This window comes from Rhodococcus sp. NPDC059179 (assembly GCF_042754885.1).
Classification (GTDB): Bacteria; Actinomycetota; Actinomycetes; order Mycobacteriales; family Mycobacteriaceae; genus Rhodococcus_G.
The window spans coordinates 1-56,702 of sequence record NZ_JBHZBV010000017.1 but is presented as its reverse complement, the minus strand read 5'-3'; the positions used below and the strand labels follow the sequence as shown (position 1 = coordinate 56,702).

The following is a 56,702-nucleotide window of genomic DNA, read 5'->3' as shown; positions in this document are numbered from 1 at the left end:
GACGACGTAGGGGCGGTCGTTGCCGATCACCACCGCGCCGCCGATCAGCGCACTGGCCGCGCGGATGGTGCCCTCGATGTTCGACGGCGACATGTTCTTACCGCCGGCGTTGATGATCAGTTCCTTCTTCCGGTCCACGATCCGGACGTAGCCGTCGTCGTCGATGGTCGCGATGTCGCCGGTATGCAGCCAGCCGTCGTCGTCGATGGCCTCCGCGGTCTTTTCTGGGGCTCCCCGATAGCCCTTCATCACCATTGGACCGGAGACCAGCAGTTCGCCGTCTTCCGAAAGCTTGAGCTTCGCGCCCTTGACCGCCTGGCCGACGGTGCCGATCCGGATGGCTCCGGGCCGGTTCACCGTGACTCCGCCGGTGGTCTCCGACAAGCCCCACGCTTCGACGCACGGGATGCCAAGCCCGAGCACGAATTCCAGCACGTCCGGCGACAGCGCTGCGGCCGCCGATATCGCGATCCGTACCCGATCCAGCCCGAGCTTCTTGCGGACGGCCCCGAGCACCAATCGGTCGGCGAGGGCGTGCTGGATGGTCAGGGTCCGCGGCACCGGAGCCCGATCGGACTCCAGCCGGGCCTTACGGCGGCCGAGTCCGACGGCCCACGCTGCCATCTGCCGTTTCGCCGCGCTGGGTTCGTCGGCCAGCGCCTGCTCGATCGCCGCCTTGACCTTGTACCAGACCTGCGGGACCGCGAGTAGCACCGTGGGCCGAGCGTCCGGCAGCGCCGTGATCGCCTGCTTCGCATCCGCGAGGGTGGTGAGCTGGAGGCCGCAGTTGAGACTGCCGTAGTGAAAGAGTCGGTTCGCGATGTGCGCGTCGGGCAGGTAGGAGACGTGCCGGTCATCCGAGCCCCAGTCCTCGATAGCCCTGATCGCGTCGTACTCGGCGAGGATGTTCGCGTGGGTGATCTCCACCCCCTTCGGCGGCCCCGTCGTGCCGGAGGTGTAGATGAGGGTGAGCAGGTCGCCGGGTTCGACGGCCCGCCAGGACGCCTCGAAGTCGAAGTCCGGGTGGCCGTTCGCCTCGAGGTCTTGCAGGCTCATGGTGTCCACGGGAGTGCCGTCGATGCAGACCACGTGCTCGACGGCGGTGCCGGCGCGGGCCCTCTCGATCACCGGCAGGAACTGCTCCTCGCAGATCATGACCTTGTTTCCTGCATTGGTCAGCACGTAGTTCAACTGCTCGGCAGCGAGGCTGTTGTAGACCGAGAACGGGGTCGCCCCGGCGTGCAGGGCACCGGTGTCGACCAGGTGGAACTCGGGCCGGTTGGTCAGCATGATGCCGACGGTGTCGCCGCGCCCGACCCCGAGCTTTGCCAGTCCTGCGGCGATCCTGCGGACCCGTTCGGCGTAGAGGCGCCAGGTGATCACGACGCCGTCGCCGGGAGTCCGGAGCGCGACGGAATCCGGGTAGCGCGCGGCTGTCGACTGGAAGGCCTCGCACAGTGTCTGCGGTGGCGTGTTCATCGTGCTCCTCCTTGAGATTGTTCTCGCACTTCTCAGGCCCGGTACATCCGACGAAACAGCTTGATCGCCCGGTCGGTGTAGGGCGGGTAGGCAGGCCTGGTCCGGCCAGGGGCGAAGGTCACGCGCAGCGCCGCGACGACGTCGGGGATGGCGGTGTCCGAATGCGTGGTGTCGGCAGCGGTCGTGGGTGCGACGGGCGCGGGTGGGTCAGTTGTCCCGATACGTGTCATTGGCTGCCTGCACGAGCCGTCGTGCGGTTCGTGCGCGCGCGTCTTCGCGACCGTCCTCGCGACCGTTCGACCGGGGCGCGAGGCCCCCGAATGCATGTGATCAACATTGGTCGCGCTCGGCGTGGCAGTCAAGGCCCGGGTCGCCGCGGTGTGCCGGATTCGTTACTGGCCCCGGGCCGCCGGGCCGGGCACACTTGGTGACATGGATCACAGGATGACCGACAACGAATTGCGCAAGGCGATCGGGACGTTGCGGGATCGAGCGGACGAGGCTCGCCGCCACGGGGATCCGGAGGGTGCGGACGCGATCGAGAAGACGATCCGGGACTACCAGGACGAGATGTCGACCAGGCTGTGACGCCTGTGACGGATGAGACGCGTCGGCATCAGTCGGCGTGAAGCGCTCAGGCCGGGTGTCCGGTCGCGCTGGGCGACGCCGTTAGCCCGCGGTTCGCGGTGAGCTGCACAACCGTCCAATTTCTTCTGCGAAAACCACGTCGGGCGCGGGGGTCGCGTGGTCTACTTCTGCTCGATTCTGTGCACGCCGACGGCTCCGTAGCGGGTGGTTCGGATTCCGTGACGACACACCAGGGCACCCCAACATGTGTGGGCGCCCTCATCTTTGGGAGGAAATGCATGTCGGGGAGGACTGTGCGTCGCACCATCGCGATGACGGGTGCGTTTGCCGTCACCGCGGGGTTCGCGGTGACGATGGGAGCGGGTGCCGCGGGCGCCGCGCCAGGAACGATCACATGGGCGGACGGGGGTAAGAACTTCACCCGCACGATCAGCAATGTCGCCCCGCTCGAGGGCGAGGTGGTCACGGTGTCGACGACAATCGCCGGGACGGACACGGTCACATTCTTCGAGGACCACCGCAACACCTGCCTCACCTATAAGAAGGACTCGGCGAAGGTTGCCGGCCTTCCCGTGCCCCTGGCGAGCAACGGGGCGGGCCTGCTCCGGGTCTCGGGCAGCTGGGACGCGTCCACCTCGCCGACCTTCGAGTTCCAGTACGTGATCGGGGCCAACTGTGCCCGTGAGGTGGCGCTGAACACCGGTCTCAAGTACGGCGCCGCGGCATCCTCGGGTGAGAACCTCACCCTTGGGCCGGCGTACGTGGTGGCCAAGAACGTCAGCACCACGGTGCTCGAGCCGGTCGGCCCGCTCAAGGCGGGCACTGAGTCGACGCTGACCGCGAAGACGCTCGGCGGCCGCGCGGGCGACCTGGTGAAGTTCTTCTCGGGTACGAACGAGATCGGTACGGCGGCACTGGATGACGCCGGCGCCGCGGCGTTCAAGTGGAAGCCGGCCGCCAACCAGGCCGGTCCGCACGACCTGACCGCGAAGTTCCTGGCGACGCCGTTCGCGACCGAGTCGGTCTCGGCGGTGCAGTCGGTGACCGTTGATCCGGGCGACCAGACGACCCAGACGACGCTGATCATGCCCAGCAGTTCCCCGATCAACGTAGACGTGATCATCGAGGCGCAGGTCTCGCCCTTCCCGGGCGCAGGCACGGTGACGTTCAAGAACGGACTGACCGAGCTGGGGACCTCCCCGGTCGGCGCCGACGGCAAGGCCAGCGTGACGCAGAACTTCGCGGTGGCAGGCAACAAGACGATCACCGCGGTCTTCTCCGGCGCACCCGGCTTCGCCGGCTCCACCGCGACGGCGCAGACCCTCAACATCACGGATCCGGGCGCGGCGGATGTCGCGACCACGATCACCCTGAATGTGCCTGCGGTCGCGCAGAAGGGCGTCTACGTCTTCCTGCGGGCAAACATCGCGCCGCGGGCGACCGGCGGTACGGTCCAGTTCTTCAGCGGACCCGAGCCGCTCGGCAACCCGGCCCCCGTGAAGGATGGAAACGGCACGCAGAGCTACCTCTTCACCACGAGCGGTCTGCGCGACGTCCGCGCGGTGTACTCAGGTGCGCCGGGCTTCCTCCCCTCCGAGGCGTCCACGACGATCACCATCCAGGATGAGCCGGTGCCCGGCCCCGGTGGCGGCAGTTCCATGCCGACGTTCGGTTCCTGAGAACTGATCGATCCAGATAGCTGATCCACCCATGGCGCCCCGTCCCGGACTTCACCGGGGCGGGGCGCCGCATTTGGATAGACTCCGCGTGATCGACAGGGACGACGGTTAGGGGAGGACATCGTGAGGGACCTGCGGGGTAAGAAGTGCCTGATCACCGGCGCGGGCAGCGGGATTGGGCGGGCGACTGCCCTTGCCTCCGCGGCGGAGGGCGCGGAGCTGTTCCTCACCGACATCAACGAGGTCGGTCTGGCGGAGACCGTCGCGATGATTGCAGGCACGGGCGTTGTGGTGACTGCAGCGACGGCGCTGGACGTGTCTGACTACGACGCCGTCACCGCGTGGGCGACGGAGGTCCACGGCGCGCACGGCAGCATGGACGTGGTGATGAACGTCGCGGGCATCTCCGCCTGGGGCACCGTCGAAAACCTCGAACACCGGCACTGGAAGTCGATGGTCGACGTCAACCTCATGGGGCCGATCCACATCATCGAGAACTTCGTGCCGCCGATGGTGCGCGCGGGTCGAGGCGGGCACCTGGTCAACGTCTCCTCCGCGGCTGGCCTGCTCGCGTTGCCCTGGCACGCCGCATACAGCGCCAGCAAGTTCGGCCTCCGGGGCGTCTCCGAGGTCCTGCGCTTCGACCTGAAGCGGCACGGCATCGGCGTCAGCCTCGTCGTTCCGGGCGGGGTGAAGACCCCGCTGGTCGGAACCGTGCAGATCGCCGGGGTGGACCGCGACGATCCGCGGGTGCGAAAGCTGGTGCACCGCTTCGAGAAACGTGCGGTCTCGCCGGAAAAGGTCGCGGATTGCATCGTCCGCGGCATCAAGAAGAACCGCTACCTGGTCTACACCTCCAACGACATCCGGTTCGGCTACTGGTGGGCGCGAAAGTTCGCGCCGCCGTACGAGTTCGTGATGCAGAAGGCCAACGACCAGTTCAGCAAGTTCCTGCCGCCCGTCTGAATCCCGGGTGCAGCGCCTTCTCGGGTCTGGGGATTCTGCCCCAAGTGCATGAACAGACCGTGATCATCAATCCCCCTGCGTGTAGTCCGCGTCGCTGGCATGGTCTTGGGATGGGTGCGCTGGTGTGCCAGGCGACTGGCGTCAGCTCCCCTCCTGCCAAGACAGTCGAGTCTCCGATGAACAGGGGTTCAAATGACGTCGTCGATGAAAGCTTCTTCACGGATCGGTCGTGGCTGGGCGCGACAGTGCGGTGCGGTGGTGCTCGGTGTCGGGGTGGTCGCGGCCGGATCGATGGCGGTGGCCCCGGTCGCCGCGGCGGACATCGTCATCGGCACATGCACAATCGTTGACAATCCCACCCCGGCCACCCATACGGTTTGCCCCAATGCGGACCTGTCCGGCCAGGACCTGTCGGGATTGGATCTGTCCTACGCCGAGTTGGCAGGCGCGAGCTTCGTCGCGTCGAGCCTGAACTCCGCGAACCTGACCGACGCGGACCTCACCGGTGCCCTGATCGGCATCGACGTGGGGACCACCGACCTGGACAACGCGGACGTCACCGATGCGATCTTCACCAACACGGCAGTGAGCCCCGGCAACCAGAACGTCGCGGCCGACCCGGGCGGGACCGCGACGGTCACCTGGAACGACCCCACCCAGGACCACGGTTGGGGCCTCACCCTAGGGCCGTGCGCCCCCGCGTCGGGCAGCGTGTTCTCGGTCGGAACGACGCCGGTCACCTGCGGCGTCAGTTCTGGCGCCGGCGGTCCGGGAACCCTCACCTTCGACGTCGCGGTGGATCCGTTCGGTGACGCCCCCACCATCTCGGGCACTCCGCCGGCGGGCACCGTCGGCGCCGCGTACAACTTCGCATTCACCGTCGCAGGCACCCCGGTCCCGACGGTGACCACGACGGACCCGCTGCCTGCCGGGCTCACCCTGTCCGCTGCCGGCGTGTTGGCGGGGACGCCCACCGCGGAGGGGTCGTTCCCGATCGCAATCACCGCGAGCAACGGCGTGGTTCCGGATGCCACCACCAACGTGACCATCGAGATCTCACCCGCTTCGAGCGGGTCGCTTGAAGGCCTGTTCGGAAGTTAGCGGCTGTTCGCCAAGTGAAGCGAAGCGCCCCACACTCACCATGGGTGTGGGGTGCTCGTCGTTTCGGGGGCTCACTCGTGTGACTACGCCGGCACACCCGCCCTCGTCAGGACCCCGCTGTGCATCTCGTAGACGTCGTCGACGAGATCGAGTTGTCCGAGGTCGTGGGTGACCATGACGATCGCCACGTCGCGTTCGCGGCTGAGAGTGGCCAGCAGACCGACGATCTCGCGGCTGCGGTCCTCGTCCAGCGCCGAGGTCGGCTCGTCCACCAGCAGCACCGACGGATCGTTCATCAGGCTCCGCGCGATCGCGACCCGCTGCCGCTGACCGCCGGAGAGCTGGTGCGGTCGCCGGTCGAGTTGCTTCTCGAGTCCCAACGAGGACAGCAGGTCCCGGGCCCGCGCGCGCTGGCCGCGGACGCTGCCGCCGCCCAGGTGGGTGATCATCAAGAGTTGCTCGGTGGCGGTCAGCGAGGCCAGCAGGTTGGACTGCTGGAACACGAAGCCGAGCTGTTCGCGGCGCATGGTGGTGCGCGCCGCCCGGTCCAGGCCGGTGACGTCGGTGCCGTCGATGGTGACGGTGCCCGAATCGGGCGTGATCAGCAGACCGGCGACGGCGAGCAGGCTGGACTTGCCGGACCCGGACGGCCCGGTGATCGCGACCAGCTCGCTGCGGTCGACGGCGAAGTTCACCTCGTCGAGGGCGCGCAGCCGGGCGTCGCCGTCGGGGTAGGTCAGGACGGTGTCGGTCAGGGTGATGCTCATGTGGTTCTCCTGTGTTCGGGTCGACGGCAGTCGGGGTTCAGCGCGCGGCACCGAGCGCGGTCAGCGGGTCCACCTTCACGATGCGGGCCAGCGCGGCGGTGGCGCCGAGCATGCCCAGCACGACCAGCGCGAAGAACGGGACCAGGGTGCCGGTCACCGTGAGGGTGAACGGGACCGCGTTCGCGGCCACCGCACCGAGCCCGACCGCGGCGAGGGTGCCGAGGCCCGCACCGAGGGTGAGGACGATCAGGCCCTGGCCGAGCGCGTCGCCGAGCAGGTACCGGGTGGAGGCGCCGACGGCCTTGAGGACGGCGAGGTCCTGGCCCCGCTGAATGGTCCAGATCGTGAAGAAGGCGCCGACGACGAGCGCGCTCACGATCAGCAGCATGACCTGCATCAGCAGCAGTGAGCTGTGCTCGGAGGTGTATGCGCCGATGGCGTTGATCGCGCCCTTCTCGTCGGTGATGGCGGTGCCGGTGACGGATTCGGCGGCGGACGCGTCGAAGTCGCCGGAGGTGCGCAGCGCGATCACCGTGCCCTCGCTGCCGCCCGCGGTCGGCAGCAGGTGCCAGTCGGCGAGGTCGAGCCACACCACCGACTGGTGGCTGTAGTACGAATCGTCGACGAGCGCGCTGATCGTCAGCGGTCGTCCGGAGAGGTCGACGGTGTCACCGACGGCCCACCCGTTGTCGTCCGCGAGCGTGCGGTCGACCGCGATCTCGCCCGCGCGCAGCGGGGTGGGCGCGGCGAACGAGTCGCCGGCCACGCCGAAGCCGCTGGCACTGACGTCGCGGCCGCCGACGGTGACCCGCACCGGCGCGATGCCGAGGACCGAGGCCGCATCCACGCCCGGGGTCGACGCGAGCTGGGCCCGCTGGGCGTCGGTGACCTGCGAGTCGGTGAACGCGACCTTCTGGCCCTCGGCGGGTGCGCCGAACGCGAACCGGTCCGCGCCCACGTTCTGGATCGCCGCGATCGACTGGTTCCCGAGCCCGGCGGTGAGCCCGGAGAGCATCACCACCATCAGCGAGATGAGGAACAGGACGGTGCTCATGAGAGCGAAGCGGCCCTTGGCGAATCGGAGGTCACGGATACTGAGGAACATGGCTTCCAGCCTGGCGAAGTGCGCCGGTCCTTGCATCGCGCAACGGATGGGTGCCCGGATCAATCGAAAGTGGGAGATCCGCGATCGCGGCCGGTCAGGGCCCCGAGGTGGTGTTAGCGTGGATGAAATGCTGTTGCCGGAGTACCGCCATGACCGTGGCCCGACGCCGGTTCTGCGCATCATGCAGTTCGGCGCGCACGGGCTGTTCGTCGTCCTTCTCGCGGTCGGGGTCGCCCGGGCCGCCGTCGATGAGCCGCATCCGCTGCCCGCCTTGGTGCTCGCCGCGGCGGTGTTGGCGTGGTACCTGCTCGGGGTGTGGTTCGCCCGTCAAGCCGCTGACGCAGCAGGCGATCGCGACTGGTACGGACCGCTGTGGCTGGGGATCCTGGTGCTCGGATGGCTCGGCCTGACGGCGCTCGGCTCCGGGTTCGTGTGGGTGGCGTTTCCGCTGTTCTTCCTGTGCTTCCACCTGCTCTCGACCAGGGTCGCGCTCGCCGCGACGGTCGTCATCACCGCGGTCGCCGTCGCGGCCTCGCTGTGGCACGGCAGCACCAACACCGTCGCGTCGTTCCTCGGTCCGATCTTCGGTGCCACCGCAGCGGCGGGGATGGCGGTGATCTACCAGCAGTTGCTGCGCGACACCCAGCAGCGTCAGCGTCTGTTGGACGAGCTGACCCGGTCGCACGACGAATTGCTCAGCGCCCAAGACGAACTGGCGGCGCTGCAGCGCGAGGCGGGCGCCGTCGCCGAGCGTGCGCGGCTGGCCCGCGACATCCACGACACCCTCGCGCAGGGCTTCTCGTCCATCGTGCTGTTGGCGCGGGCGGGTCAGCGCGGCGACGACCAGCAGGCGATCCTTGCGCAGATCGCGGAGACCGCCCAGGACAACCTCGGCGAGGCGCGCCGGGTGGTCGGGGCGCTGACGCCGTCTGCGCTCGAGGAAGCCTCGCTGGAGTCGGCGCTTGGCCGTCAGCTGGCGCAGTTGCAGCAGCACACCGGGATCGTCGGCGTGCTGCGCGTCGATGGGGATCCGGCGCCGCTGCCGATGGACTTCGACGTGGCGCTGCTGCGGGTCGCGCAGAGCGCGCTGGCGAACGTCCGGCTGCACTCGCGGGCAGCGCAGGTGCGGGTGACTCTGAGCTACGACCAGGACGAGGTGCGCCTCGATGTCGTGGACGACGGGGTCGGCTTCGATCCGGGCTCGGTCACCGACCCGGCCTCGTTCGGGCTGCGGTCGATGCGCGACCGGCTCCGCACCCTGGGTGGTTCGTTGGTGGTCGAATCGACGCCGGGCGACGGAACCGCGCTCGCGGCAACGCTTCCCGTCGTCGGGGGTCCGGCATGACCGAATCGGAGTTGCGCCTGTTGCTGGTTGACGATCACCCGGTGGTCCGGGCGGGACTGCGCGCCCTGTTGTCCTCGCACGAGGGCCTGGACGTGGTGGCGGAGGCGTCGTCGGGTGAGCAGGCCCTGGAGTTGGTGGAGAGTGAACGGCCGGACGTTGTGCTGATGGACCTGCGTCTCGGTGCGGGCATGGACGGCGCGCAGTCCACCGCCGCGATCATGGCGCGACCGGACCCGCCGCGGGTGGTGGTGCTGACCACCTACGACACCGACGCCGACATCCTGCGCGCGGTCGAGGCGGGCGCGGCCGGGTACCTGCTCAAGGACAGCGATCCGCAGGTGCTGCTGGACGCGGTGTGGGCAGCATCCAGGGGCGAGACCGTGCTCAATCCGGATGTGGCGCAACGGCTGTACCGCCGGATCCGCGAGCCGCGGGTGGACCTGAGCGCCCGCGAGACCGAGATCGTCGGGCTGGTCGCGGACGGGTTGTCGAACCGGGCGATCGCCAAGCAGTTGTTCGTCACCGAGGCGACCGTGAAGTCGCATCTGGTCCATGTGTTCTCGAAGCTCGGCGTGGACAGCAGGACGGCCGCGGTGGCGGCGGCGCGGGAGCGCGGCCTGGTGCGCTGAGACCTGGTGCGCTGCGACCTGGGGTCGTTCGTTCAGTGGCGCAGGCGAACGTCGAGCACCCGGGCCCCAGGCCCGGCGGTGGCGAGGCGGTCGTGCGGGTTCGCCAGCGCGCAACTGCTCATCGACAGGCATCCGCAGCCGATGCAGCCGGTGAGGTTGTCGCGGAGCCGGGTGAGCTGCTCGATGCGCTGGTCGAGGTCGGCGTGCCAGCTCGTCGAGAGTCGTTCCCAGTCGGCCCGGGTCGGGGTCCGGCCCTCGGGCAGGGTGTCGAGCGCCTCGCGGATCTCCGCGAGCGGGATGCCGACCTGCTGGGAGATCCGGATGAAGGCCACCCGGCGCAGCGTGTCCCGCGCGTAGCGACGCTGGTTCCCGCTGGTTCGGCGGCTCTCGATCAGCCCCTCACGCTCGTAGAAGTGCAACGCGGACACGGCAACCCCGCTTCGCTCGGACAGTTGCCCTGGCGTGAGTTCCTTGGCCTTCCAGTCCGGCATCTCCATCGGCGTCTCCCGTCGTAGACCTCGACCATAGTTGAGGAATGGCCGTCCGCGGCGTAGCCCTCGCGGGGCGGCCGTACGCGCATTACCGTCTAGCCATGGAGCGCAGCGCCGTGGAGGGTTCGTCCGTGCTGGGGGCCGACTCCGAGGTGGGCACCCTGCGTGCCGTGCTGTTGCACCGCCCCGGCGACGAGCTCAAGCGGCTGACCCCGCGCAACAACGACCAACTGCTCTTCGACGGATTGCCGTGGGTGGACCGCGCGCAGGAGGAGCACGACGCCTTCGCCGCGTTGCTTCGTTCGCGAGGGGTGGAGGTGCTGCTGCTGTCCGAGGTGCTCACCGAGGCGTTGACGGTCAGCGGCGCCGCCCGCATGCAGGGTATTTCGGCGGCCGTCGACCCCCGCAGGCTCGGGCACCCGCTCGCGCAGGAGCTCGCCGCGTATCTGCGGAGCGTCCCGCCGGCGGCGCTGGCCACCATCCTGACCGCGGGCCTGACCTTCGACGAGCTGCCGCTCGGCCCCGGCGGCGCGTCGCTGGTGCGTCGGATGCACCACGGCGGCGACTTCGTGATCGAGCCGCTACCGAACCTGCTGTTCACCAGGGACTCGTCGTTCTGGATCGGGGACCGGGTCGCGATCACCTCGCTGGCCCTGCCTGCCCGGGTCCGCGAGGCCTCGCTGACCGACCTGATCTACGCGCATCACCCCCGCTTTCTCGGGGTGCGCCGGGCCTACGAGTCGCACACGGCACCGGTCGAGGGTGGCGACGTGCTGCTGCTCGCTCCGGGGGTGGTGGCCGTCGGGGTGGGGGAGCGCACCACCCCCGCCGGGGCGGAGGCGTTGGCGCGCAGCGTCTTCGAGGATGATCTGGCGCACGCGGTGTTGGTGGTCCCGATCGCCCAGTCCCGGGCGTCGATGCATCTGGACACGGTGTGCACGATGGTCGACGTGGATGCGGTGGTGATGTACCCCGCGATACAGGACAGCCTGTCCGCGTTCACCATTCGCCGCGAGGACAACGGGGTCAGCATCCGCGGCGCGGAGCCGTTCCTGAAGGCGGCCGCCGACGCGATGGGGATCGGCAAGCTCCGGGTGATCGACACCGGACTCGACCACGTCACCGCCGAGCGCGAGCAGTGGGATGACGGGAACAACACCCTCGCCCTGGAGCCCGGAGTGGTGGTCGCCTACGAACGGAACGTCGAGACGAACTCCCGGCTGGAGGCGTCGGGCATCGAGGTGCTGCGCATCTCAGGGTCCGAGCTCGGCTCCGGGCGGGGCGGCCCGCGCTGCATGTCCTGCCCGGTCTCGCGGGACCCGCTGTGAGCAGCTGCGCTGCCCGTGCGCGGTTGACGGGTCTACGGACCCGTCAACCGCGCACGGGCGCCGAAGGCGCCTACAGGATCTCGCGCACCGATTCCGCAGGTCGGGCCAGCACGGTGCCCTTGGCGGTCACCACGATCGGCCGCTCGATCAGGATGGGGTTCTCCACCATGGCCTCGAGCAGTTCGTCCTCGCTCGCCTCGGCCAGGCCGAGCTCCTTGTAGCGGGCTTCCTTCTTGCGGATCGCCTCGCTCGGCTTGAGACCCGCGTCGTCGAGCAGCTTGCGCAGTCCGTCCCGCGACGGAGGCGTCTCGAGGTACTTGACGATGGTCGGCTCGATGCCGGCCTCCTCGATCAGCTTGAGGACGGTGCGCGAGGTGCTGCAGCGCTGGTTGTGGTAGATCGTCGCGTCGGCCATGAGAGCCATTGTCCCGGACCCGCGCTTCCCGTGGACCGGCGCATTCGGGTTCGGCCGCGGCGACGCTCAGGCGGGCCGATGTCGCATTCGCCGGCGCGCCCTCTGGTCGGTGCGCTTGTATGTGGCATGGACATGCAGACGATCTCCGACCGCATCGAGATAGCGGACCTGTTCACCCGCTACGCACACGCGGTGGACACCAAGGACTGGGCGCTCTACCGCACCGTGTTCACCCCCGATGCGCACATCGACTATTCCACCGCGGGCGGTCCGTGCGGCGACGTGGAGTTCGTCGTCTCTCAGCTGGCGACGATGCTCGACCTGTTCGCGCAGACACAGCATTTCGTCTCGAACATCGACGTGGATCTCGACGGCGACCTGGCCCGGGTCCGGGCGATGTTCTTCAACCCGATGATCGTCAAGAAGGACAGGCAGTTCTTCTGCGGCGGCTGGTACAACCACGAGCTCGTCCGCACGCCCGAGGGCTGGCGCAGCCGCAGCCTGGTCGAGGAGTCGTCCTGGTTCGACGGTGTGGCGGAGGCGTTCGCCGAGTGACCACGACGTCGCGGGGTTAGCCTTTTTCATGCGCATCGACATCGACCCGCATTCGGCCACCGCGCCGTATGAGCAGCTGCGGCTGCAGATCCTCGACCGAGTGCGGCGCGGCGAGCTGATCGCGGGCACCAAGCTGCCGACGGTGCGGGCCCTCGCCGCGGAACTGGGGCTGGCGGCGAACACCGTCGCCCGCGCGTACCGGGAACTCGAGCAGCTCGGGGCGATCGAGACGCGGGGCAGGCTGGGGTCTTTCGTGGCCTCGATCGGCGACGCGTCGCTCGCCGCAGCGCAGCGCGCCGCCACCGATTACGTCGCGACGGTCCGCGGGCTCGGGCTCGGCGACGAGACCGCCGAGCGGTTGTTCAAAGCCGCGCTGCGCGGGGCCTGATCGGATCACCCCCAGCCGGCGAACCGTCCGATGGCGACGATCCCGGCGAGAACGGCAAGGGTGATGTTGACGGGCAGCATGGTGGCCGCCTCGCCACGTCGGACGTGGACCACCATTGCGCCGAGTTGCACGAGGACCAGGCCCACCGCGGCCCATGGGGTCAGTGCCTCCGCGATGCCCGTTGCCTGCGGCAGGATCAGGCCCGCCGCACCCAGCACCTCGGCTGTCCCGATGGCCTTGACCGCGCCGGGGGAGAAGTCCTTCGCCCAGCCGAGGTTCTTGTTGGCGGTGATCTTCTCGTACGGCATGACCAGTTTGAAAAGGCCCGCGGCGAGGTACACCGCCGCCAGCACGCCCGCGATGATCCACAGCGTCACGTTCATGATGCCTCCTGCAGGGTCGAGGTCTTCTCCCTCGATCCTGCTACAAGGCAGATGGGCCGCATAGAGGCCGCGCTGATGGTTGACGCTTCAACTACGGTGTGCCACAGTTGGAGGTGTTCCCGTCCGTCGCGCCGCATCGAAAAGGACACCATCATGAAATCCGCTGCATTCCGTGACCTCGCCATCCTGATCGCCCGAATCGGCATCGGCGTCATCTTCGTCGCCCACGGCTGGCAGAAGTTCTTCACCAACGGCATCGACAAGACGCAGGTCGCGTTCGACGGCATGGGTGCGCCCCTGCCGGAGATCTCCGCGATCGTCGCCGCGGTCGTCGAGCTGGTGGGCGGGTTCGCACTCATCGCGGGGATCGCCACGCCGATCGCCGGGATCCTGCTGTTCCTCGACATGGTCGGGGCGTTCGCCATCGTGCACTGGGACAAGGGCATCTTCGTCGGCGAAGGCGGCTACGAGCTGGTGGTCGCGCTCGGGGTCGGCTCGCTGTTGCTCGCCGCGACCGGCGCCGGACGGCTCAGCGTCGACGGGATCCTCCGCGGCAGATCGTCGGCAACCTCGGCCGCGTAGCGGGACTGAGCTGCTCGGATAGGTCGGCCTTCGACGCCTGTCGCGCTTGCTTTTGCCGGAGTGGGCAAGCAACGTAGGAGCACATGGCGTCGAATTCCGATCTACCCGAGCAGGATTCCGACCGCACCGACGAGGAGATCATCGGTCGCGTCCTGACGCGCACGACCGGCGTCCGGACCGACTATGTCGTGTTCGGCGTCACGGCCGTGATCGTCGCCGCGATCCTGCTCTGGGGCCTGATCGGCGCGGACAGCCTCGACTCCGTCACCGGGTCCGTGCTGGACTGGCTGGTGACCAACATGGGGTGGCTCTTCATCCTCGCCGCCACCGGATTCGTGTTGTTCTCGGTGTGGCTGGCGCTGAGCAAGTACGGCCGGATCCCGCTCGGGAAGGACGGCGAGAAGCCCGAGTTCAACACCGTCAGCTGGATCGCCATGATGTTCAGCGCGGGAATGGGCATCGGGCTCATGTACTTCGGCGTCGCCGAGCCACTTGCGCACTTCGTGACCCCGCCGCCGGGAACCGACGGCGGCGTCGGGACCGCGCTGGCGACCACCATGTTCCACTGGAGCCTGCATCCCTGGTCCACCTACGCGGTGGTGGGGTTGGCCCTCGCCTACGGCACCTACCGCCGCGGCCGCAAACAGCTCTTCAGCTCGGCGTTCGTCGCGCTGCTCGGCCGCCGCGCGGAGGGCCCGATCGGCAAGGTCATCGACATCCTGGCCATCTTCGCGACCATGTTCGGCACCGCAGCCTCGCTCGGGTTGGGCGCCTTGCAGATCGGCTCGGGCTTCGAGGTCGCCGGCTGGATGGAGGAGGCGGGCACCCTGCTGCTGGTCTCGATCGTCGCGGTGCTGACGCTGGTGTTCGTCGCGTCGGCGGTCTCGGGGGTGGCCAAGGGAATTCAGTGGCTCTCGAACATCAACATGGTGTTGGCGCTGTTGCTCGCGGTGTTCGTGTTCGTGCTCGGGCCGACGGTGCTGATCCTCAACCTGATTCCGACCACCCTCGGCGCGTACGCCGCCGAGATCGCGGAGATGTCCGCTCGCACAGCGGCATCGAGCAACCCGGACACCGCCGAGTGGCTGTCCTCGTGGACCATCTTCTACTGGGCCTGGTGGATCTCGTGGACCCCCTTCGTCGGAATGTTCCTGGCCCGCATCAGTCGTGGCCGCACGATCCGGGAGTTCGTGATCGGCGTGATCCTGGTCCCGAGTGTGGTCAGCCTGGTCTGGTTCTCGGTGTTCGGCGGCGCCGCCATCGGCGAGCAGCGCAGCGGCATCGACCTCGCGGGGCGCGGCAGTTCCGAATCCCAGCTCTTCGGGATGCTGGACAACCTGCCGCTGGCGGGCATTTCGACGGTCCTGGTGATGCTCCTGGTCTCGATTTTCTTCGTTTCCGGCGCCGACGCGGCGTCGATGGTGATGGGATCGCTCTCGCAGCGCGGCACCCTCGATCCCAGCCGGTGGGTGGTGGTCTTCTGGGGCCTGGCCACCGGCGGGGCCGCGGCCCTGCTGCTGTGGACCGGCGGCGAGGATGCTTTGCACGGACTGCAGACGATGACCATCATCGCCGCGGCGCCGTTCGTCGTGGTGATGATCGGGCTGTGCGTGTCCCTCTATCGAGACCTGTGCCACGATCCGATGATTTTGGAGGCCAAGGGGGCTCGGCGGCGACGGCCGCGTCAGCGCAGGAGCAGGGCGGGCGCCGACGCGTGACGGTCGGTCAGCGCCAGCTCGGCAGCCACAGCTGCTGTTGCCAGGCCTCCGGTGTGATCGGGAGCGCGGTGAGGATCGGCCAGAGCCAGACGAAGTTCGCGATCACCAGGCCGACGTAGAGGCAGACCGCGAGCAGGCCGGTGCCACGGCGTTCCGCCGACGACCGGGCACGTCCGATGATCTCGCCGAGCGCAAGGGCCAGTCCCATGACGAGGAAGGGCGCAAGCGCGACGGCGTAGAAGAAGTACATCTGCCGGTCCATGGTGACGAACCACGGCAGCAGCCCGGCGCCGTAGCCGGTGAGCACGGCCGCGTACCGCCAGTCCTTGGAGACCAGGGTGCGCCACAGTGCCCAGGCGAGCATCGGCAGCGCCAGCCACCACATCGCAGGCGTGCCGATCAACATGACCGCCTTGACGCAGCTCGATGCGCCGCATCCGGAGATCTGGTCGCCGTCGGCGAAGTAGTACAGCATCGGCCGCAGCCCCATCGGCCACGACCACGGCTTCGACTCCCACGGGTGCTGATTTCCCGCGGAATTGGTCAGCCCCGAATGGAATTCGAGCACGTTGCCGCTGTAGTACCAGAGCGAGCGCAGCGCGTCCGGAACGAACGCGAACTGCCCGCCGACGCCGACCTTGGTGCCCACCGCGTTCCGGTCGACGCCGGTCTCCGAGGCGAACCACGACCAGTAGCTCGCCAGGTACACCAGCACAGGAACGAGCACAAGGGCGTAGAGCGCGGGCCCCACATCCCGCAGCCCTGCGCCGACCCACGGCCGGCGGACCCCGTGGGCGCGCCGGGCAGCGACGTCGAACGCGACGCTCATGAGGCCGAAGAAGACGATGAAGTACACACCGGACCACTTTGTGCCGCACGCCAACCCGAGCAACACTCCCGCACCGAATCGCCACCAGCGGACACCGAGGCGCGGCCCGTAGGGGCTGTCGTGGATCCGGCCCTCGGCCCACACCAGGGCCATCCGCCCGCGCACCTCGTCGCGGTCCACCACGAGGCAGCCGAACGCCGCGACCACGAACACGGCCATGAAGATGTCCAGCATCCCGATCCGCGAGGACACGAAGGTGACGCCGTCGGCGATGAGCAGCAGCCCGGCGATCGCACCGACCAGGGTGGAGCGGGCCATCCGGCGCACGATCCGCACCACCAGCAGCACCAGGATGGTGCCCGCGACCGCGGACGCGAACCGCCAGCCCCAGCCGTTGTACCCGAAGATCGCCTCGCCGACGGCGATCAGCTGCTTGCCGATCGGCGGGTGCACCACCAGTCCGTAGCCGGGGTTGTCCTCGAGCCCACCGCCGGTGAGCACCTGCCAGCCCTGCGGCGCGTAGTGCTTCTCGTCGAACACCGGGGTACCCGCGTCGGTGGGATAGCCGAGCATGGCGAAGCGGGTGATCGCCGCCAGGGTGGTGAGGAAGATGGTGACGGCCCAGCCGCGCATCCGGTCGGTCGGGCCGAGGTCCCGGGCTGGCGCGGTCGGCGCCGGGCTGACGATTCGGGTGTCGACTGCGGGCGTCGCGCGCTCGTCGGTCAACTGGGTCACGTGCTCGATCGTAGGCTGTGGGACATGAACGGTCGTCTTGTCCTTGCCGCGACACCGATGGGTGAGGTCCGTGACGCCTCCGAACGCCTGAAGGATGCGCTCGCCACCGCGGACGTCGTCGCGGCGGAGGACACCCGCCGCACCAAGCATCTGGCCGCCGCGCTCGGGGTGGTGATCACCGGAAAGGTGGTCAGCTTCTACGACCAGGTGGAGACCGCCCGGCTGCCTGCGCTGGTCGCTGACGTCTCCGACGGCAAGACCGTGCTGCTGGTCACCGACGCGGGGATGCCGTCGGTGAGCGACCCCGGCTACCGGCTGGTGGCCGCGTGCGTCGAGAAGGATCTGCCGGTGACCTGTCTGCCGGGTCCGTCGGCCGTGACGACCGCGCTGGCGCTGTCGGGCCTGCCCGTCGAGCGCTTCTGCTTCGACGGGTTCCCGCCGCGAAAGCAGGGGCAACGCCGAACCTGGCTGGAGTCGCTGCGCACCGAGCAGCGGGCGTGTGTGTTCTTCGAGGCGCCGCACAGGCTGGCCGCCTGCCTCGCGGACGCGGTGGAGGTGCTCGGCGGTGACCGCCGCGCGGCGGTGTGTCGGGAGCTGACCAAGACCTACGAAGAGGTGCGTCGCGGCACCCTCGCCGAGCTGGCGCAGTGGGCGATCGAGGGCGCGCGCGGGGAGATCACCGTCGTGCTGGAGGCGGCGCGGCTCGTCGCGGCGGAGCCGGAGGATCTGGTGGGCGAGGTGGAGCGCCTCGTCGAGGGCGGGGCGCGGCTCAAGGACGCGTGCGCGATGGTTGCGACCGCCGGGGTGTCCAAGCGTGAGGTCTACGAGGCGGTGCTGGCGGCGCGTCAGGACTGAGCGGTCCGGCGCGGGACGGCACGCTGCGCGTGCGGGTGCCGGACCGTCACATCGGCGGTGCGGCCATCAGCATGATGAGGCCGACCGCGGAGGCGAGGACGAGTGCGGCGGCGAGGGTCGGCGGCACCGTGGATGCGATCTTGGCGGCGATTCTGCTCATGGTCACTCCGTCGTGTGTTGTCGCGGCCCGTGGGCCTCGTGCGCACCGGCGGGAACAACCCCCCCACGAGATCACAGTTCCCGCCGGTGCGACGCGGTGATGCAGGGCCCCCCGTGCGTCACCGACAACTCTGCCCACAGATTGGGACCCGCCCAAACCTCCGTCCCCGCTATCCGGGTATCGTCCCAGTTCGCGGTGGGTGAGGAACTTTTCCGCAGCGGATTTTTCACGGTGGGAACTAGGGTGATCGACATGTCTGGCGACGATTCGGCCGACCTGCAGGCGCGGAGCCAGCGGAGCGACACGGACGAACAGGCGCGGCTCCACTTCGCCGACCAGTTGCGCCTGCTGTTCGCGACCGCAGGCGGTCCCGCGCTGAAGAAGGTCGTCTCCGAGGCGTCGGCGGTCGGGCGGACCATCGGTGCGGACCGGCAGATCTCGGTGCAGCGGCTGAGCGACTGGCGGTCGGGCAAACGGGTCCCCGCGACGTTCGATTCGGTCCGCCCGGTCCTCGTGGTCCTCATCCGCGCGGCCCAGGCGCTGCACGGCACCCAGCCGCCCGTCACCGGGCTGTACTCGATGAAGCAGTGGCTCGCGTGGTGGTCGAGCGCCCGCGACACGAGTGCCGGTGGTCGTGGCGAGGCGGCCGCCCAGGTGACGGCGGCGCCCGTGACCGGAGTTCGCCCCTACCGGGGGCTCGAGCCGTATCGGGCCGAGGACGCGCGGCTGTTCTTCGGCCGGGGTGCCAGCCTGCCCGGGCTGGTCGACGCGGTCATAGCCGCACAGGGGCAGGGGCTGGTGATCGTGACCGGCGCCTCCGGTGTCGGAAAGTCGTCCCTGGTGCAGGCCGGTCTGGTAGCGGAGCTGGCGGGCGTCGGACCGGACGGCGGAGGCTCCGACGGCCAGGCGGTCGTGGTCACCCCGGGACCGAGTCCGCTGCAGGCGATGGGTGAGGCGCTTCCGGAGTTGCGCGAGGCGATCGAGGATCCCCGGCCGGAGACCGTGCGATCCGCGGTCCGCGCGGCCGCCGCGCGGCTGGAGTCGAACCCACTGCTGATCGTCGTCGACCAGATCGAGGAGCTGTTCACCCAGTGCGATGATTCCGACGAGCGGGACCGCTTCCTCACACTTCTCGATCTCGCGGCGACGACGGTCGGCGCCGAGGAGACGCCCGACGCTGCCCCCGTCGTCGTTGCGACGATGCGCTCCGACTTCTACGAGCAGGCGCTCTCCCAGCCGGTGCTTGCCCGCGCGCTCGAACGACACAGCAAGGTCCTCGCGCCGCTGACGCGCGAGGACATGGTGGAGGTGATCACGCAGCCGGCCCGGATGATCGGCCTCAAACTCGAGGCCGGGCTGGTCGACCTCATCCTGCACGATCTCGGGGTGCTCACCTCGGACGAGGGCAGCGGAACGGTCCTGCCGCTGCTGTCGCATCTCCTCGACACGATGTGGGAGCGCAGGCGCGGCGGAGTGCTCACCGTGGCGAGCTACCGGGCCACCGGGGGCGTGCGAGGGTCCGTCGCTGCGACCGCCGAGCGCACCTGGGCCGCGCTGGACGAGCGGGGCAAGGTGTTGGCCCGGGCGATGCTGGTGCATCTGGTGTACGTCACGGACACGGGCACCGACGTCAAGATCCGGCGGACGCTACCGCAGTTGCTGGCGTTCGCGGGCGAGGACACCGTGACCGGCAGGCAGGTGGTGGACCAGTTCATCGCGGCCCGAGTCCTGGTCGCAGACACCGAGAGCGTCGAGTTGATCCACGACGCGGTGATCGACGCGTGGCCGCGCCTGAAGCAGTGGATCCAGGAGGACCGCTCTTACACCGCATTGCGTCAGCAGATCGAGGCGGACGCCGCGAACTGGGAGCAGGCGGACCGCAACCACAGCCTGCTCTATCAACGTGGCCGGCTCGACATGGTCGCGGAGCACGACGCCTCGAGGATCGCCGTGGAGGGGCTCGGTGCCACCAAGGTGGCCGCGCCCCTGACCTCGACGGCTTCGGAGTTCCTGGCGACGTCGACCGGGTACGTGCGCCGGGACACCTGGATTCGGCGCGCCGTGATGGCGGCCCTTGTGGTGTCGACCGTGATCGCATTGGTCGCGGTGTCGATGGCGTGGACGGCGAAGCAGCGTGCCGAATCGGATCGTTCCGCCGCCCAGTTCCGCCAGTTGGTCGCGCTGACCGACTCGCTGCGTGACTCCGATCCGACGACCTCCGCACGACTGGCGATCGAGGCGTGGCAGATGAAGCCGGGCAACGACGCCGCGTACTCGCGGCTGATCGCGACCGAATCGACCCCGGTCGGGCGGGTCCTGAGCGGACATCAGGGTCCGGTCTACGGCGTCGCGGTCTCCCGCGACGGCTCGACGATCGCCTCGGCAAGCGACGACCGTACCGTCCGATTGTGGGACCTCACCGATCGCACCGACCCGCGCCCGATCGGGAGCCCGCTCGGCGGGGCCGAGAAGTACATGGCGTCGGTCTCCTTCAGCCCGGACGGCAAGATGCTGGCCGCGGGAAGCGGCGACGGCCTCGTGTTCATCTGGGACGTCACCGACCGGGCCGCGCCGCGGCCGCTGCTCGACGGGGCCCGGGTGGGGTCTAGGGCGGTCCACAACATCCGGTTCAGCCCGGACGGTCGGATCCTGGCCGTCCCGACCGACGACGGCACCGTGACGATGTTCGACACCTCGGATCCGTTCTCCGGGCGCTTCGGGTCGACGGTGCTGCCCGCGCATCAGGGCGCGGTCCGGACCGTGTCGTTTCGCGGGGACTCGGCGGTGCTGGCGACCGCGAGCGACGACCGCAGCGTCCGGCTGTGGGACATCGCGAACCCGGCCGCGCCGGTCCCGCTGCCGTCGGTGCTGACCGGATTCGGCGACGTGGTGCATTCGGTGTCGTTCGCGCCCGACGGGCGGACCCTCGCTGCCAGCAGCGACGACGGGATCCTCCGGGTGTTCGACACCACCGACGTGCGGGCGGTCGGTGAGATCGGGGCCCCGATCCAGGCCCACACCGGCGGCGTGTGGACCATCGCTTTCGCGTCCGACGGCGCGACGCTGGCGAGCGCGTCGTGGGACGGCACCGTGAAGAGGTGGTCGCTCGACCCGGCCTCGCGGATGCTGCGCGAGCTGAGTCCGGCGCTGACCGGCAACGGCGGCGGCGTGCCCGCGCTCGCCCTCGCGCCGGACGGCGGCACGATCGTCACCGGCGGACAGGACTCCACGGTCCGGGTGTGGTCCCTGCCTGCGACGGCCGTCCACGTCTCGGCGTCGGCGCTCACCCAGCCCGCGACGAGCCGGGACGGATCACTGGTGGCGACCGGTGGATACGACTCGGTGATCCGACTGTGGCGGGCCGGGGTGGATCGACGGTTGTCCCTGGCGAGCGCGCTCGCCCTGCCGCGCCCCCTTGGCGGTGCGCACGTGGTGGCGCTGGCGCCGGACGGCGCCGCGATGGCGACCGCACCCACCTCCGGCGGCCAGGTGCAGCTTTGGGATGTGCGCGACCCGCAGCACCCGCGTGCGCTCGGCGGACCGATCCTGACGCAGACGAGGTTCACCTGGGAGCTGGCCTTCAGTCCGGACGGGTCCACCCTGGCCATCGGTGCGGACGACGTCAGCGTCCGGCTGTGGAACCTGGCCGATCCGGAGCGGCCGGTGCCGTGGGGTGAGCCGCTGGGTGGTCCGACCAATCTCGTTCGCACCGCCGCCTTCAGCCCGGACGGGCGCAATCTGGTCGCCGCCGACGCGGACGGCGGGATATACGCCTGGGACGTGCGGGACGCGGCGAATCCCCGAGCGATCCCGGTTCCGGCCAGCGGTCAGGACGGGATCAACATGGTCTCCTTCAGTCCGGACGGGACGATGCTGGCGACCGGCGGCGACGACCAATCGATCGTGTTGTGGGACCGGGCGGGCGACGGAGCGCTTGCCATGAGGGGTTCGCCGCTGCGCGGACACACCGGCACCATCTACTCGGTGTCGTTCGACCCGGACGGCAGGCACGTGATCAGCGGCAGCGACGACGGCACGGTGCGGCTGTGGGACGTCTCCGACGGCGAGTCGATGCGCAACGTCGGCGGACCGATCACCACCTCCGGCACGGGGCGCTGGCAGGTGTCCTTCCTGCCTGGCACCCACGCCGCCATCTCCGGAGACGGGGAGGGCGTGCTGCGGATCTGGGAATTCGACGCCACCTCGATCATCCGTCGAATCTGCTCGTCGACGGCGGCCCTGTCGGCGGAGCGTGCGGCGGACTTCGAGCTGTCCGGCTCCGGCGAGCAGGCGTGCGCGCAGGCGTGAGAGCTAGCCGAGCGCCATGATGCTCGACGCCTTGTCCAGGCACTCCTGCCATTCGGCGTCCGGGTCGGAGTCGATGGTGATGCCGCCGCCGACGCCGAGCACCGCGGCCCCGTTCGGGTCGAACTCGACGGTGCGGATCGCCACGTTCAGTTCGGTGCCCGCGACCGGTGACGCGAATCCGACAGCGCCGCAGTACACCCCGCGATGATCCGGCTCCCACTGTGAGAGGAGCTGGCGGGCGCGGTGTTTCGGGCATCCGGTGACCGACGCGGGCGGGAACGTCGCATCCAGCAGGGCGGCGGTGGAGGTGCCGGGTGCGGCGGTCGCGGCGACCGTGGAGACCAGGTGCCAGACCCCCGGCGCGGGATAGACGCCGAGCAGATCGGTGACCGTGACCGATCCGGGGACCGCGACCCGGCCGAGGTCGTTGCGCACCAGGTCGACGATCATCACGTTCTCCGCGACATCCTTGACCGAGGCGCGCAGGCGGTCCGGATCGTCGGCGATGGGCAGCGTGCCCTTGATCGGGCTCGAGCGGAGCAGGTCGCCGTGGCGCGAGAGGAACAGTTCGGGCGACAGCGACGCCACCGCGCCCCACGCGCCCTGCACGAAGGCGGCTCGGGCGGGCCGGGTGGCGGCCACGGCGTCGGCGAAGAAGTGCAACGGTTCTCCCTGTGCCCGGCCACGGAACTGGGTGCACACGCAGGCCTGGTACACCTCGCCCTGCCGGATAGCCTCGAGGCACTGCTGCACGCCGCGGCGGTGGGCGTCGCGGTCGGGGGCGGTCCACTCGATCCGCCACGGCAGCGCGGGTGCGTCGGGCGCGGTCACCGCGGCCGACCACGCCGCGGGGCAGGGGTCGTCGGTCAGGCTCTCGTACCACCAGCAGCCGTCGGGGTCCTGCCGCAGCACCGAGTCCGTCCAGCCGCCCGCCGCGGCGGGGAGCGCGGAGCTCGCCCCGCTGGTCGGGGTGTCGGGATAGGCGAGGTAGCCGATCCAGCCGCCGCCGATCATCGGCCCGCCCACCGTCGCGGTGATGGTGCCGTTCGTTCGGTCTGACAGGTCGAAGGTGCCCTCCACCCCGACCGGGGCGGTGTGCACGCTCGGGGCCAGCACGGCCCGGGAGCCGAACCAGTCGCCGATCAGCGCCGCAGGCGCGGGCGTGCCGCGGTCGTCGGCGAGGCGCGCGAGCGCTCGCACCACGTCTGCCGGGTCGCCGCCGTCACCAATCCGCTCGATCCGCACCCGACAAGCCTGACACGGCGTCGCCCGCACGCCCGAATCGCGCGGTCAGGGGCGCGCTAAACGCGTGGTCTGCCGTTCGGCCGTTACGGCTGCGGCCGCACGCAGGGCACTGTTGATCGCGATCTCCCCCCGCATCCCGGGCGCGGCGACCATGTCGCCGACGAGATACACGCCCGAGCCTCGATCGATGGCGGGCCGGTCGCGCCAGGTCTGACCGGGCATGTCGATGGCGCCGGTCCTGCCCTTCGCGGTTGCGGTCCGCTGCCAGGTGGCCCGGTCGCGCCAGTCGGGAACCGTCAGATCGGCGAAGCGGAACAGGCGGGCGCGTGCCTTGCCGATCGATTCGCCTGCGCGCACCGGCATGTCGATCTGGAACAGGGACTCGCCCCGCGGTGCGACCGAGCGGTCCTGCATCGAGTAGCACTCGTGGAATCCGCCCTCGTCGAGGTCGGCGACGGTGAACAGGTCGCGCCGTCCCTCGCGGACGGCGAGGTCGAGCATCACGCAGTGGCCGCTGTGCCAGTGCAGCGACGAGTCGCCGAGGAGGGTTCGGGCGGAGGCCAGTTCGGTGGCGATGATCGTCGGCGCGCTGGGGATCGTGTCGACGCGGGAGCCCAGTTCGATCCGGACCCCGAGGTTGCGGGCGTGGTCGGCCATACGGCCCGTGACCGTTTGCCAGCCGCCGACCACCCAGCGCACGCCCGGGATTCTCGGTCCGTAGATCCGTTGAAACAGATTCCACACGAACGCCGCCGAGAGCCTTCCGGTATCCGCTTCGTAGGTCACGACTCCGACGGAGTTCGCCATCGCCGTCGCGGCCTGGTGGCCGAAACGCTGTGTGGCCCAGGAATGGAAGTCCGTGTCGACTGGGGCGGAGATCCACGGCATGAGCTGGGCCTGCAGCATTCCCGTGGGCGGCTTCCGGCGAAACCGGTCGCCCGACCGGAAGCCGAGCAGTCCGAGGCTCCGCAGCGGCGGCAGGCACAGGTCGTCGACGAATCCGCGCCGCTTGAGCCACGTCCAGTGCGGGCCGTCCGCGTAGAACACGTGCGCGCCGTCGTGGGCGACGTACGGGCCGGCCGTCGCGCGGGCCCGGCCGCCGAGCGTCGCGTGCGCCTCGTGCAGGGTGACCCGGGCGCCCGCCTCGGCGCACGCGATCGCGGCCGTGAGCCCGGCCAGTCCGCCGCCGATCACCGACACCGATTCCGATTCAGTCATGACAGCGACGCTAGGGACCAGCTGCCGATTACTCCAATGCATTGTTCGGGTCGTTTTGATGTGTTTAGTGTATGGACGTGACGCTCACCCAGCTGGCCTGCTTCCTCGCCGTCGCGCGCACCGGACATTTCACCAAGGCGGCCCGCGAGGTTCACCTGGCGCAACCCTCACTGAGCAGACAGATCCTGGCGCTGGAGAAAAGCCTGGGCGCCAGCCTGTTTCACCGCGCCAGGGGAAACATCGCACTGACCGCTGCGGGGGAGGCGCTGCTGCCGCTGGCGACCAGGATGCTCGCGGACGAGGAGCTCGCGCACCGGGAGGTCGCCGAGCTGACGGGGTTGCGGCGCGGCCGGGTTCGCCTCGGCGCGCCGCCGAGCCTGTGCGTCAGCCTCGTCGCGGACCTCCTCGAGCGCTATCTGGCTGCGTACCCGGGAATCGCGTTGAACCTGAACGAAAGCGGGTCGCGCGCGCTCGTCGATGCGCTGACCGGCGGACTGGTCGACATCGCGTTGATCGTCTCGAACGAGGACCGCGGCGAGGCCGCCCTCGACGTCACGCCGCTGCTGCGGGAGGACCTCGTCGTGGTGTCCTCGGCCGCCGCGGCTCCGCTCACCCGACGCCGGGCGCTGACCCTCGACGAACTCGCGCGCCAACCCCTCGTGATGTTTCACCGTGGATACGACCTGCGCGCGGCAACCGACGCTGCGTTTCGGCAGGCCGCGTTGTCGCCGCGGGTTGCGGTGGAGGGCGCGGAGATGGACGGGGTGCTGCGGTTTGTCGAGCGCGGTCTCGGTGTCGCTGTGGTGCCCTCGCTGGTCGCGGCCCATCGGCCAGGACTGCGCAGGGTGCGGTTGACGGCGCCAGAGCTCAGCCGCACCATCTCCCTGGCGCGCCGGGCCGACACGGCGCCGACGCGCGCCGCGCGCGCGATGCAGGACATGCTGATGGTGGTCGTCGACGAGATGGCCGCGGGCGCGCACGGGCTCACGCGTTTGTGACGGCTTCACCCCGCGATCGCCTGCCCGCCAGCCGATAGCGTCGCGGCATCGGCCGCCGTCCGTCCCGCCAGCACGCCCTGCGGATCGACCGCGGAGTGCCCCCAGGTCTTCTTCGTGGGGCCGAACAGTCGGTCGACTTCGGCCTGCACTGCCGCCGCGCGCCCCGCGAGGATGGGGAGCAGATCGCCGAACTGGACGTCGGAGTCGACCACCGCTCGAGCGGTCGCGGCCTTGCCTGCCTCGGTCAGTCGCTGGCCGATCCGGATGGCGAAGCCGAACAGGAATGCCTTGCGGAACGACGCGGTTCGCGAACCGTCCTCGCCTGCCTTGTGCATCGCCCGGGTGGCCTGGATGAGCAGCGAGGTGAACAGCATCTCGACCTGCTCGAGATCGACGGGTGAGCCGACCATCGTGGCGGTCGCCATTCTCGAGTTGTACAGGGTCTGAACCTGATTGGCGTTTCCGATCGAGGTCAGCAGCAGCGCCTTTTGTTTGACATAGGGGTTGTCGAGGTGGACTCGCCTGCTGTGCACGGTGACCCCGAAACCGGGCGCACGCGCCTCGAGCAGTGCGGAGCTGATCGCGTATCGAGTCATCAACTCCTGGGCTTTGGCGGTGAGGGTCTCGGCCTCCTCGGTGAACTCCGTGCTCTCGGCCTTCGCCAGCAGTCCGCGAATCTTGTTCAGCACCTTCGGATCGGCCTGCCGCGGCGGTTGCGTCGTCGATTCGCTGCGCTGCCCCGGCCAGGCCGACGGTGGCGGGCACAGCGCGGTCCAGTGGCCAAGGTGCTGCCACAGGAACCCGAGCGACCGGGCGTGTGCCTGATCGATCGGCGCGTTCCGGTCCGTCCCCGGGTGCGCGTCCGCGATTGTTCGCAGTTGATCGAGCCATTGCTGGGGCGCGCGTGACCATGCGCGGCTTCGTTGCGACTCCTGCAGGATCAGCGCCGCCGCGCTGCCGGCCAGTGCGGCATCGAGTGCGCGTTGGGTGACGTGGATGACGTCCGCGGGCTGCCAGCCGCGCTCGTACGCCTGGGTGAGCGCGTCGAGCGGCGTCATGGATCGAATATCTGTTCGATTATTTCCCATGGCGACAGTGTGCACTGGGGGTCCGACAAATGCCTTCGCCGCACGTCGGGGGATGGGAGCCCTACTTGCGCCGGATGGCGCGCTCGCCGGGGGTGAGCGAGGCGTTGTCCGCCGCGGCCTGGCCGGCATGCCAGCCCCTGGCGTCCACGGACCGGGCCTTGGCTTTCCTAGTGCCAGGGAACAGTCGGGTGAACTCGGCGTCGACCGCCGCGGATGTCGTGGCCAGCACCGGCAGCAGATCGCTCAACGGGATGGATTCGTCCTCGGCCGCCGCCTCGGTAGCCCTGGCGTCGGCATCGTGCAATCGCTGCCCGATCCGGCTGGCGAACCCGGCCAGGAAGGCTTTGCGGAAACCGGTGGTGCGCGAACCACTCCGGCCCACCGCGGCGGCCGACTGCAGCGAACGGGCCGACTGGACGAGCAGCGAGGTGAACAGCAGGTCGACCTGGGCAAGATCGATCGGGGTGCCGACCGCGGTGGCGATGGCGAGGTCGCTGAACAAGACGGTGCGGACCCGATTCGCATCACCGATCGCGGTCAGCAGATGCACCTTTTCTTTCAGGTACGGATTCTCGAGATGAAAGCGGCGGCTGTGCACCACGGTCCCGCCAGCGTGGGTACGCGAATGCGGCAGGGCGGCGGTGATCGCGTAACGCGTCATCAGTTCCTGCGCCTTCGCAGTGAAGGCCTCCGCCTCCTCGGTGAACTCGGTGCGCTCTGCCTTGGCGAGCAGTCCCCGAATTCTGCCCAGTACCTTGGGATCCGCGGTGGCCGCGGGTTCCGCGGCGGTGGCCATCGGCTCCCCGTGATCGTCCGGCCGCTGCGCTGATGGGGCCGCGCCTGCGGTGGGCCACTGCGATGATGGGGCCACGCCTGCGGCGGGCCACTGCGACGGCGGCGGCACGAGAATCATCCAGTCCGGCAGCCGGTTCCATTCCGCGGCCAGCTCGGCCAGCTGGTAGCCCACGAAGCCCGACCGGCCGGCGGTGAGGGCGCCTGCGAGGTGCCCGCCGCTCGGATCGGTGACAGGTAGCCGGTCCGCGAGCCGGGCCTGCTCCGGGTACTGCTCGGCGACGGCGTGCAGCTGATCGGACCACTCCGTCGGTGCCCGCTGTGCCGCGCCGGTCTGGCGCGCCTCGAACAGCAGGACGGCCGCGGCCAGCGTCGGCGGGGACTCGCCGTCGCGGCGAGTCAGGTGTAGCAGGTCCGCCGGTTGCCAACCGCGCTCATACGCGCCCGCGATCGACGCGAGGAGCGCCCTGGCCTCGGCCGACGGCCGGTCGTCGGCGGACCCGCCTTCGTCGGTCAAGTCAGGCGGTTTCGGGTTCCACGTACCGGGGGAAGACCGGCGACGGCGCTGGCAGCGGGCAGCCCGCCACGATCCGCGCGGTCAGGCTCGCGAAGTCACGGGCGTCCTGATCCTGCCCGAGCAGGTCCAGGATCTTCGCCGCGGAGTCCGGCATCACCGGCTGCACCAGGATTCCGACGATGCGCACCACCTCGAGGGTGACGTAGAGAACCGTCGCCATCCGGGCCGGGTCCGTCTTGCGGAGCACCCACGGCTCCTGCTGCGAGAAGTAGCGGTTGGTGTCGCCGAGCACATGCCAGATCGCCTCGAGCGCCTGGTGAAGCGCCTGCTTGTCGAAGTCGGCGCGCACCGTCTCGAGCAGCGCGTCGGCCTTGGCCAGCAGCGCGCGGTCGTCGTCGGTGAGCTCGCCGGGGGTCGGAACCTGGGCGTCGCAGTTCTTCGCGACCATCGTCAGCGAACGCTGTGCGAGGTTGCCCAGTTCGTTTGCCAGGTCGGCGTTCATCCGGGTGACGATGGATTCGTGGCTGTAATTGCCGTCCTGGCCGTAGGAGATCTCCCGCAGCAGGAAGAAGCGCAGCGCGTCGAGGCCGTACTGCTCGACCATCTCGAGCGGGTCGACGACGTTGCCGACCGACTTCGACATCTTCTCGCCCTTGTTGTACAGGAACCCGTGCACGAAGACGCGCTTCGGCAGCTCCAGGCCCGCGGACATCAGGAACGCAGGCCAGTACACCGTGTGGAAGCGGGTGATGTCCTTGCCGATGATGTGCAGATTTGCAGGCCAGAACTTGCTGAAGGCCTCGCCGTCGGTGTCCGGGTAGCCGGCGCCGGTGAGGTAGTTCGCGAGGGCGTCGACCCACACGTACATGACGTGTTCGGGGTGACCCGGCACCGGGACGCCCCAGTCGAAGGTGGTGCGCGAGATGGACAGGTCCTTGAGGCCGCCCTTGACGAAGCTGACGATCTCGTTGCGCCGGGTGTCGGGCGCGATGAACTCGGGGTGCGACTCGTAGAGCGCGAGGAGCTTGTCCTGGTAGTTGGAGAGCCGGAAGAAGTAGGTGGACTCCTCGGTCCACACCACCGGAGTCCCGGTCAGCAGCGAGATGCGCGAGCCGTCCTCGAGCAACTCGGTCTCGGCCTCGGTGTGGTACGCCTCGTCGCGCACCGAATACCAGCCCGCGTAGGTGTCGAGGTAGATGTCGCCTGCCTCGGCCATCCGCTCCCAGAGCACCTTGCAGGCGGTCTCGTGGTCCTCGTCGGTGGTCCGGATGAACCGGTCGTAGGAGACGTTCAGCACCTTGTCCAGTGCCTGGAACTCGTCGGAGTTCCTGGCAGCGAGCTCGCGGACGGGGATGCCCTCCTTGGCCGCGGTCTGCTGCATCTTCAGCCCGTGCTCGTCCGTGCCGGTCATGAAGAACACGTCCAAGCCGTCGAGACGCTTGAAGCGCGCGAGGGCGTCCGAGGAGATGTACTCGTACGCGTGGCCGACGTGCGGGACGCCGTTCGGGTACGCGATCGCCGTGGTCATGTAGAACGGGGGACGGGAAGCTGCAGTCATGGTGCGCCTACTCTATCTGCGCGGATTCGCGAGGTGCAGGTCGGTGGGCGAGCCGTCAGGGATTCGGGCGGTCGGGAACTGTGATGGTCCCGTAGTCCAGCCCACCGTGGCTGTAGGTGGGGATCACGGGCCACTGCCGCTTCCAATCCGCGCATTCTGAGGACGGGATGACCTGCAGCCAGCGCGGATCCCTCCGGGCAGGCGAGGCCATGGTCTTCTCCTTGACCATCGAGTCGTACTGGTCGAGGGAATCCTCGAGAGTGTTCCCGTTGAGGACCACCTCGCGCCCGTAGAACTGGGCCTGCTGCTTCACCCCGGGGATCTTGGACAGCTCCGGCTGCCAGCTGTCCGGTGCCATCCCGTTCTCCGACGACACCCACACGCCGTCGGGCGTGTTCACGCACAGCGAGTGGTTGCCGTCGGTGTGCCCCGGCGTCCACAGCAGGCTGACTCCGACGCCGAGCTCGACGTCGCCCTCGAACACCTCGAGACGTTCGGCTGGCACGCCCGCCATGCCGTTCTCGACGTACCACGCCCACTGCATGGGGTGCATCGACTCGAAGGTGCCGAGCTCCTTGCGGTGCACGAGGAGCTTGGCGTTCGGGAACAGCGGCTTGCGCGGCTCGGACTCGCCCTCGATCGGGGTGTCGCTTCCCATGATCATCCGGACGTCCTGCACGTGCAGGTGGTCGAAGCTGATGTAGTCGACGTCCTCGTTACGCAGCCCGAGGCGGGGAAGGATGGACTCCGGGTCGTTGTAGTACTTCACGAAGATGCTCTCCGCGTGCAGCTTCTGCGAGAACTTCTGAAGCTTGTTGTAGAACGGCGCCTCGGCGGAGCCCGCGGCGACGGTCGGCTCCCAGACCAGGGTCTTGAGTTTGCCGTCGAAGCCGTCGAACTGGATGACGAACATCCGGTTGATGATCGAGATCATCGGGTTGGCGTTGATGGAGTATCCCTGGAAGGCGAACCGGGCCGGGTAGGGCGCGGCGGCGATGTCGAAGCTCTTGATCGCCCTGATCTGGCCCTGCTGGAGGAAGCGCTCGCGGTACTTCTTCGCGCCTTCCCGGACGGCGTCGAGTCGGTCGCCGCGCGGCCACACGTCGTGGACGCCGGAGAACTCGGGGATGGTCCGGGGGGCGGTCGTCGATGCCGGTGTCGTCGTCACGGGGTTTCTCCAGTGTTGTCGTCGGATACCGCGCGGGATTCGTAGCCGGCGCGAACGGATCGGTTGGCGGAGGTGATCTGGTTGGGAACCATCTTGCGGTGCAGGAAGTCCCGGATCGGCTGCGGAAACACGTTGACCCAGCGCTCCAGCGGACCGATGAAGCCGGGGACCGGGACCTCGAACTTCGGGCGTTCGATGACGGCGACCACCGCCTTGGCCACGTCGGCCGGGGTGAGGAGCGCGGCGGCCCCGTGCGCGGTGCCCACCGCCAGTTCGGTGTCGACGACCCCCGGCATGACGACGGAGAGCTCGATACCGCTGCGGTAGAGCTCCGCCCGCACGGCCTCGAGGTAGCCGAACACGCCGTGCTTGGTGGCCGCGTAGGTCGCCTCGCCCGCGGGGGAGAGCTTCGACGCGGCGGACGCGATGGTGACGATGTGGCCGCGGCCGCGGTCACGCATCGCGGGCGCCGCGAGCTTCACCCCGCGGATGACGCCGTGCAGGTTGATGTCTAGTTGGCGGCGGGTCGCGGCCTCGGGTTCTTCCTCGAATCCGCCGACCCACATCACGCCTGCATTGTTTACGAGCACGTCCAGGGGGCCCCAGTGCTCCTTGACCGCCTCTAGGAACTTGGTGAACGAGCCGGTGTCGGTGACATCGAGGTCGAGGCCGAGCGCGTTGTCGCCGAGTTCCTTCGCGGTCGCGCGCGCGCCGACACCGTCGACGTCCCCGATCGCGACTCTCGCGCCGGCGACGGTCAGCTGACGGGCGATCTCCCTGCCGATTCCCTGGGCGCCGCCGGTCACCGCGACGACGCGGCCTGCCATTGCGTTGGGCTTCATGGGCATCCTCCGGACTTGATATGACACGTTGGCATGTCAGATATGAGTAACCTTCTCACATCGGAATGCGGGAAGCTAGGGGCATGACTCGTGTTCAGCCGGCCGCAGGACGGCGATACGCCGGACTCGACGCCGGGCAGCGGGCGGCGGCCCGGCGGGCCGCGATCCTGGCCGCGGCGCTGGAACTGTTCGGTACCAATGGGTATGCGGCGACCTCGGTGAAGCAGATCTGCGGTGCCGCCGACCTCACCGAGCGGTACTTCTACGAGTCGTTCACCGATCGGCACGCCTCCCTCAAAGAGGTCTACGTCGACATCATCGACGAGGTCCGGCGGGCGACCCTGGCGGCGTTGGGTGAGCTCGATCTGCCCACCGAGGAACTGGCCGCCCGCGGTCTCTCCGCCTTCGTCACGACGCTCACCGATGACCCTCGGCGGGCTCAGATCGTCCTGATCGAGGTCGTCGGCGTATCGCCCGAACTGGAGAAGTGCAGGCACGACGTCCTGCGCGAGTTCGCCGATCTGATCGGCACTGTGTGGTTTGCGGAGGTCCGCGCGGGTGTGCCCCGAGACTTCGTGCGGCTGACGGCGATCGCGCTGGTGGGCGCTGTGAATCATCTGCTCGTCGATTGGTTGCTCGGCGGGCGGGAGCAGGATCCGGGCGACCTCGTCGCGGTGTGCGTCGCGTTGTTCGTCGCGAGCATAGGAACGCTGACGTCGAATTGACATGCCCTCTTGTCTGATGGGCCTCAGGCGTGAGACGTTGTGGGCGTGACAGACACAGTTGCCCCGCACCAGATCACGCCCTCGCGGGCCAGCCGGGTGGTTGCCGCGATCATGCTCCGGACAGTACGGGCGGGTGGGTCCATCCTCCCGGCGACCAGGGCGGGGGCGAGGGCCGGCCGGGTCGGGATGCAGTTCCTGCGCGTGTGCATGCCGTCCTGGGGCGTGGTGCACCACAAGGTCAGCGGCCGCGTCGACGGGGCCCGGGTCGTCGGGGAATGGGTCAACGCGATACCGGCGCCCGGCACCCCTGTCGTGTACTACCTGCACGGAAGCGCGTACTTCTCGTGTTCGCCCGGCACCCACCGCGGGCTGGTGTCCCGGGTCGGCGCGGCCTGCGACCGTCCCGTGTTCGCCCTCCGATACCGGCTCGCCCCCGAGCATCCGTTCCCGGCCGCGCACGACGACGCCGTCAACGGGTACCGCTGGCTGCTGGCACAGGGGTTCCGCCCGCAGGACATCGTGCTGGCAGGGGACTCCGCGGGCGGGCACCTCGCGCTGGGGCTGGTCGGGGAGCTCAGTCGCCGGGGCTTCCCGATGCCGGCCTCGATGGTGCTGTTCTCGCCGATAGTCGACCCGACGATCGCGTTGGCGGCCACCCGCGAGCCGCAGCTCAAGGACCCCTACACCTCGGCGGCCACCGCTCGGCGGCTGATCGGGATGTACATCGCCGATGCCGACCCGGCCGACCCGCGACTGGACGTGATCCAGGGCGTCGGATCGGAGCTGCCGCCCATGCTGATCCAGACCGGCGGCCTCGAGATCCTGGCCGCCGACGCCGAGCGTTTCGCGGCGGCTCAGCGCGCCGCGGGTGGCAGGTGCGAGCTGCAGATCTGGCAGGGTCAGGTGCACGTGTTCCAGGGCGGGTACCGCGCCGTCCCGGAAGCCGTGGCGGCGCTGCGACACGTGCGCGACTTCGTGGTCGCGATGGACGCGGAACAGGCCTGAGCGCGGCGCCGTGCTCGGCGGTGGTGCCCCGCGCTGTGCGCCGCGCATCGTCGCCGTCGACAATGTCCGCATGAGCAAAGACCGCCCGGCCCCGGACCTGCCAGAGCCGCTCGCGCCGCTGATCGACTCGCACACCCACCTCGACGCCTGTGGAGCCACCGACGCGGCGTCGGTGGCCGCAATCGTGGATCGCGCCGAGCAGGTCGGCGTCGGTCGCGTCGTCACCGTCGCCGACGATCTCGCCGCAGCGCGGTTCGCCGTGGACGCCGCGAACTGGGACCCGCGGGTGTATGCGGCGACCGCCATCCACCCGACCAGGGCCAACGTGCTCGACGATACGACCAAGGCCGAGATCGAAAGGCTCGCAAGCGATCCGCGGACCGTCGCGGTGGGGGAGACCGGCCTCGACTATTACTGGCCCGGCAAGCTCGAGGGCTGCGCCACCGTCGAGGAGCAGGTCGAGGGGTTCCGCTGGCACATCGACCTGGCCAAGCGGCTGCGCAAGCCGCTGATGATCCACAACCGGGAGGCCGATCACGACCTGCTGGCCGTGCTGATCGACGAGGGTGCGCCTGCGACTGTCATCTTCCACTGCTTCTCGTCCGACGCGAACATGGCGCTGGCCTGTGTGGAGGCGGGCTACGTGCTGAGCTTCTCCGGGACGGTCAGCTTCCGCAACGCCCGCGAACTGCACGAGGCGGCGAAGCTGGTGCCCGACGACCAGCTCATCGTCGAGACCGACGCGCCGTATCTCACCCCGCACCCGTTCCGCGGCGCACCGAACGAGCCGTACTGCCTGCCGTACACGGTGCGGTCGCTGGCGCAGACCCGCGGCCAGGACCCGTTCGAGCTGGCCGAGGCGTCGACCGCGACCGCCCGACGGGTCTACCGCATCTGACGCCGAGCGTGCACCTACCGTCGTATCGGTCGAGTGGCACGGACGGTTTGTGCACGCTCGGCGAGGGGCGAGCGCCTGGCCTACAGCACCTTTTTGAGGAAGTCCTGGGTGCGCGGGTGCTGCGGATTCCCGAACAGTTCCGCGGGGGTGCCCTCCTCGACGATGAATCCGTCGGCCATGAAGATCACCCGGTCGGACACCTCGCGGGCGAAGCCCATCTCGTGGGTCACCACGACCATCGTCATGCCCTGGTCCGCGAGGTCGCGCAGCACCTGCAGCACCTCGCCGACCATCTCCGGGTCGAGCGCGCTGGTGGCCTCGTCGAACAGCATGATGTCCGGGTTCATGGCCAACGCGCGCGCGATCGCGACGCGCTGCTTCTGCCCGCCCGACAGGCTGGCGGGCTTGGCGTTCGCCTTCTCCCCGAGACCCACCTGCTCGAGTAGCTTCAGGGCGGTCGCCTTGGCCTCGTCCTTGGTTGCGCGCTTCGTCTGCACCGGCGCCAGCATCACGTTCTCCAGCGCGGTCATGTGCGGGAAGAGGTTGAAGTGCTGGAACACCATGCCGATGTGCTGGCGGACCTTGTCGATGTCGACCTTCTTGTCGGTCAGGTCGAAGCCGTCGACGATCACGGTGCCGCCGGTGATGTCCTCGAGCTTGTTCAGGCAGCGCAGGAAGGTGCTCTTGCCGGACCCGGACGGCCCGATCACGCAGACCACCTCGCCGTTCGCGATGTCCACGTCGAGGCCCTTGAGCACCTCGTTGTCGCCGAACGCCTTCTTGAGGCCGGTGACCCGGATCTTGGCGGCTGGGGCCGCGACTGGCGACTCGGTCATGCGTTGATCCTCTTTTCGAGTCGGTTGGAGAGCTTGGTCAGCGCCATGATGATGACGAAGTAGAAGAGGCCGACGATCAGCCACATGTTGAAGGACTCGAAGTTCCTCGCGATGATGATCTTGCCGGTCTGGGTGAGCTCGGCGATACCGATCACGGACAGGATCGAGGTGTCCTTGAGCGTGATGACCGCCTGGTTGACGAACGACGGCATCATCGTGCGCACCGCCTGCGGCAGCACAACCTTGCGCATCGACGCCATGTAGTTCATGCCGAGGCTGCGCGACGCCTCCATCTGGCCCTTGTCGACGGACTGGATGCCGCCGCGGATGATCTCGGTGATGTAAGCGCCGGCATTCAGGCTCAGGGTGATGATGCCCGCCGTCATCGCGGGCATCTGGAAGCCGAGCGCGGCCGGGATGCCGAAGTAGATGAAGAAGGCCTGCACCAGCAGTGGGGTGCCGCGGAAGACGTCGACGTAGGTCACGCCGATCGCGCGCAGGATCTTGCTGCTCGACACCCGGAGGAACCCGAAGACCAGGCCGAGCACCAGCGCGATCGCCAGCGAGACCACGGTGAGCACGAGGGTCAGCCACAGGCCCTTGAGCAGCTGCGGGTAGGTGTCCTTGAGCAGCGAGAAGAAGTTGTTGCCGCCCTGGGCCTGTTGCGCGCCCTCGCCGAGATAGGTGTCGAGGATCTTGTCGTACTGTCCGCTGGCCCGCAGGTTCGCGAGACCGGCGTTGAACTTCTCGATCAGCTCCGCATTCTGGCCCTTGGAGACCGCGAACCCGTACGAGTTGCCTGCCTCCTTCTCTCCTACCGCCTTGAGACCGTTGCCCTGCGCGATGCCGTACAGCAGCACCGGGTAGTCGTCGAAGACCGCGACCGAGTTCCCGGTCTTGACGTCGTCGTACATGCTGGCCGAATCGTCGAAGGTGACGGTGGTGAAGCCGTACCTGTCCTTGATGGAGTCGGCGAACATCGCGCCCTCGGTGCCGGTCTTGATCGCGACCCGCTTGCCCCTGAGGTCCTCGTAGGACTCGATGTCGTCGTTGGACTTCGCCACCGCCATCTGGACGCCGGAATCGAAGTACGGCTCGGAGAAGTCGAAGACCAGCTTGCGCTCGTCGGTGATCGACATGCCCGCGATGACGCCGTCGACCTGACGCGACTGCAGCGCCTGGACGGCGGCGTTGAAGCCGAGCGGCTTGACCTGGTAGCGGAAGCCCTGGTCCTCCGAGATGGCCTTGAGCAGGTCCATGTCGATACCGACGAAGTCGCCTTGCTCGTTCTGGAACTCGAACGGGGCGAAGGTCACATCGGTCGCGATGACGTAGGTCTTGTCGGGGTCGGATTGTGCGGTGGCGGTTCCGGGTCCGAAGACGAGGGCGAGCAGGGCGAGGATGCCGAACACGACGGGTAGTCGGTCGAGCCTTCGGCGCGATTGTGTACGCATCCGTGAAAGCTTTCCCGGTCACGATTCCAGGAGCAACTAAGGCGCGCGGTTGCCGTTCTGAGACATGCATATCTGCAGGTCATAGACTTCTGGTTGCCAGACGACCACCTCCTCGTTACCGTAATGTGATCGAATCGCATCGGGAGTACCCCCGATGACCGCCAGCCCCCAGGACTTCTCGTGTCACCTATTGCTCGGATCAACAACGCCAACTCCCCGCTTCTGCGCGTGGTCGTCGGAGCACTGCTCCTCACGCTGATCGCGGGTGGACTGCTCGCGGTGTTCCGCCACAAGACGGTCACCCTGGACGTGGACGGCGAGACCATCGCGCTGAGCACGATGAGCACCGAGGTGGTCGACGTCCTCGCCGACGCCGGTTACTCGGTCGGCGACAAGGACATGGTGGCCCCCGCGGGCGACTCCGCCGTCGCCGACGGGTCGACGGTCGTGCTGCGCCGCGCCCGCGAGCTCGCGCTCACCGTCGACGGCGAGCCGCGCACCATCTGGACCACCGCGCTCACCGTGGACGAGGCGCTGCAGCAGCAGCGCCTGGCCGGCGACGTGCACGTCTCCGCTTCCCGGTCGCAGCGCCTCCCGCTCGACGGCGCCGCCCTCGACGTGGTGAGCCCCAAGCTGGTCAGCCTGATCGACGGCGCCTCCGCTCCGGCCGAGCTCCGCCTGGCCGCACCGACCGTGGGCGAGCTGCTGGCGGCCAAGGGTGTCCCGCTCGAGCAGGCGGACACCGTTGTGCCCGCGGCCGACACCACGCTCGCCGAAGGCATGCAGATCGCGGTCACCCGCACGCGTACCGAGAACGCGACCGAGACGCTGCCGCTCGCGCCGCCGGAGCAGCGCATCGAGGACCCGACGATGAACATGAGCCGGACCGTCGTGGAGAACCCGGGCGCACCCGGCGTGCACGACGTGACGTTCTCGATCACCAGGGTCAACGGCGCCGAGACCGGTCGCCAGCAGCTGGATGCGGTGGTCACCACGCCGGCTCAGCCGAAGGTGGTCCGGGTCGGTGCCAAGCCCGGCACCGAGGTGCCGCCGGTGAGCAACGGCGCCACCTGGGACGCGCTCGCACAGTGCGAGGCGACCGGTAACTGGGCGATCAACACCGGTAACGGCTTCTACGGCGGCGTGCAGTTCGACCAGAACACCTGGGAGCGGCAGGGCGGCCTGAAGTACGCCCCGCGCGCTGACCTGGCCACCCGCGAGGAGCAGATCGCCATCGCGACCAGGACCCAGGAGACCCAGGGCTGGGGAGCGTGGCCGGCCTGCACGTCCCGCCTCGGCATGCGCTGAGTGTCGGATTTCGCGGCAGCTCGGCAGAGGCGATAGGTTCACCTGGTGACAAACCCCGAGGTGAACCCGCTGTGACCAGCCCCGAGGGGAACCCCGCCGATGGGAACCCGCGAGGCCAGGCCGCGTTGCTCGGCCCCGTCGAGGTGCGCGCGCTGGCCGCCGAGCTGGGCGTGCGGCCCACCAAGACACTCGGCCAGAACTTCGTGCACGACGCAAACACGGTGCGGCGCATCGTGACCACGGCCGGTGTCGGCCGCGACGATGTCGTGCTCGAGGTCGGCCCCGGACTTGGCTCGTTGACCCTGGCGCTGATGGACGTGGTCGACTCGGTGATCGCGGTGGAGATCGACCCGGTGCTTGCCACTCGGCTCCCGACGACGGCGGCCGATCGGGCTCCGGAACTTGCGGACCGGCTCACCGTGGTTGGCGCGGACGCCATGAAGGTGATGCCCACCGACCTGCCCGCCGCGCCGACCGCGCTGGTGGCGAACCTGCCCTACAACGTCGCGGTGCCGGTTCTGCTGCACCTGTTCTCCGAGTTCCCCAGCCTGCGCACCGCCCTGGTGATGGTGCAGGCGGAGGTCGCGGACCGGCTGGCCGCGCTGCCGGGCAGCAAGATCTATGGCGTGCCGAGCGTCAAGGCCCGCTTCTTCGGGGACGTGCGCCGCGCCGGAGCCGTCGGCCGTCAGGTGTTCTGGCCGGTGCCGAAGGTGGAATCCGGGCTGGTTCGGGTGGACCGCTACGCCGAGCCGCCGTGGCCGATCGACGAGGAGCACCGGAAGCGGGTGTGGGCCGTCGTGAACGCGGCATTTGCGCAGCGCCGCAAGACGCTTCGGGCCGCGCTCGCGACCTGGGCCGGTTCTCCCGCGGAGGCCGAGCGCCGGCTGGTCGCGGCGCGGATCGAGCCGTCCGCCCGCGGCGAGGTGCTGGACGCGGCCGCGTTTGTGCGATTGGCGAACGTTCAGTAGGTCCCGCGATCCCTTTGTGTTGAACGAATCGTCCATTGTGGCAGGGATATTCGAAAAGGATTCCGGGTCGATGCTGTGGCGGTAGGCTGCCGCGCAGCGCCGGTCAGCGCCACCGACGGGTGCGTGAGGAGCATCGTCGGGTACCACTGTCGAAGGGGTTTCTTCATGTCCGGATTCTCGGGACGGATTGTCGCATCTGCAGTTGTCGCAACAGCCTTGCTGATCGGTGGACTTGCCGCAGGTGCAGGCTCGGCTGCGTCCGCTCCCAGCCTGCTGCAGGGGTCCGGGGAAGCGGCCGGGTCCTCTGATGGCGAAGGATCCGCGGGAACGATCACACTGCCCGGTGACGGCCTCTCGTTCCTCCAGCCTGCGATCACGGCGATCTACTGCACCGCAGGCCCCCTTCTCGGGTGGTACTGCCGCCAGCCGACGCCTGGGCCTCCTGGTGGTATTGGCTAGACGGGCCTTCGTGGCGGGCCGTCCGGGAACTCCCGGAAGCCCGCCGTGTATGACCACCAGCCCAGCACAGCAACCGTATTCGGATGTCTGTGCGACCTGACGTGGCGAGCTGCCTACCGGAACCGCCGCAGCCGCAGGCTGTTGCTCACCACGAAGACGCTGGAGAACGCCATCGCGGCGCCGGCGAGCATCGGGTTGAGCAGGCCTGCCGCGGCCAGCGGGATGGCCGCCGCGTTGTAGGCGAACGCCCAGAACAGGTTGCCCCGGATGGTCCCGAGTGTCTTGCGGGACAACCGGATCGCGTCGGCTGCCGAGCGAAGGTCGCCGCGGACCAGGGTGATGTCGCTGGCCTCGATCGCCGCGTCGGTACCGGTTCCCATCGCCAGCCCCAGGTCCGCCTGAGCCAGTGCGGCGGCGTCGTTCACGCCGTCGCCGACCATCGCGACCACCTTCCCGCGGGACTGCAGCTCCTTGACCGCGTCGACCTTGTCCGCGGACTTCGTTCGATTGGCGAACGTCGAGTAGAGCCACCGATTCGTTGCGTTAAACGAATCATCAAGTGCGGCAACAATGTACGGATTCCCACACCGGGCTTGACCGTCGTCGGTACGGTGGCGCGAAGCGTGCTCAGGTCGGGCGGATTCAAGCCCTGCCGAGCGCGACAAAATCTCGCAACCGACTGAATGGAGTTCGTACATGCCCAGTCTCACGATGCGTCGTCTCTCGGCCACTGTCGTTGCGTCGGCCGTGCTGGCCGGTGGCCTCGCCGCCGGGTCTGGTGCTGCGTCCGCGGCGCCCGCCGGATCACTTCGGCCGGTCGCATCTGTCGCGGCTGCTTCCACCGGATCCCTGGATGGCGTGGAGAACCTTCCCCTCTTCGACAGCAAATACGGGGTGCTCGGCGCTCCGCTCGTCCTGCTCTCCTATGTAGGCGGAAGTTATGAGCAGTGCAACTTCGCCCCCTACGGTTGCATGATCGGATAGGGGATCCGTCGCGGCCCGGTGTGACCGGCTGCGCCCGTGAGTCCTTCTGGTGTGCAGCGACGCCAGAAGGACTCACGGGCGGCGCAGCCGTCTACCGGAACCGACGCAGACGCAGGCTGTTGCTCACCACGAAGACGCTCGAGAACGCCATCGCCGCCCCGGCAAGCATCGGGTTGAGCAGGCCGGCCGCGGCCAGCGGGATCGCCGCCGCGTTGTAGGCGAACGCCCAGAACAGGTTGCCCCTGATGGTCCCGAGTGTCTTGCGGGACAACCGGATCGCGTCGGCGGCCGAGCGCAGGTCGCCGCGGACCAGGGTGATGTCGCTGGCCTCGATCGCCGCGTCGGTGCCGGTGCCCATCGCCAGTCCCAGGTCCGCCTGAGCCAGTGCGGCGGCGTCGTTCACGCCGTCGCCGACCATCGCGACCACCTTTCCGCGTGACTGCAGCGCCTTGACGGCCTCGACCTTGTCAGCCGGCATGACCTCCGCCAGCACCGTGTCGATGCCGACCTGGTCGGCCACGGTCCTGGCGGCGGCCGCGTTGTCGCCGGTCAGCAGCACCGGCTCGAGGCCGAGCCGCTTGAACTGCGCGATGGCCTCGGCGCTGGTGTCCTTCACCGCGTCGGCGACCACCAGGACGGCCCGCGCCGCACCATCCCAGCCGACCGCGATCGCGGTCTTGCCCGCGTTCTCGGCAGCCGACTTCGCCTCGCTCAACTCCAGCGGCAGGTGCAGCGACCAGTCCTCGAGCAGGGAGGTTCGGCCGGCGACCACCGCGTGCCCGTCGACGATGCCCTGGACCCCGCGGCCCTCGATGTTCTCGAAGCCCTCCACGAACGGCAGCGGGCCGGTCGTGTCGGCCGCGGCGGCGCTCGCGATCGCCTTGGCGATGGGGTGCTCGGAGGCGTGCTCCAGCGCACCGGCCAGGCGCAGCGCCTCGGCCCGGTCGGTCCCGTCGACCACGATCACGTCCTGCAGCGTCATCTTGCCGGTGGTGACGGTGCCGGTCTTGTCCAGCACGATGGTGTCCACCTTGCGGGTGGACTCGAGCACCTCGGGTCCCTTGATCAGGATGCCCATCTGGGCGCCGCGCCCGGTGCCGACGAGCAGGGCCGTCGGGGTGGCGAGGCCGAGTGCGCAGGGGCAGGCGATGATGAGCACCGCGACCGCGGCCGTGAACGCGACAGACAGCGGGCTGCCGGTTCCGATCCAGTAGCCCAGTGCGGCAACGGCAATCGCGATGGCGATGGGCACGAACACCCCGGCGATGGTGTCGGCGAGGCGCTGCACCTGCGCCTTGCCGTTCTGCGCGTCCTCGACAAGCGCCGCCATCTGGGACAGCTGGGTGTCGGCGCCAATCCTGGTGGCCCGGACGACGAGACGGCCGCCGGCGTTGACGGTCGCACCGACGACGCCGTCGCCCTCGGCCACCTCGATCGGGATGGATTCGCCGGTCAGCATGGACATGTCGACCGCGGACCGGCCCTCGACGACGAGCCCGTCGGTCGCGATCTTCTCGCCGGGCCGAACCACGAACAGGTCGCTCACCACGAGTGCTGTTGCGGGGATGCGGGTCTCGGCGCCGTCGCGCAGCACCGAGACCTCCTTGGCTCCGAGCTCGAACAGTGCCCGCATGGCCGCCCCTGCCCGACGCTTGGAACGCTGCTCGAAGTAGCGGCCGGCCAGCACGAAGGTGATGACGCCCGCAGCGACCTCGAGGTAGATGTTGGCTGCCCCGTCGGTACGCCCGATGGTGAACGAGAACGGGTGCGTCATCCCGGGTTCGCCTGCGGTGCCGAAGAACAGCGCGTACAGCGACCAGAGGAAGGCGGAGCCGGTGCCGATGGTGATCAGCGTGTCCATCGTGGCGGCGCCGTGCTTGAGGTTGGCCCAGGTGGCCTTGTGGAACGGCAGCCCGGCCCACACGATGACCGGCGCGGCAAGCGTGAGTGAGAGCCACTGCCAGTTGGTGAACTGCAGCGCCGGGATCATCGCCATGGCGATGACGGGGATCGACAGGATCGCCGAGACGATCAGCCGGGTGCGCAGGGCGGCGAGTGCCAGGGACTGCTCGTCTTCGGGCTCGGTGTCGGTACCGGTGTCGCGGTCGGTCGAGGGCGGCTGGGGAACGGTGGCCGAGTACCCCGCCTTCTCGACCTCGGCGACGAGGTCGGCCGAGGTGACCGCGGGGTCGAAGACGACCTTGGCCTTCTCGGTGGCGTAATTGACGGTGGCGGTCACGCCCTCCATCTTGTTGAGCCGCTTCTCGATTCTGGCCGCGCAGGAGGCGCAGGTCATCCCGCCGATGGCGAGCTCGATGCTTGCGGTGCCCGTGGTCTCGGGGGTGAGGTACTCGGTGGTCATCTCAGTGGCCTTCGTGGGTGGAGACCGTGAATTCCGCTGTGCGGACCACGTTCTCGTGCTGGAAGTCGAGGAACAGGCGGTAGCTGCCGTCGGTGGGCGCCTGTGCGTGGAACGTGACGTCGGGTCCCGGCGCGGTCACGCCGTCGCCCGGCTCGCCCTGCGGGTGCACGTGCAGGTAGGCGAGGTCGCCGGTGCGCAACGCGACCAGGTGCCCGAAGGCGCCGAGGTACGGCTGCAGGTCGGTGACCGGCTTGCCGTCGCGGGCCACGGTCAGTGTCAGCTCTCCGCCGGCCGTGCTGAGGTCGCCTGCGAGGGTGACCCGGTAGCCGTCCACCTCGGCGACCCGCGTCTCTCGGGGGAGGGGAGCCGGGGCGAAGTCGCCCGCGACCTCGACGTTACGGCCGAGCGTCAGCTGCGGACCCCCGGCCGGCTGGAAGTCGGCGAACACGCGGTACGTGCCGCCGCGCGCCCAGTTCCAGTCGATGGACCAGGTGCCGTCCGCAGCCAGGGCCGGGTGGACGTGGCGGAACTCGCTGGTGTCGCTGCGGACCACGATCAGGTGCAGCTGCTTCTCGTGCAGCTCGTCGTACTCGGTGACCGCCGTGCCGGACGGGCCGACGATCCGAAAGCTCAGCGCACCGGGACGGTCGGCCTCGGCGGGCGCGGTGACCTCCGACAGGGTGTAGCCCTGCTCAGAGACCTGAAGGCCCGCGGGGGCGGTGGCGGTGCCGGCCTCAGCGTGTCCGCCGTGGGTGGTGGTGTCGTGGGTGTTCGACATGTCGATCGGGCTTCCTGTTGCGGCGCCCAGCCCGAGGGCCGCCGCGAAGATCACGGCGAGCCCTCCGGCGTAGGCGGCGAGTTTGATCGGGGTGTTCATGGCCGTCCCTATGCGGGAGTGGCCGAGTAGCCGGCCTCGTCGACGGCGCCGAGCACGGCCGATTCGTCGAGCGGGGAGGCGCTGGTGATGGTGAGCCTGCCGGTGGGGACGTCGACGGCGACGTCGGTGACACCGCCGAGCTTGCCGACCTCCGCGCGGACCGAGCCCGCGCAGTGGCCGCAGGTCATACCGGTGACGGTGTAGTTCGCGATGGTCATGTCGGTCTCCCTCTGTCGTTCCCATACCGCTGGGGGGTAGGGGCTTACGAGCAATGAACATACCCATGGGGGGTACTGAGTGCAACCCCTGAAATGATCTTGCCAAGCTATACCCCCGTAGGGTACAAATCCCTTCGCGGTGATCGCGCCGCGACAGGTGCTTCGAACATCAGGAGGAGTGATCGAGATGAATCGGATCCAAGAACCCACATCGACGCGAAAATGGTTGGCGCTCGGACTGATTGCGCTCGCCCAGTTCATGGTCATCATGGACACCTCGATCATCGGGGTGGCGTTGCCCGAGATGCGCGCAGACCTCGGCTTCACTCAGGAGAACCTGACCTGGGTCTTCAATGCCTACGTGGTGGTCTTCGGCGGGCTGCTGCTACTCGGCGGGAGGCTGTCGGACCTGTATGGCGCCCGACGGATGTTCAGTCTCGGCTGGCTGATCCTGCTGGCCGGATCAGCGGCGGCAGGCCTGGCGGCCAACGTGCCGACCGAGCTCGTCGGCCGGGCGGTGCAGGGCGTCGGGGCCGCGCTGATCGCGCCCGCCGCGCTCACCCTGCTGATGATGCTGTTCGGGTCGACTCCGAGGGAGCTGACCAGGGCGCTGGCCGTGTATGGCGCCGCGGCGCCCGCAGGAGGAACAGCTGGCGTGTTCCTGGGCGGACTGCTCACCGAGTACGCCTCGTGGCCGTGGGTGTTCTTCGTCAACATCCCGATCGCGGTGATCGCGCTCGTCGCGGCGCCCGCGCTGCTGCCCGGTGGCCGGGGCGCCGCGACGGGCGGGGTCGACCTGCTGGGCGCGCTCGCCGCCACGCTCGGCATCGGGGCGGCGGTCTTCGGCATCGTCCGCGCGCCGGAGGTGGGCTGGGCCGCGGCTCAGACCTGGGGTGTTCTCGTCCTGTCCGCGTTGCTCCTGATCGCATTCCTCGTGATCCAGGCGCGCCGCAGCGAACCGTTGGTGCGGCTCGCGATCTTCCGGACCCCCAACCTCGGTGCTGCCAACCTCGCGCAGTTCCTGCTCGGGGCCGCGTGGATCCCGATGTGGTTCTTCCTGAATCTCTATCTGCAGCAGGTGCTCGGCTATTCGGCCTTCCCCAGTGGCGCCGCCCTCATTCCGATGACCGCGCTGATCATGATCGGCATGATCGTGCTCGCTCCGCGGCTGATCGCGAGATTCGGGCCGAAGTCGATGGTGGTGTCGGGTCTGGTCCTGCTGTCGGCCGGGCTGGGCTGGCTGTCCCTGGTCCGCCCGGACGGCAACTTCTGGGTGGACGTGCTGCCCGCGTCGCTGGTCTCGGCGCTCGGCATGGCGCTGGCCTTCATCCCGTCGCTGGGCACCGCGATCTCCAGCGCGCGACCGGAGGAGGGTGGACTGGCGTCGGGCATCGTCAACACCAGCTACCAGCTGGGATCGGCGCTCGGCCTGGCGGCGGCGACCGCCGTTGCGGCGGCAGCGGGGGCGGGCGAGCTGGGGGATCTGGGCGCGCTGACGGATGGGTTCTCCGCGGCCTTCGTGGTCGCCGCCGTGATCGCCCTGGCTGGGGCCGCGCTGGCGGCGTTCACGCTGCGCGCCCCGAGGGTGCAGGTACCCGAGACCGAGTCGGTGACGGTCCGATGATCCGGCCGAAGGTGACCGGGGCGTTGGATGATCCGGCGGTCAGGGCCGTGCTGCGCTGCGCGGCGGGGTGTCTGCTGGCGGCGGTGAGGGTTCGGCTGGGTCCGCGCTCCGGCGGTGGCGCTCACTGAGCGTCGCGGCGATCGGGTGGCCGCTGATGCTCCTGCCTGGACGGGAGTCCGCGCGGGAGCGTCAGCGGCCGCCGGCCCCGATGGCCGAGGGTGGAAGGCGCTATCGGAGTCCAGGGGCTACCGCGGAGGTCCAATGCGGATCGCGACCGAGGAGGGCGGCCAGCCGGTCGAGGGCCGGGGCGTCCGGGTCGAGGGTCCGGATCGGGGCGAACAGCGCGCCCGGTCCGCGCATCGCGGGTGAGTCGGGGTATCGGCCGGCGAACCTCAGCGCGGTGGCCACCTGACGTTCCGTGGGGCGGTAGTCGCTGCCGGTCGCCCGACTCAGGTCCCAGCCGTGCGTGAGGACGTCGACGAAATGGACGCCGATGGCGACCGAGCCGGGGACCGTCCCGGCGCTCGGGACCGCGACGCTCCGGTCGAGGACCGCGTCGTCGGCCAGGGTGACGGCGAGTTCGCGTGCGGCCGTGCCGAAGTCGGCGATGGGATCCGGTGTGGGCGGGGCGTCGCCGGTCAGTGCCGCGCGGCTGCCGTCGGCGGTGCCGGACAGGTGGGAGTCCATCCCTCGGGCGTTGGCTGTCAGGTGGCAGATCACCGCCCGAACGTCCCACTCGTCGCAGGGTGTCGGGAGATCGAGTTGTTGTTCGCTCAGGCCGCTGATGATGTCGCCCGTCAGGGCGAGTGCTTCCAGATAGTGCTCGCGCAGATCCATGAACCCTCCTCAATATGTACGAACGGTCGTGCTTTTATTTGACCATTCGATGGGCGGGTGGATCAAGAGGGGTCTGAATACGGCAGACCATCCGTCGTCCGACGCGTGTTCAGCTCCGGCGGTAGCGCTCGCTGAGCATCGCGTGGTGCTCGGCCCGCCGCAGGCATTCCTCGCGGAGCTCGGGAGGGCTGAGCACCGTGAAGTCGACGCCGAACGCGGTGAGCCATCCCGCGATGCCGGCGGCCGAGTCGCCGCGCAACTCCACCGCGCACCGGCCGGCATCGACCGATTCGAGTGCGCCGCCCCAGGAGTCGTCGACCATCGGGGCGACCTGCTCGATCGGGGCGTCCAGCAGTACCCGTGCCGTGACCTGGCTGAAGGCGCGGCCGATACCCCGGGAGACGAACGCGGCGGCGTCGCCCGTCGGGAGCTCGCGCGGCGAAAACCTCGGCCCGGTCGGGGTTTTCGGCGACATCCGGTCCACCCGGAACGATCGCCAGTCCTCGCGCATCAGGTCCCATGCGACCAGGTACCAGCGCGCGCCGGCCCGGACCAGACGGTGGGGCTCGACCTCGCGCCTGGTCTCGGTGCCGTCGCGGGTTCGGTAGTCGAAGCGCAGCCGCTCGTGGGTGTGGCAGAGCGTGGCGATCGCCGAGAGGACCTTCGCGTCGACCGCGGACGGCGGCGGTCCCTGCGGCACCACGTCTATCCGCAGCGCGTCGAGGCGGTGTCGCAGGCGCGAGGGCATCACCTGCCGCAGCTTGGTCAGCGCACGCAGCGACGAGTCGCCGAGACCCTCCACCGATCCGGTCGCGCCGGACTGCAGCCCGAACGCGACGGCCAGCGCCTCATCGTCGTCGAGCAGCAGCGGCGGCATCTCCGCGCCGGCGCCGAGCTGATAGCCGCCGCCGACGCCGACGCTCGCATTGACGGGGTAGCCCAGGTCGCGCAGCTTGTCCACGTCGCGGCGCACCGTCCGCGGTGTCACCGCCAGCCGATCCGCCAGGTCCGCGCCGGACCATTCCCGCCGCATCTGCAGCAGCGACAGCAGCCGGAGCAGTCTCGCCGAGGTTTCGCGCATGCCAACACCCTGCCAGCCAATGCGGACAGTTGTGGTCCTCATTGGCCGGGGAGTCGACGGACATCCGCGACGAGGGGGAGGTTCTCGTTCCACATGCCGAGTGAGTTCCCGACAACCTCCCCCTCGCTCGCGTGGATCAGCCCCCGGCGACCTTGCGCACGTGGGTGTTGGTCGGCCCGAGGGCGATTCCGTCCTTGTTCAGCAAGAGCAGGGTGGGTGCCGGTTCGCCGGTGGTCTTGTCGATCAGCCTCGAGTGTCGCTCGCCCTCGCCGAAGGCATGGCGTTCGCCCCATTGGCGCAGGCTCACGATGACCGTGAAGAGGTCTCGGCCACTGTCGGTGAGCTCGTACTCGTGCCGGGTTCCCTGCGCGTTGGGTCGCTGGACCAGAACGCCGTGCTCGACGAGATTTCGGAGTCGATCCGCCAGGATGTTCTTGGCAATGCCCAGGTTTCGCTGGAACTCGCTGAATCGGCTGGCGCCGTCGAAGGAATCGCGCACGATCAGCAGCGACCAGCGATCCCCGAGGAGATCGGCCGTCCTTGCGACCGGGCAGTGCGGGTCGGTCCAGTCCTCGCGCTCGAGCATCGAGAAGCCCCTTCGGTTGCGTATTGAAACCATTATGCCCTAGCGTTAGATTTGGTTTTGATTTGCAACCAAAAGGGGTGGGTGTGACGAGGCAGCTTCGAGCGCTATTGGCGGTGCTGTGCGCGGTGTCGGTGGCGAACATCTACTACGCGCAGCCGCTGCTCGAACGGATCGGCTCGGACCTGGCAATGCCGACCGCGCGCCTCGGTCTGATCGTCACGGTCGCACAGGTCGGCTACCTGGTCGGGTTGATCGTGCTGGTGCCGCTCGGCGACGCGGTCGACCGCAGGCGCTTGATCGCCGCGGGCATCGCCGCCGCGAGTGCGGGAACGTTGCTCGTCGCGTTCTCGGCGACCAGTGCGCAGCTGTTCATCGGTGTGGCGGTGGCGGGGATGTTCTCGGTCGTGGTGCAGGTCGTGGTGGCGTATGCGGCGGCGGTCAGCGCTCCGGCCGAGCGGGGCCGAAATCTGGGGGTGATCACCGGCGGTGTGGTGGTCGGCATCATCGCGGCCCGATCCGTGTCCGGACTGGTCGCCGACGTCGCCGGGTGGCGCGCCGTCTACGCCTGCTCGGCAATCCTGTCGCTGCTGCTCGCCTGCGCGGCGATGGTGATGTTGCCGCAGGAACATGGGGCCCGCCCACCCGCGCCCTACCTGCGTGCGGTCGCCGCGGTCGTGACGCTGACCACCACCAGCCGGGTGTTCCGGACCAAGGCGCTGATCGCGCTGTTCCTCTTCGCCTCGTTCGGGGTCCTCTGGAGCGCCATGGCGCTCCCATTGGGTGCGGCACCTTGGCACCTGTCGCCCACCCAGATAGGGCTTTTCGGGATTGCCGGCCTGGCCGGTGCGCTCGGCGCCGCTCGCGCCGGGACCTGGGCCGACCGCGGCCGCGGCGAACGCGTCACCGTGGTCGCGCTCGTCCTGCTGCTGCTCTCCTGGGTGCCCATCGCCCAGACGGCGTACTCGCTGATCGCGCTGGTGATCGGGGTGGTCGTGCTGGACTTCGCGGTCCAGGCCGTACACGTGAGCAATCAGAACCGGATCGTCGCCGACGACCCGGAGGCCAGCAGCCGGATCATCGGCAGCTACATGGCCTTCTACTCGGTCGGCAGCGGCGTCGGCGCGATCACCGCGACGTCCGTGTACGGGGCAGTGGGATGGCGAGCGGTGAGTCTCCTCGGTGCCGCGTATGCCGCCGCGGCCCTGGGCGTTTGGGCACTGGATCGATCGATTCTCGGCCGGGCCGAGCGGTCCGTCACCGACTCACCCCGGGAACGCCGAACGGCGCCATCGGAGTCACTCCGATGGCGCCGTTCGTAGCGGAACCCGTTACCCCGCGAGGGAGCTCAGCGTCCTGGCGATGCCTCGCTCGACCGCCGCCGCGATGTACGGGCGCAGCTCGGCGGCGGGCACGATCGCGTCCACCGAACCGACCTCACGGGCCCGCTCGATGTTGTGGATCGCCTCGAACTCGGCCGCCACCTCGCCGAGCTTGGCCGAACGGACCGCGGCCCGCTCGGCGCCGAGCTCGACCCGCAGGCGGGTGCGCTCGGCGTTGTCCTCCGTCTCGGCCAGGCGCGCCTCGAGGTCCCGGACCGCGGGATCCGCGGCGGTGCGGGTGTTCACGTCGCGGGTGAAGACCACGGCCGCGGCGGGCGCGCCGCCGAGCACGGAGGCGAACGAGCCCTCGACCGCGAGCACCTCCATGTTCTCGTTCAGCGCGCCGGAGAACACCACGAACGCGCCGCCGTGGTAGCGCGAGACCACCACGAACACGATCGGTCCGTCGAAGTTCACGATGGCACGGCCGATCTCGGCGCCGTACTCGAGCTGCAGGTTCCGCAGCGACTCCGGGGAGCCGTCGAAGCCGGACAGGTTCGCCAGCACCACGACCGGGCGGTTGCCGCTGGCCGCATTGATCGCGCGGGCCGTCTTCTTCGACGAGCGCGGGAACAGCGTGCCGGACGTCCACTGGTCGGGTCCGTCGGTCGGGAACCAGCCCTTGCGGGCGATGGCGCGCGACTCGATGCCGATCACGGTCACCGCGTTGCCGCCGAGGTGCGCGTCGAACACCACGGAGGTGTCGGCATCGGCCATGTCGGCCCACCGCTCGAGCACCGCGTGGTCCTGGTCGACCACCGAGCGCATCACGGTCCGGATGTCGAAGGGCTTCTTGCGGTCCGGGTTGGTCTCCGCGGAGAAGATCTCGCCGACCGTGGTGAACTCGCTCGACGGGTGCACGTGCGGGAAGGTGCGGACGTCGCGGTCGATCGGGTCCGTGGACTCGGCCTTGCGCGGGAAGCGTTCGCCCGCAGCGAGATACGCGTGCTCGTAGTGGGAGAACAGGACGCCGATGGCGGCCGTCAGGTTCGGCGCCCAGTACTGCGCCTGGCCGTTCGGGCCCATCACCCGGTCGTAGCCGCCGATGCCGAAGTTGTCCTCCGCGGACACGCCGCCGGAGTAGTCGAGCGACTGCTTGCCGGTCAGCACCATCGCGCTGTCCGGGGTCATCACCAGGATGCCCTTGGTGTGCATCAACATCGTCGCCTCGGCGTTCCAGTACGGCTGGGCGCCGACGTTGATGCCCGCGACGATCACGTTGATCTCGCCGCCGTTCTGGGTGAACGTGATGATCCGGCGCAGCCCGCGCGAGACCCAGTCCATGTTCTCGGTGCCGGATTCCATCGAGATGGTGGCGCCGGAGGACAGGGCGAACCACTCGACGGGCGCGCCGAGCTGCTCCGCCATGTCGATCGCGGCGACCACCCGGGAGCACTCGGCCTCGGCCACGGTGCCCAGCGCCTTGGTCGGATCGCCGAACAGTGCGACGCGGGTCATGCCCTCGGGGTGACGCGCGGTTGGCGTGGTCACCAGGCCGACGATGATGCCCGCGGAGTTGCGTCCGTGCGGGCGGTCGACGGGGACCAGCACGCCGGACTCGTCGAGGTCGTACTCGACGAACGTGCCGCCCGCGGACAGCGCGGGGATCAGCTCGTACGGGTACACGGTGCCGCGGGCCTTGGACCGCTGCACCTTCTGGGTGTACTCGTCGAGCGGCTTGAGCGGCGCGGTCGGCGGCTCGGTGACCGCGACCTCCAGGCCCGCGCCCGAACGGTAGGAGAAGCGCACCGCCACCTGGCGCGGCGCCTCGGCGGGGTTCTCCTGCAGGCGGCCGATGATGGTGAGCTGCTCGAGTCCGGCGCCGACGGTCAGCGGCGCGACGTGCCGGGCGATCCTGGCGATCCGGTCGGCCGACACCTCGAACTTCGGCCACACGTAGAGCACGACGCGATTGTTCTCGATGCGCTTGCTGCCGCGGTCGGCCTGGACCCGGCGGATGCCGTCGAGGCAGGCCACGACGGCCCGCTCGATGGCGGGTGCGGCGTCGATCTCGCCGTCCGCGTCGAACTGCAGCGTCAGGTCCCGCACCTGCGCCATCGCGATCAGTCGCTCGTCGGTCGGGTTCTCCTTGGCGACAAGGTGATACAGGTAGGTGTCGGCCGGGGCGGGCAGGCGGGTGCCGTCGAAGTTCTTGAGCCGCCACATGTTGAGGCGCTGGGCGGTGAGCGGGTGCATGTCGCGGATGATCTTGTCCTCGACCAGCCCCGAATCCGCCTCCGCCGCAGGGCGGAACGTCGCGACGCGCTGCACCGTGATGTCACCAGGGGTCGCGACCGTGACGGTGACACGACGCCAGGACGAGGACCCGGCGTGGTCCCGCAGCACCGCGTGCAGCGACTCGGCGAGGGTGTCGCCGTCCGCCGGGGCGTCCGGCCAGGCGAGGTAGAGGTCGACGACCTGGTTGACCGGGGCCGGTCCGACCGCGGCGTCGACGACGGCCAGTGCCTCGTCGAGGCGGGCCCGGTCGGCGGCCACCGAGACCAGGTTCAGCTGCTCGCCCGACAGCTCGAAACGGCCGGTGACGCACGGCAGGCCGTGGCCGTCGAGGGCCTTCACGTCTTGCAGGCCGCGAATCTTGTAGTACTGCCGGGTGACGACCTCGAGCAGGTCGCCGGGCAGCGACAGCGGGTCGGCGAGGAGACCGACCAGCGGCTCCGGGGTGTCCACCAGCGCGTCGATCCGCTCCGCGCGGTCGACCGCCCCTGGGCGCTCCGCAAGGTACTGGAGGCTGCCGCGCACGCCGTCGTAGACCTGCTCGCGCGCCTTCCGGATCGCGGGCTCGTCGAAGATCCGGAACTGCAGGTTGCGGGCGACGTCGCCGACCACCGGGTAGCGCAGCTGGGTGGCGAGGACGAGGCGGTCGAGCACCTCCGCAAGGGCGGGGCAGTTGTCCGTGCAGACCCGGCCGTCGTGCAGCCACTGTGCGAGCAGGCCCGCGACGATCGGAACCTGGGCCTCCATCCGCTGCTGCGCGACGAAGATCCGGTAGACCGCACCCTCCAGGTCCTCGGTGCGCTCGAGGTCGTTGACGTCGTAGTGACGAAGCGATCGGGAGAGCTTGGCGCGGAACGAGTCCGGCAGTCCGTGCACGTCCACGTCGAGCGACTGCAGGAACGAGTGGAAATGCTCACGCGGGCTGTGCACGCGTTCGACGGTGTCCTCTTCGTCCGCCGTCGGCCGGTTGCGTGAGAGCTCGCAGAGGTCCGCGAACGTGGTCAGCAGGCTCAGCTCGGCGTCGACGAGGGTGTTGTCGGACTCGGGCAGCGCCCCGCGCAGGGTGAGGTACTCGGCCAGCAGCGCGCGAGAGCGAGCGGCGTCGACATCGAAGCCGGCGATCATCGCGCTCAGCGCGTCGAGCCGGGCCAGCGCCTCGGTCAGGTCGTCGCGGTCGCGGGACTCGGGGGCGACGAACTCGACCCGCGGGGCCTGCGTGGTGACGGTCTCCTCGGCGACCTGGTCGACCCGCAACAGCGGAGCGCCTGCGTCGACCTGGGCATTGACGATGGCCAGCACCTCGCGGACGGTGCCGGCGTACGGCGCCCGGATCGCGGTCTCCATCTTCATCGCCTCGAGCACCACCAGGGTGTCGCCTGCCTCGACCTCATCGCCGACGGCGACGGGGAGGGCGACCACCACGGCGGGGGAGGGGGCGCGCACGACACCTGCCTCGTCCTGGCTGATCTGGTGACTGATGCCGTCGACCTCGACCAGGTGGTGGGCGGGACCGGTGACGGAGACGATGTGGAACCGGCGGCCGCCGACCACGATCCGGCTCTCGAACTCGCCGAGCCGGTCCACGTCGACCTCGATCTCGCCGCTGTCGCCGTCGATCCGGTAGCGGTGCGGTCCGATCTGACCGACCACCAGCTGGTAGGCCTGGCCCTGGTAGCTGAGCTCGACGGGACGCCCGATGCCGTGCTTGGCGCGCGGCCTGCCGCCTCGGGCGGCGGCCAGGAAGGCGCTGCGCTCGAGGGCCTCCTCCGCGTCATAGACGCCGACCGCGGTGGCCAGAAGCGCGACGGCGGCGGCGGGCGTCGGACCGGTGGCCGTGCCAGCGCCCGTGCGGTCCAGCCAGCCGGTGTCGGCCGACGCGGTGATCACCTCCTCGCGGTCCAGCAGGTTCAGTAGGAACGACTTGGTGGTGGTGCCGCCGTCCAGGACGACGGTGGTCTCGCGCAGCGCGGTGCGCAGCCGGGCGAGGGCCTCGGAGCGGTCCCGGCCCCACGCGATGACCTTGGCGACCATGGAGTCGTAGTCGGGCGGGATGACGTCGCCCTGGGCGATGCCGGTGTCCACCCGCAGGCCGGATCCGAGCGGGAACTTGAGCAGCGCAACGGAGCCGGGGGCAGGGGCGAACCCGTTGTCGGCGTCCTCGGCGTTGAGCCGGGCCTCGACGGCGTGGCCGAACTCGGTCGGGCAGTCGCCGACCAGCGGGTCGCCGCCCGCCACATGGATCTGCAGCTTGACCAGGTCGATGCCGGTGGTGGCCTCGGTGATCGGGTGCTCGACCTGCAGGCGGGTGTTGACCTCGAGGAAGGTGAAGACCTGCTGCGAGGGCTGGTACAGGTACTCGACGGTGGCGGCACCGCAGTAGCCGGCGGCGCGGACCAGGTCGGCGGAGACGCCGCGCAGGTGGTCGGCCTGTTCCTTGCTGAGCAGCGGGGAGGCGGACTCCTCGATGACCTTCTGGTTCTTGCGCTGGATGGAGCAGTCCCGCACGCCGGGGGCCCAGACGTTGCCGTGGGCGTCGGCGATGACCTGTACCTCGACGTGCCGGGCCTCGGTGACCAGGCGCTCGATGAAGACGACGGGGTCGCCGAACGAGCGTTCGGCCTCGCCCTGGGTGCGCTCGAGGGCGAGTTCGAGCTCGTCCTCGGCGAAGACCTTGCGGATGCCCCGGCCGCCGCCGCCGGATCGGGCCTTGATGATCAGCGGGTAGCCGATGGCCTGCGCGTGCCTGCGGGCGTCGGCGCGGGTCTCGACGGGACCGCCGGACCACGGCGCGACCGGGACGCCCACCTTCTCCGCGAGCAGCTTGGCCTCGACCTTGTCGCCGAGCAGGCGCATGGCGTCGCCGGAGGGGCCGATGAAGGTGATGTTCAGCCGGGCGCAGAGGTCGGCGAACGCGGGGTCCTCCGCGACGAAGCCCCAGCCGACCCAGACGGCGTCGGCCCGTGCCTCGATCAGGGCGCGCTCGAGCTCGGCGTGATCGAGGTAGGGGGTGGCCGCCGTGGTGGACGGTCGCAGGGTGACGCCCTCGTCGGCCTGGCGGACGAACATCGCCCGCCGCTCGGCCTCCGTGTGCAGCGCGATCGTGGTGATGCCGTATGGGTGCTCGGCATTGAGCTCGCGCACTGCCCGGATCAGGCGTACCGCCGCCTCACCCCGATTGACCACTGCTACACGTTTGAACATCCTCGCCCACCGTTCTCGAAATATGTGTGTCGACTGCGCCGCGCGCCTGCGCGACCGTCCGCCGTCCCCCGAACCCTGTCGAGGGTGCCGAAGCCGGTGGGCAGTCCGGACCGGTTGGCCTGGGACATGCCCGACCGAGTGCGGTTGGGACCCGAAACCTCGTCTGGAAAACGAAGTCGAGGCGCGAGCGAATTTCGATCCGGTCACGCGTAATCCTCGCCCGGCCTGGCGTCCCAAGTCGACCCTGCCGGTACGCAAGCATGCAGTATTTCTGCGACATTGTCATGTTGCGTCCGTCGGTGCGCGCAGATCGCTCAATGTCGTTGCAGGCCAGTATGATTCGGCCATGACTCGACCGCGCTGAAGCGCGCCTCGGGTGCTACCAACCGGTAATAAGATTCATACTGGCGAGTAGCAATAACTCGTACTCGTGAGTAGCAATTCTCTTTACCGGCAAGTAGGGTTACTTGCGATCGAACTTATCGCGAACAGAAAAGATTCTGTTACGGCGAGTATCGCCCCCCGGGTCGGGAGCCTTCTGATCTTGATATCCGCAGGTGAATGAATTGTGTCCTTGCGTGCCAAATCGAGCTGATTCCGTCGGGGATCCGCATGCCCCGCTACCTGGACGTTTGCTCAATTGGCTTCCGTTTTTCGAATGGTGTACAACAGGTCACAGGTGCTACTGGTTCGTGATCTTTCTCACAGGATATCTGTGAGAATGCGTCACACCTGAAAGCGCGAATGACAGGTCCCCGGGGGACCGGAACCGCCGACGGTTCCGGCGCGGGATTACAGGGAAAGGCGCGTCAATGCTGTTGCCGATGTCACCGGCCGACTCGATGTTCCTGCTGGGCGAGTCGCGTGAGCACCCGATGCACGTCGGAGGTCTTGCGCTGTTCGCCCCGCCGGAGGGCGCCGGGGCGCGGGACGTGCGGGCGATGCTCGATGCGGCGCTTACGCGGGCCGACGTGGCGCCGCTGCTGCGCAAGCGCGCCCGGCGATCGTTGGCCTCGCTCGGTCAGTGGGGTTGGGAGACCGACAAGGACATCGACCTCGGCCATCACGTCCGGCACGACGCGCTGCCTGCGCCCGGTGGACTCGCGGAGTTGCTCGAACTCGTGTCCCGCCTGCACGCGGGGCTGCTCGACCGCGGCCGGCCGCTCTGGGAGATGCACCTGATCGAGGGTCTCGCGGACGGTCGGTTCGCCGTGTACATGAAGATCCACCATGCTCTGGTGGACGGCGTGTCCGCGATGAAATTGCTGCGCAGCGCGCTCAGCGAGGATTCGGACCTCCGGGAGATGCCTGCGCCGTGGGAGCCCCTCGTGCGGGAACGTCCTTCGCTCACCCTGGTCACGGATGCGCCTGACGACGGCACGGTCGAGGGCTCCCGCGGCGGCCCCCTCGACCTGCCAGGCGCGGCCGTGCGCGCAGTCCGTGGCGCCGTCGGCCTGCTGCCGGCGCTTGCCACCACCGTCGACCGCGCCTGGCACGAACGCGGCGGCTCGCTGTCGCTCGCAGCTCCGAAGAGCATCCTGAATGTGCAGATCGGCGGGGCCAGGCGGTTCGCGGCGAGGTCCTGGCCGATCGAACGGCTGCGTCTGGTCGCGAAGGCAGATGACGCCACCATCAACGACGTAGTGCTCGCGATGTGCTCCGGCGCGCTGCGCAACTACATGGACGACCTCGACGCGCTGCCCGTCGACCCGCTCATCGCGATGGTGCCGGTCTCACTGCGGCGAGCGGTGGAGGAGGGCCAGGAGGGCAAGGCCGGCAACGACTTCGGCGTACTCTCGTGCAACCTCGCCACCCACCTCGACGATCCCGCAC

The 56,702-nt window shown here is 69.3% G+C and carries 47 protein-coding genes and 1 pseudogene (1 of these 48 running past the window's edge); 23 read left to right on the top strand and 25 right to left on the bottom strand.

Annotated features, from left to right (window positions below):
• Nucleotides 1-1,479, bottom strand: partial view of an AMP-dependent synthetase/ligase gene (locus ACFXMV_RS22040; RefSeq protein ID WP_378501878.1) — the 5' portion only. 291 nt of this gene lie to the left of the window's left edge; the window shows 1,479 of its 1,770 coding nt (coding positions 1-1,479); its start codon is at nt 1,477-1,479; its stop codon lies beyond the left edge, outside the window.
• Between the two features lie 32 nt (nt 1,480-1,511).
• Nucleotides 1,512-1,709, bottom strand: a complete 198-nt coding sequence (locus ACFXMV_RS22035) for a hypothetical protein (protein ID WP_378501879.1) — start codon at nt 1,707-1,709, stop codon at nt 1,512-1,514.
• A gap of 214 nt (nt 1,710-1,923) precedes the next feature.
• Here ACFXMV_RS22035 and ACFXMV_RS22030 point away from each other — a divergent pair, with 214 nt between their 5' ends.
• From ACFXMV_RS22030 to ACFXMV_RS22015, 4 genes are all read left to right on the top strand, one after another.
• Complete coding sequence (locus tag ACFXMV_RS22030; RefSeq protein WP_378501880.1) at nt 1,924-2,067, top strand: hypothetical protein; 144 nt, start codon at nt 1,924-1,926, stop codon at nt 2,065-2,067.
• Between the two features lie 278 nt (nt 2,068-2,345).
• Nucleotides 2,346-3,746, top strand: coding sequence for an Ig-like domain-containing protein (locus tag ACFXMV_RS22025; protein WP_378503603.1), 1,401 nt, complete (start codon nt 2,346-2,348; stop codon nt 3,744-3,746).
• A gap of 123 nt (nt 3,747-3,869) precedes the next feature.
• A complete protein-coding gene (locus ACFXMV_RS22020; protein ID WP_378501173.1) occupies nt 3,870-4,712 on the top strand; it encodes an SDR family oxidoreductase in 843 nt (280 codons plus the stop codon).
• 204 nt (nt 4,713-4,916) lie between these two features.
• The gene (locus ACFXMV_RS22015) at nt 4,917-5,813 is read left to right on the top strand and encodes a pentapeptide repeat-containing protein (RefSeq protein WP_378501174.1); all 897 of its coding nucleotides are present in this window, start codon (nt 4,917-4,919) and stop codon (nt 5,811-5,813) included.
• An 83-nt stretch (nt 5,814-5,896) separates the two neighbouring features.
• On the opposite strand, the gene ACFXMV_RS22010 is transcribed toward ACFXMV_RS22015, so the two are convergent.
• Nucleotides 5,897-6,580, bottom strand: a complete 684-nt coding sequence (locus ACFXMV_RS22010) for an ABC transporter ATP-binding protein (RefSeq protein ID WP_378501175.1) — start codon at nt 6,578-6,580, stop codon at nt 5,897-5,899.
• Between the two features lie 37 nt (nt 6,581-6,617).
• Nucleotides 6,618-7,685, bottom strand: a complete 1,068-nt coding sequence (locus ACFXMV_RS22005; protein WP_378503602.1) for an ABC transporter permease — start codon at nt 7,683-7,685, stop codon at nt 6,618-6,620.
• Between the two features lie 127 nt (nt 7,686-7,812).
• On the opposite strand from ACFXMV_RS22005, the gene ACFXMV_RS22000 reads away from it, so the two are divergent.
• The gene (locus tag ACFXMV_RS22000) at nt 7,813-9,030 is read left to right on the top strand and encodes a sensor histidine kinase (protein ID WP_378503601.1); all 1,218 of its coding nucleotides are present in this window, start codon (nt 7,813-7,815) and stop codon (nt 9,028-9,030) included.
• Nucleotides 9,027-9,659 (top strand): response regulator, encoded by a 633-nt coding sequence (locus ACFXMV_RS21995; protein WP_378501906.1) that lies wholly within the window; start codon nt 9,027-9,029, stop codon nt 9,657-9,659. Before ACFXMV_RS22000 ends, ACFXMV_RS21995 begins: the two co-directional genes overlap by 4 nt.
• Before the next feature lie 32 nt (nt 9,660-9,691).
• On the opposite strand, the gene soxR is transcribed toward ACFXMV_RS21995, so the two are convergent.
• Nucleotides 9,692-10,156, bottom strand: a complete 465-nt coding sequence (soxR, locus tag ACFXMV_RS21990; protein WP_378501907.1) for a redox-sensitive transcriptional activator SoxR — start codon at nt 10,154-10,156, stop codon at nt 9,692-9,694.
• A 95-nt stretch (nt 10,157-10,251) separates the two neighbouring features.
• On the opposite strand from soxR, the gene ACFXMV_RS21985 reads away from it, so the two are divergent.
• The gene (locus ACFXMV_RS21985) at nt 10,252-11,478 is read left to right on the top strand and encodes an arginine deiminase (RefSeq protein ID WP_378501908.1); all 1,227 of its coding nucleotides are present in this window, start codon (nt 10,252-10,254) and stop codon (nt 11,476-11,478) included.
• A gap of 70 nt (nt 11,479-11,548) precedes the next feature.
• Here the strand turns inward: ACFXMV_RS21985 and arsC are convergent, their stop codons facing one another.
• Complete coding sequence (arsC, locus tag ACFXMV_RS21980; protein WP_378499370.1) at nt 11,549-11,902, bottom strand: arsenate reductase (glutaredoxin); 354 nt, start codon at nt 11,900-11,902, stop codon at nt 11,549-11,551.
• Nucleotides 11,903-12,019: 117 nt separating this feature from the next.
• Here arsC and ACFXMV_RS21975 point away from each other — a divergent pair, with 117 nt between their 5' ends.
• Both ACFXMV_RS21975 and ACFXMV_RS21970 read left to right on the top strand, forming a co-directional pair.
• Complete coding sequence (locus ACFXMV_RS21975) at nt 12,020-12,448, top strand: nuclear transport factor 2 family protein (RefSeq protein WP_378499369.1); 429 nt, start codon at nt 12,020-12,022, stop codon at nt 12,446-12,448.
• 28 nt (nt 12,449-12,476) lie between these two features.
• Nucleotides 12,477-12,836: a GntR family transcriptional regulator gene (locus tag ACFXMV_RS21970; RefSeq protein WP_378499368.1), complete on the top strand. Its 360-nt coding sequence runs from the start codon at nt 12,477-12,479 to the stop codon at nt 12,834-12,836.
• Nucleotides 12,837-12,841: 5 nt separating this feature from the next.
• Here the strand turns inward: ACFXMV_RS21970 and ACFXMV_RS21965 are convergent, their stop codons facing one another.
• A complete protein-coding gene (locus ACFXMV_RS21965) occupies nt 12,842-13,219 on the bottom strand; it encodes a DoxX family protein (protein WP_378499367.1) in 378 nt (125 codons plus the stop codon).
• Between the two features lie 153 nt (nt 13,220-13,372).
• Between ACFXMV_RS21965 and ACFXMV_RS21960 the strand changes: the two genes are divergently transcribed.
• Nucleotides 13,373-13,801: a DoxX family protein gene (locus ACFXMV_RS21960; protein ID WP_378499366.1), complete on the top strand. Its 429-nt coding sequence runs from the start codon at nt 13,373-13,375 to the stop codon at nt 13,799-13,801.
• Nucleotides 13,802-13,884: 83 nt separating this feature from the next.
• Entirely contained in the window at nt 13,885-15,519 is a 1,635-nt protein-coding gene (locus ACFXMV_RS21955) for a BCCT family transporter (RefSeq protein ID WP_378499365.1), read from the top strand.
• Between the two features lie 7 nt (nt 15,520-15,526).
• Here the strand turns inward: ACFXMV_RS21955 and ACFXMV_RS21950 are convergent, their stop codons facing one another.
• Nucleotides 15,527-17,035, bottom strand: coding sequence for a dolichyl-phosphate-mannose--protein mannosyltransferase (locus ACFXMV_RS21950; RefSeq protein WP_378499371.1), 1,509 nt, complete (start codon nt 17,033-17,035; stop codon nt 15,527-15,529).
• A gap of 72 nt (nt 17,036-17,107) precedes the next feature.
• On the opposite strand from ACFXMV_RS21950, the gene rsmI reads away from it, so the two are divergent.
• Both rsmI and ACFXMV_RS21940 read left to right on the top strand, forming a co-directional pair.
• Complete coding sequence (rsmI, locus tag ACFXMV_RS21945; protein ID WP_378499364.1) at nt 17,108-17,938, top strand: 16S rRNA (cytidine(1402)-2'-O)-methyltransferase; 831 nt, start codon at nt 17,108-17,110, stop codon at nt 17,936-17,938.
• Between the two features lie 412 nt (nt 17,939-18,350).
• Nucleotides 18,351-22,406, top strand: a complete 4,056-nt coding sequence (locus tag ACFXMV_RS21940; protein ID WP_378499363.1) for a WD40 repeat domain-containing protein — start codon at nt 18,351-18,353, stop codon at nt 22,404-22,406.
• Nucleotides 22,407-22,409: 3 nt separating this feature from the next.
• Here ACFXMV_RS21940 and ACFXMV_RS21935 read toward each other — a convergent pair whose 3' ends face one another.
• Nucleotides 22,410-23,651 carry an aminodeoxychorismate synthase component I gene (locus ACFXMV_RS21935; RefSeq protein ID WP_378499362.1) on the bottom strand — a complete coding sequence of 414 codons (1,242 nt, stop codon included), beginning with the start codon at nt 23,649-23,651 and terminating at the stop codon, nt 22,410-22,412.
• A 45-nt stretch (nt 23,652-23,696) separates the two neighbouring features.
• Complete coding sequence (locus ACFXMV_RS21930) at nt 23,697-24,869, bottom strand: FAD-dependent oxidoreductase (RefSeq protein ID WP_378503600.1); 1,173 nt, start codon at nt 24,867-24,869, stop codon at nt 23,697-23,699.
• 71 nt (nt 24,870-24,940) lie between these two features.
• Here ACFXMV_RS21930 and ACFXMV_RS21925 point away from each other — a divergent pair, with 71 nt between their 5' ends.
• Nucleotides 24,941-25,867, top strand: a complete 927-nt coding sequence (locus ACFXMV_RS21925; protein WP_378498981.1) for a LysR family transcriptional regulator — start codon at nt 24,941-24,943, stop codon at nt 25,865-25,867.
• A 5-nt stretch (nt 25,868-25,872) separates the two neighbouring features.
• On the opposite strand, the gene ACFXMV_RS21920 is transcribed toward ACFXMV_RS21925, so the two are convergent.
• The 5 genes from ACFXMV_RS21920 to ACFXMV_RS21900 form a co-directional block, all read right to left on the bottom strand.
• Nucleotides 25,873-26,925, bottom strand: a complete 1,053-nt coding sequence (locus tag ACFXMV_RS21920; protein ID WP_378498982.1) for a DUF2786 domain-containing protein — start codon at nt 26,923-26,925, stop codon at nt 25,873-25,875.
• Between the two features lie 91 nt (nt 26,926-27,016).
• On the bottom strand, nt 27,017-28,264 hold the full coding sequence (locus ACFXMV_RS21915; RefSeq protein WP_378498983.1) for a DUF2786 domain-containing protein: 1,248 nt from the start codon (nt 28,262-28,264) through the stop codon (nt 27,017-27,019).
• 1 nt (nt 28,265) lies between these two features.
• Nucleotides 28,266-29,822 carry a methionine--tRNA ligase gene (gene metG / locus ACFXMV_RS21910; RefSeq protein ID WP_378498984.1) on the bottom strand — a complete coding sequence of 519 codons (1,557 nt, stop codon included), beginning with the start codon at nt 29,820-29,822 and terminating at the stop codon, nt 28,266-28,268.
• Nucleotides 29,823-29,877: 55 nt separating this feature from the next.
• A complete protein-coding gene (locus ACFXMV_RS21905) occupies nt 29,878-30,990 on the bottom strand; it encodes a hypothetical protein (RefSeq protein WP_378498985.1) in 1,113 nt (370 codons plus the stop codon).
• Complete coding sequence (locus ACFXMV_RS21900; protein ID WP_378498986.1) at nt 30,987-31,832, bottom strand: SDR family oxidoreductase; 846 nt, start codon at nt 31,830-31,832, stop codon at nt 30,987-30,989. Before ACFXMV_RS21900 ends, ACFXMV_RS21905 begins: the two co-directional genes overlap by 4 nt.
• An 83-nt stretch (nt 31,833-31,915) precedes the next feature.
• Between ACFXMV_RS21900 and ACFXMV_RS21895 the strand changes: the two genes are divergently transcribed.
• From ACFXMV_RS21895 to ACFXMV_RS21885, 3 genes are all read left to right on the top strand, one after another.
• A complete protein-coding gene (locus ACFXMV_RS21895; RefSeq protein WP_378498987.1) occupies nt 31,916-32,557 on the top strand; it encodes a TetR/AcrR family transcriptional regulator in 642 nt (213 codons plus the stop codon).
• Nucleotides 32,558-32,602: 45 nt separating this feature from the next.
• On the top strand, nt 32,603-33,562 hold the full coding sequence (locus ACFXMV_RS21890) for an alpha/beta hydrolase fold domain-containing protein (protein WP_378498988.1): 960 nt from the start codon (nt 32,603-32,605) through the stop codon (nt 33,560-33,562).
• 70 nt (nt 33,563-33,632) lie between these two features.
• Nucleotides 33,633-34,460: a TatD family hydrolase gene (locus ACFXMV_RS21885; RefSeq protein ID WP_378503599.1), complete on the top strand. Its 828-nt coding sequence runs from the start codon at nt 33,633-33,635 to the stop codon at nt 34,458-34,460.
• Between the two features lie 80 nt (nt 34,461-34,540).
• On the opposite strand, the gene ACFXMV_RS21880 is transcribed toward ACFXMV_RS21885, so the two are convergent.
• The gene (locus ACFXMV_RS21880; RefSeq protein WP_378498990.1) at nt 34,541-35,296 is read right to left on the bottom strand and encodes an amino acid ABC transporter ATP-binding protein; all 756 of its coding nucleotides are present in this window, start codon (nt 35,294-35,296) and stop codon (nt 34,541-34,543) included.
• A complete protein-coding gene (locus ACFXMV_RS21875; RefSeq protein ID WP_378498991.1) occupies nt 35,293-36,750 on the bottom strand; it encodes an amino acid ABC transporter substrate-binding protein/permease in 1,458 nt (485 codons plus the stop codon). The genes ACFXMV_RS21880 and ACFXMV_RS21875 overlap by 4 nt, the downstream gene beginning before the upstream one ends.
• A gap of 180 nt (nt 36,751-36,930) precedes the next feature.
• Here ACFXMV_RS21875 and ACFXMV_RS21870 point away from each other — a divergent pair, with 180 nt between their 5' ends.
• Nucleotides 36,931-38,058 carry a transglycosylase family protein gene (locus tag ACFXMV_RS21870; protein WP_378503598.1) on the top strand — a complete coding sequence of 376 codons (1,128 nt, stop codon included), beginning with the start codon at nt 36,931-36,933 and terminating at the stop codon, nt 38,056-38,058.
• Between the two features lie 71 nt (nt 38,059-38,129).
• Nucleotides 38,130-39,026 carry a 16S rRNA (adenine(1518)-N(6)/adenine(1519)-N(6))-dimethyltransferase RsmA gene (rsmA, locus tag ACFXMV_RS21865; protein ID WP_378498993.1) on the top strand — a complete coding sequence of 299 codons (897 nt, stop codon included), beginning with the start codon at nt 38,130-38,132 and terminating at the stop codon, nt 39,024-39,026.
• 572 nt (nt 39,027-39,598) lie between these two features.
• Here rsmA and ACFXMV_RS21860 read toward each other — a convergent pair.
• Nucleotides 39,599-39,976 (bottom strand): annotated as a pseudogene (locus ACFXMV_RS21860) (HAD-IC family P-type ATPase); the annotation flags it as partial.
• A 205-nt stretch (nt 39,977-40,181) separates the two neighbouring features.
• Here ACFXMV_RS21860 and ACFXMV_RS21855 point away from each other — a divergent pair.
• Complete coding sequence (locus ACFXMV_RS21855) at nt 40,182-40,469, top strand: hypothetical protein (protein WP_378502486.1); 288 nt, start codon at nt 40,182-40,184, stop codon at nt 40,467-40,469.
• A gap of 91 nt (nt 40,470-40,560) precedes the next feature.
• On the opposite strand, the gene ACFXMV_RS21850 is transcribed toward ACFXMV_RS21855, so the two are convergent.
• From ACFXMV_RS21850 to ACFXMV_RS21840, 3 genes are read right to left on the bottom strand one after another with little or no spacing between them, the layout of a single operon-like run.
• The gene (locus tag ACFXMV_RS21850; protein ID WP_378503597.1) at nt 40,561-42,831 is read right to left on the bottom strand and encodes a heavy metal translocating P-type ATPase; all 2,271 of its coding nucleotides are present in this window, start codon (nt 42,829-42,831) and stop codon (nt 40,561-40,563) included.
• A gap of 1 nt (nt 42,832) precedes the next feature.
• Nucleotides 42,833-43,708, bottom strand: coding sequence for a hypothetical protein (locus ACFXMV_RS21845; RefSeq protein WP_378500507.1), 876 nt, complete (start codon nt 43,706-43,708; stop codon nt 42,833-42,835).
• A gap of 8 nt (nt 43,709-43,716) precedes the next feature.
• Nucleotides 43,717-43,926 (bottom strand): heavy-metal-associated domain-containing protein, encoded by a 210-nt coding sequence (locus tag ACFXMV_RS21840; RefSeq protein WP_378500508.1) that lies wholly within the window; start codon nt 43,924-43,926, stop codon nt 43,717-43,719.
• Between the two features lie 187 nt (nt 43,927-44,113).
• Here ACFXMV_RS21840 and ACFXMV_RS21835 point away from each other — a divergent pair, with 187 nt between their 5' ends.
• On the top strand, nt 44,114-45,550 hold the full coding sequence (locus tag ACFXMV_RS21835; RefSeq protein WP_378500509.1) for an MFS transporter: 1,437 nt from the start codon (nt 44,114-44,116) through the stop codon (nt 45,548-45,550).
• Nucleotides 45,551-45,778: 228 nt separating this feature from the next.
• On the opposite strand, the gene ACFXMV_RS21830 is transcribed toward ACFXMV_RS21835, so the two are convergent.
• The 3 genes from ACFXMV_RS21830 to ACFXMV_RS21820 all read right to left on the bottom strand — a co-directional run bounded on the left by ACFXMV_RS21830 (nt 45,779) and on the right by ACFXMV_RS21820 (nt 48,054).
• Nucleotides 45,779-46,387: a TIGR03086 family metal-binding protein gene (locus ACFXMV_RS21830; protein WP_378500510.1), complete on the bottom strand. Its 609-nt coding sequence runs from the start codon at nt 46,385-46,387 to the stop codon at nt 45,779-45,781.
• A 109-nt stretch (nt 46,388-46,496) separates the two neighbouring features.
• Nucleotides 46,497-47,468, bottom strand: coding sequence for a helix-turn-helix transcriptional regulator (locus ACFXMV_RS21825; protein WP_378500511.1), 972 nt, complete (start codon nt 47,466-47,468; stop codon nt 46,497-46,499).
• Between the two features lie 136 nt (nt 47,469-47,604).
• A complete protein-coding gene (locus tag ACFXMV_RS21820) occupies nt 47,605-48,054 on the bottom strand; it encodes a winged helix-turn-helix transcriptional regulator (RefSeq protein WP_378500512.1) in 450 nt (149 codons plus the stop codon).
• Nucleotides 48,055-48,137: 83 nt separating this feature from the next.
• On the opposite strand from ACFXMV_RS21820, the gene ACFXMV_RS21815 reads away from it, so the two are divergent.
• Complete coding sequence (locus tag ACFXMV_RS21815; protein WP_378503596.1) at nt 48,138-49,373, top strand: MFS transporter; 1,236 nt, start codon at nt 48,138-48,140, stop codon at nt 49,371-49,373.
• 9 nt (nt 49,374-49,382) lie between these two features.
• Here the strand turns inward: ACFXMV_RS21815 and ACFXMV_RS21810 are convergent, their stop codons facing one another.
• Nucleotides 49,383-54,869: a carboxyl transferase domain-containing protein gene (locus tag ACFXMV_RS21810; RefSeq protein ID WP_378500315.1), complete on the bottom strand. Its 5,487-nt coding sequence runs from the start codon at nt 54,867-54,869 to the stop codon at nt 49,383-49,385.
• 812 nt (nt 54,870-55,681) lie between these two features.
• Here ACFXMV_RS21810 and ACFXMV_RS21805 point away from each other — a divergent pair.
• A partial coding sequence (locus ACFXMV_RS21805; RefSeq protein ID WP_378614353.1) for a wax ester/triacylglycerol synthase family O-acyltransferase occupies nt 55,682-56,702 on the top strand: 1,021 nt, incomplete at its 3' end.

What these genes read in the sequence shown, in the direction of transcription:
- ACFXMV_RS21855 (WP_378502486.1), top strand. Translation starts at nt 40,182, where the DNA reads ATGCCCAGTCTCACGATGCGTCGTCTCTCGGCCACTGTCGTTGCGTCG.
- ACFXMV_RS21840 (WP_378500508.1), bottom strand. Translation starts at nt 43,926, where the DNA reads ATGACCATCGCGAACTACACCGTCACCGGTATGACCTGCGGCCACTGC.
- ACFXMV_RS22015 (WP_378501174.1), top strand. Translation starts at nt 4,917, where the DNA reads ATGAAAGCTTCTTCACGGATCGGTCGTGGCTGGGCGCGACAGTGCGGT.
- ACFXMV_RS21995 (WP_378501906.1), top strand. Translation starts at nt 9,027, where the DNA reads ATGACCGAATCGGAGTTGCGCCTGTTGCTGGTTGACGATCACCCGGTG.
- soxR (WP_378501907.1), bottom strand. Translation starts at nt 10,156, where the DNA reads ATGGAGATGCCGGACTGGAAGGCCAAGGAACTCACGCCAGGGCAACTG.
- ACFXMV_RS21940 (WP_378499363.1), top strand. Translation starts at nt 18,351, where the DNA reads ATGTCTGGCGACGATTCGGCCGACCTGCAGGCGCGGAGCCAGCGGAGC.
- ACFXMV_RS21835 (WP_378500509.1), top strand. Translation starts at nt 44,114, where the DNA reads ATGAATCGGATCCAAGAACCCACATCGACGCGAAAATGGTTGGCGCTC.
- arsC (WP_378499370.1), bottom strand. Translation starts at nt 11,902, where the DNA reads ATGGCTCTCATGGCCGACGCGACGATCTACCACAACCAGCGCTGCAGC.
- ACFXMV_RS21850 (WP_378503597.1), bottom strand. Translation starts at nt 42,831, where the DNA reads ATGACCACCGAGTACCTCACCCCCGAGACCACGGGCACCGCAAGCATC.
- ACFXMV_RS21930 (WP_378503600.1), bottom strand. Translation starts at nt 24,869, where the DNA reads ATGACTGAATCGGAATCGGTGTCGGTGATCGGCGGCGGACTGGCCGGG.
- ACFXMV_RS21810 (WP_378500315.1), bottom strand. Translation starts at nt 54,869, where the DNA reads ATGTTCAAACGTGTAGCAGTGGTCAATCGGGGTGAGGCGGCGGTACGC.
- rsmI (WP_378499364.1), top strand. Translation starts at nt 17,108, where the DNA reads ATGAACGGTCGTCTTGTCCTTGCCGCGACACCGATGGGTGAGGTCCGT.
- ACFXMV_RS21885 (WP_378503599.1), top strand. Translation starts at nt 33,633, where the DNA reads ATGAGCAAAGACCGCCCGGCCCCGGACCTGCCAGAGCCGCTCGCGCCG.
- ACFXMV_RS21965 (WP_378499367.1), bottom strand. Translation starts at nt 13,219, where the DNA reads ATGAACGTGACGCTGTGGATCATCGCGGGCGTGCTGGCGGCGGTGTAC.
- ACFXMV_RS21895 (WP_378498987.1), top strand. Translation starts at nt 31,916, where the DNA reads ATGACTCGTGTTCAGCCGGCCGCAGGACGGCGATACGCCGGACTCGAC.
- ACFXMV_RS22025 (WP_378503603.1), top strand. Translation starts at nt 2,346, where the DNA reads ATGTCGGGGAGGACTGTGCGTCGCACCATCGCGATGACGGGTGCGTTT.
- ACFXMV_RS22010 (WP_378501175.1), bottom strand. Translation starts at nt 6,580, where the DNA reads ATGAGCATCACCCTGACCGACACCGTCCTGACCTACCCCGACGGCGAC.
- ACFXMV_RS22035 (WP_378501879.1), bottom strand. Translation starts at nt 1,709, where the DNA reads ATGACACGTATCGGGACAACTGACCCACCCGCGCCCGTCGCACCCACG.
- ACFXMV_RS22005 (WP_378503602.1), bottom strand. Translation starts at nt 7,685, where the DNA reads ATGTTCCTCAGTATCCGTGACCTCCGATTCGCCAAGGGCCGCTTCGCT.
- ACFXMV_RS22000 (WP_378503601.1), top strand. Translation starts at nt 7,813, where the DNA reads ATGCTGTTGCCGGAGTACCGCCATGACCGTGGCCCGACGCCGGTTCTG.
- ACFXMV_RS21970 (WP_378499368.1), top strand. Translation starts at nt 12,477, where the DNA reads ATGCGCATCGACATCGACCCGCATTCGGCCACCGCGCCGTATGAGCAG.
- ACFXMV_RS21960 (WP_378499366.1), top strand. Translation starts at nt 13,373, where the DNA reads ATGAAATCCGCTGCATTCCGTGACCTCGCCATCCTGATCGCCCGAATC.
- ACFXMV_RS22030 (WP_378501880.1), top strand. Translation starts at nt 1,924, where the DNA reads ATGACCGACAACGAATTGCGCAAGGCGATCGGGACGTTGCGGGATCGA.
- ACFXMV_RS21900 (WP_378498986.1), bottom strand. Translation starts at nt 31,832, where the DNA reads ATGAAGCCCAACGCAATGGCAGGCCGCGTCGTCGCGGTGACCGGCGGC.
- ACFXMV_RS21955 (WP_378499365.1), top strand. Translation starts at nt 13,885, where the DNA reads ATGGCGTCGAATTCCGATCTACCCGAGCAGGATTCCGACCGCACCGAC.
- ACFXMV_RS21975 (WP_378499369.1), top strand. Translation starts at nt 12,020, where the DNA reads ATGGACATGCAGACGATCTCCGACCGCATCGAGATAGCGGACCTGTTC.
- ACFXMV_RS21985 (WP_378501908.1), top strand. Translation starts at nt 10,252, where the DNA reads ATGGAGCGCAGCGCCGTGGAGGGTTCGTCCGTGCTGGGGGCCGACTCC.
- metG (WP_378498984.1), bottom strand. Translation starts at nt 29,822, where the DNA reads ATGACTGCAGCTTCCCGTCCCCCGTTCTACATGACCACGGCGATCGCG.
- ACFXMV_RS21830 (WP_378500510.1), bottom strand. Translation starts at nt 46,387, where the DNA reads ATGGATCTGCGCGAGCACTATCTGGAAGCACTCGCCCTGACGGGCGAC.
- ACFXMV_RS21880 (WP_378498990.1), bottom strand. Translation starts at nt 35,296, where the DNA reads ATGACCGAGTCGCCAGTCGCGGCCCCAGCCGCCAAGATCCGGGTCACC.
- ACFXMV_RS21925 (WP_378498981.1), top strand. Translation starts at nt 24,941, where the DNA reads ATGGACGTGACGCTCACCCAGCTGGCCTGCTTCCTCGCCGTCGCGCGC.
- ACFXMV_RS21875 (WP_378498991.1), bottom strand. Translation starts at nt 36,750, where the DNA reads ATGCGTACACAATCGCGCCGAAGGCTCGACCGACTACCCGTCGTGTTC.
- ACFXMV_RS21920 (WP_378498982.1), bottom strand. Translation starts at nt 26,925, where the DNA reads ATGACGCCGCTCGACGCGCTCACCCAGGCGTACGAGCGCGGCTGGCAG.
- ACFXMV_RS21845 (WP_378500507.1), bottom strand. Translation starts at nt 43,708, where the DNA reads ATGAACACCCCGATCAAACTCGCCGCCTACGCCGGAGGGCTCGCCGTG.
- ACFXMV_RS21825 (WP_378500511.1), bottom strand. Translation starts at nt 47,468, where the DNA reads ATGCGCGAAACCTCGGCGAGACTGCTCCGGCTGCTGTCGCTGCTGCAG.
- ACFXMV_RS21820 (WP_378500512.1), bottom strand. Translation starts at nt 48,054, where the DNA reads ATGCTCGAGCGCGAGGACTGGACCGACCCGCACTGCCCGGTCGCAAGG.